The organism is Desulfosalsimonas sp., assembly GCF_046483245.1.
Lineage (GTDB): Bacteria > Desulfobacterota > Desulfobacteria > Desulfobacterales > Desulfosalsimonadaceae > Desulfosalsimonas.
Map to the genome: position 1 here is coordinate 1 of NZ_JAWODO010000062.1, position 47,702 is coordinate 47,702.

At 56.0% G+C, this 47,702-nt stretch carries 44 protein-coding genes and 1 tRNA gene; 24 read left to right on the forward strand and 21 right to left on the reverse strand.

Annotated elements, in window-relative coordinates:
• Positions 1-9 precede the first annotated feature (9 nt).
• Complete coding sequence (locus R6U41_RS06045; RefSeq protein ID WP_410268933.1) at positions 10-531, reverse strand: hypothetical protein; 522 nt, start codon at positions 529-531, stop codon at positions 10-12.
• A 221-nt stretch (positions 532-752) separates the two neighbouring features.
• Here R6U41_RS06045 and R6U41_RS06050 point away from each other — a divergent pair, with 221 nt between their 5' ends.
• Complete coding sequence (locus R6U41_RS06050) at positions 753-2,306, forward strand: MBL fold metallo-hydrolase RNA specificity domain-containing protein (RefSeq protein WP_410268934.1); 1,554 nt, start codon at positions 753-755, stop codon at positions 2,304-2,306.
• A gap of 153 nt (positions 2,307-2,459) precedes the next feature.
• On the opposite strand, the gene R6U41_RS06055 is transcribed toward R6U41_RS06050, so the two are convergent.
• Positions 2,460-3,851, reverse strand: a complete 1,392-nt coding sequence (locus R6U41_RS06055) for an NAD(P)/FAD-dependent oxidoreductase (protein ID WP_410268935.1) — start codon at positions 3,849-3,851, stop codon at positions 2,460-2,462.
• Between the two features lie 27 nt (positions 3,852-3,878).
• A complete protein-coding gene (locus R6U41_RS06060; protein ID WP_410268936.1) occupies positions 3,879-4,508 on the reverse strand; it encodes an AAA family ATPase in 630 nt (209 codons plus the stop codon).
• Positions 4,509-4,808: 300 nt separating this feature from the next.
• Between R6U41_RS06060 and mraZ the strand changes: the two genes are divergently transcribed.
• From mraZ to R6U41_RS06170, 22 genes are all read left to right on the forward strand, one after another.
• Positions 4,809-5,267 (forward strand): division/cell wall cluster transcriptional repressor MraZ, encoded by a 459-nt coding sequence (gene mraZ / locus R6U41_RS06065; protein ID WP_410268937.1) that lies wholly within the window; start codon positions 4,809-4,811, stop codon positions 5,265-5,267.
• A gap of 3 nt (positions 5,268-5,270) precedes the next feature.
• Positions 5,271-6,212, forward strand: coding sequence for a 16S rRNA (cytosine(1402)-N(4))-methyltransferase RsmH (gene rsmH / locus R6U41_RS06070; protein ID WP_410268938.1), 942 nt, complete (start codon positions 5,271-5,273; stop codon positions 6,210-6,212).
• Between the two features lie 34 nt (positions 6,213-6,246).
• Positions 6,247-6,549, forward strand: a complete 303-nt coding sequence (locus tag R6U41_RS06075; protein ID WP_410268939.1) for a hypothetical protein — start codon at positions 6,247-6,249, stop codon at positions 6,547-6,549.
• The gene (locus tag R6U41_RS06080; protein WP_410268940.1) at positions 6,546-8,300 is read left to right on the forward strand and encodes a peptidoglycan D,D-transpeptidase FtsI family protein; all 1,755 of its coding nucleotides are present in this window, start codon (positions 6,546-6,548) and stop codon (positions 8,298-8,300) included. Before R6U41_RS06075 ends, R6U41_RS06080 begins: the two co-directional genes overlap by 4 nt.
• Positions 8,297-9,838 (forward strand): UDP-N-acetylmuramoyl-L-alanyl-D-glutamate--2,6-diaminopimelate ligase, encoded by a 1,542-nt coding sequence (locus tag R6U41_RS06085; protein ID WP_410268941.1) that lies wholly within the window; start codon positions 8,297-8,299, stop codon positions 9,836-9,838. Before R6U41_RS06080 ends, R6U41_RS06085 begins: the two co-directional genes overlap by 4 nt.
• Complete coding sequence (gene murF, locus R6U41_RS06090; RefSeq protein WP_410268942.1) at positions 9,810-11,243, forward strand: UDP-N-acetylmuramoyl-tripeptide--D-alanyl-D-alanine ligase; 1,434 nt, start codon at positions 9,810-9,812, stop codon at positions 11,241-11,243. Before R6U41_RS06085 ends, murF begins: the two co-directional genes overlap by 29 nt.
• A 5-nt stretch (positions 11,244-11,248) precedes the next feature.
• Positions 11,249-12,328, forward strand: coding sequence for a phospho-N-acetylmuramoyl-pentapeptide-transferase (gene mraY / locus R6U41_RS06095; RefSeq protein ID WP_410268943.1), 1,080 nt, complete (start codon positions 11,249-11,251; stop codon positions 12,326-12,328).
• A gap of 21 nt (positions 12,329-12,349) precedes the next feature.
• On the forward strand, positions 12,350-13,735 hold the full coding sequence (murD, locus tag R6U41_RS06100; RefSeq protein ID WP_410268944.1) for a UDP-N-acetylmuramoyl-L-alanine--D-glutamate ligase: 1,386 nt from the start codon (positions 12,350-12,352) through the stop codon (positions 13,733-13,735).
• On the forward strand, positions 13,710-14,834 hold the full coding sequence (ftsW, locus tag R6U41_RS06105; RefSeq protein ID WP_410268945.1) for a putative lipid II flippase FtsW: 1,125 nt from the start codon (positions 13,710-13,712) through the stop codon (positions 14,832-14,834). The genes murD and ftsW overlap by 26 nt, the downstream gene beginning before the upstream one ends.
• Entirely contained in the window at positions 14,831-16,030 is a 1,200-nt protein-coding gene (gene murG / locus R6U41_RS06110) for an undecaprenyldiphospho-muramoylpentapeptide beta-N-acetylglucosaminyltransferase (RefSeq protein ID WP_410268946.1), read from the forward strand. The genes ftsW and murG overlap by 4 nt, the downstream gene beginning before the upstream one ends.
• Positions 16,030-17,418, forward strand: coding sequence for a UDP-N-acetylmuramate--L-alanine ligase (gene murC, locus R6U41_RS06115; protein ID WP_410268947.1), 1,389 nt, complete (start codon positions 16,030-16,032; stop codon positions 17,416-17,418). Before murG ends, murC begins: the two co-directional genes overlap by 1 nt.
• A gap of 9 nt (positions 17,419-17,427) precedes the next feature.
• Positions 17,428-18,375, forward strand: coding sequence for a UDP-N-acetylmuramate dehydrogenase (murB, locus tag R6U41_RS06120; protein ID WP_410268948.1), 948 nt, complete (start codon positions 17,428-17,430; stop codon positions 18,373-18,375).
• 6 nt (positions 18,376-18,381) lie between these two features.
• The gene (locus tag R6U41_RS06125; protein ID WP_410268949.1) at positions 18,382-19,257 is read left to right on the forward strand and encodes a cell division protein FtsQ/DivIB; all 876 of its coding nucleotides are present in this window, start codon (positions 18,382-18,384) and stop codon (positions 19,255-19,257) included.
• Position 19,258: 1 nt separating this feature from the next.
• On the forward strand, positions 19,259-20,485 hold the full coding sequence (gene ftsA / locus R6U41_RS06130) for a cell division protein FtsA (RefSeq protein ID WP_410268950.1): 1,227 nt from the start codon (positions 19,259-19,261) through the stop codon (positions 20,483-20,485).
• Positions 20,486-20,564: 79 nt separating this feature from the next.
• Complete coding sequence (gene ftsZ, locus R6U41_RS06135) at positions 20,565-21,791, forward strand: cell division protein FtsZ (protein WP_410268951.1); 1,227 nt, start codon at positions 20,565-20,567, stop codon at positions 21,789-21,791.
• A 204-nt stretch (positions 21,792-21,995) separates the two neighbouring features.
• Entirely contained in the window at positions 21,996-22,628 is a 633-nt protein-coding gene (locus tag R6U41_RS06140) for a cytochrome c3 family protein (protein ID WP_410268952.1), read from the forward strand.
• Between the two features lie 66 nt (positions 22,629-22,694).
• Positions 22,695-23,969, forward strand: a complete 1,275-nt coding sequence (locus R6U41_RS06145; RefSeq protein ID WP_410268953.1) for a 4Fe-4S dicluster domain-containing protein — start codon at positions 22,695-22,697, stop codon at positions 23,967-23,969.
• Positions 23,962-24,930, forward strand: coding sequence for an RnfABCDGE type electron transport complex subunit D (locus R6U41_RS06150; protein WP_410268954.1), 969 nt, complete (start codon positions 23,962-23,964; stop codon positions 24,928-24,930). The genes R6U41_RS06145 and R6U41_RS06150 overlap by 8 nt, the downstream gene beginning before the upstream one ends.
• On the forward strand, positions 24,923-25,516 hold the full coding sequence (gene rnfG / locus R6U41_RS06155; protein ID WP_410268955.1) for an RnfABCDGE type electron transport complex subunit G: 594 nt from the start codon (positions 24,923-24,925) through the stop codon (positions 25,514-25,516). Before R6U41_RS06150 ends, rnfG begins: the two co-directional genes overlap by 8 nt.
• A 13-nt stretch (positions 25,517-25,529) precedes the next feature.
• Positions 25,530-26,123 carry an electron transport complex subunit RsxE gene (rsxE, locus tag R6U41_RS06160; RefSeq protein ID WP_410268956.1) on the forward strand — a complete coding sequence of 198 codons (594 nt, stop codon included), beginning with the start codon at positions 25,530-25,532 and terminating at the stop codon, positions 26,121-26,123.
• 109 nt (positions 26,124-26,232) lie between these two features.
• On the forward strand, positions 26,233-26,808 hold the full coding sequence (gene rsxA / locus R6U41_RS06165) for an electron transport complex subunit RsxA (protein ID WP_410268957.1): 576 nt from the start codon (positions 26,233-26,235) through the stop codon (positions 26,806-26,808).
• Between the two features lie 61 nt (positions 26,809-26,869).
• Complete coding sequence (locus tag R6U41_RS06170) at positions 26,870-28,951, forward strand: FAD-dependent oxidoreductase (protein ID WP_410268958.1); 2,082 nt, start codon at positions 26,870-26,872, stop codon at positions 28,949-28,951.
• Positions 28,952-28,974: 23 nt separating this feature from the next.
• On the opposite strand, the gene R6U41_RS06175 is transcribed toward R6U41_RS06170, so the two are convergent.
• Positions 28,975-29,247, reverse strand: coding sequence for a hypothetical protein (locus R6U41_RS06175; protein WP_410268959.1), 273 nt, complete (start codon positions 29,245-29,247; stop codon positions 28,975-28,977).
• A 126-nt stretch (positions 29,248-29,373) separates the two neighbouring features.
• Here R6U41_RS06175 and R6U41_RS06180 point away from each other — a divergent pair, with 126 nt between their 5' ends.
• A complete protein-coding gene (locus R6U41_RS06180) occupies positions 29,374-29,973 on the forward strand; it encodes a hypothetical protein (RefSeq protein WP_410268960.1) in 600 nt (199 codons plus the stop codon).
• 15 nt (positions 29,974-29,988) lie between these two features.
• Here the strand turns inward: R6U41_RS06180 and R6U41_RS06185 are convergent, their stop codons facing one another.
• From R6U41_RS06185 to dapF, 17 genes are all read right to left on the reverse strand, one after another.
• Positions 29,989-30,996, reverse strand: a complete 1,008-nt coding sequence (locus R6U41_RS06185; protein WP_410268961.1) for an RluA family pseudouridine synthase — start codon at positions 30,994-30,996, stop codon at positions 29,989-29,991.
• Complete coding sequence (locus tag R6U41_RS06190; protein WP_410268962.1) at positions 30,993-31,544, reverse strand: CarD family transcriptional regulator; 552 nt, start codon at positions 31,542-31,544, stop codon at positions 30,993-30,995. The genes R6U41_RS06185 and R6U41_RS06190 overlap by 4 nt, the downstream gene beginning before the upstream one ends.
• 134 nt (positions 31,545-31,678) lie before the next feature.
• Positions 31,679-33,700 carry a sodium-translocating pyrophosphatase gene (locus R6U41_RS06195; protein ID WP_410268963.1) on the reverse strand — a complete coding sequence of 674 codons (2,022 nt, stop codon included), beginning with the start codon at positions 33,698-33,700 and terminating at the stop codon, positions 31,679-31,681.
• 40 nt (positions 33,701-33,740) lie between these two features.
• Positions 33,741-34,325 (reverse strand): aminoacyl-tRNA hydrolase, encoded by a 585-nt coding sequence (pth, locus tag R6U41_RS06200; RefSeq protein ID WP_410268964.1) that lies wholly within the window; start codon positions 34,323-34,325, stop codon positions 33,741-33,743.
• A 2-nt stretch (positions 34,326-34,327) separates the two neighbouring features.
• Positions 34,328-34,999: a 50S ribosomal protein L25/general stress protein Ctc gene (locus R6U41_RS06205; protein WP_410268965.1), complete on the reverse strand. Its 672-nt coding sequence runs from the start codon at positions 34,997-34,999 to the stop codon at positions 34,328-34,330.
• 40 nt (positions 35,000-35,039) lie between these two features.
• Entirely contained in the window at positions 35,040-35,984 is a 945-nt protein-coding gene (locus R6U41_RS06210) for a ribose-phosphate diphosphokinase (protein ID WP_410268966.1), read from the reverse strand.
• Positions 35,985-36,037: 53 nt separating this feature from the next.
• Positions 36,038-36,112, reverse strand: a tRNA-Gln gene (locus R6U41_RS06215).
• Positions 36,113-36,152: 40 nt separating this feature from the next.
• Positions 36,153-37,010, reverse strand: a complete 858-nt coding sequence (locus R6U41_RS06220) for a 4-(cytidine 5'-diphospho)-2-C-methyl-D-erythritol kinase (protein ID WP_410268967.1) — start codon at positions 37,008-37,010, stop codon at positions 36,153-36,155.
• A 9-nt stretch (positions 37,011-37,019) separates the two neighbouring features.
• The gene (locus tag R6U41_RS06225) at positions 37,020-38,489 is read right to left on the reverse strand and encodes a Do family serine endopeptidase (RefSeq protein ID WP_410268968.1); all 1,470 of its coding nucleotides are present in this window, start codon (positions 38,487-38,489) and stop codon (positions 37,020-37,022) included.
• Positions 38,490-38,546: 57 nt separating this feature from the next.
• On the reverse strand, positions 38,547-38,798 hold the full coding sequence (locus R6U41_RS06230) for a DUF1844 domain-containing protein (RefSeq protein ID WP_410268969.1): 252 nt from the start codon (positions 38,796-38,798) through the stop codon (positions 38,547-38,549).
• Positions 38,799-38,872: 74 nt separating this feature from the next.
• The gene (gene serA / locus R6U41_RS06235; protein ID WP_410268970.1) at positions 38,873-40,453 is read right to left on the reverse strand and encodes a phosphoglycerate dehydrogenase; all 1,581 of its coding nucleotides are present in this window, start codon (positions 40,451-40,453) and stop codon (positions 38,873-38,875) included.
• Positions 40,454-40,622: 169 nt separating this feature from the next.
• Complete coding sequence (locus R6U41_RS06240) at positions 40,623-41,981, reverse strand: phosphomannomutase/phosphoglucomutase (RefSeq protein WP_410268971.1); 1,359 nt, start codon at positions 41,979-41,981, stop codon at positions 40,623-40,625.
• 40 nt (positions 41,982-42,021) lie between these two features.
• Complete coding sequence (locus R6U41_RS06245; protein WP_410268972.1) at positions 42,022-43,455, reverse strand: RtcB family protein; 1,434 nt, start codon at positions 43,453-43,455, stop codon at positions 42,022-42,024.
• A gap of 12 nt (positions 43,456-43,467) precedes the next feature.
• A complete protein-coding gene (locus R6U41_RS06250) occupies positions 43,468-43,881 on the reverse strand; it encodes an archease (RefSeq protein ID WP_410268973.1) in 414 nt (137 codons plus the stop codon).
• A gap of 16 nt (positions 43,882-43,897) precedes the next feature.
• Positions 43,898-45,838 carry a molybdopterin biosynthesis protein gene (locus tag R6U41_RS06255; RefSeq protein ID WP_410268974.1) on the reverse strand — a complete coding sequence of 647 codons (1,941 nt, stop codon included), beginning with the start codon at positions 45,836-45,838 and terminating at the stop codon, positions 43,898-43,900.
• A 38-nt stretch (positions 45,839-45,876) separates the two neighbouring features.
• Positions 45,877-47,112: a gephyrin-like molybdotransferase Glp gene (gene glp, locus R6U41_RS06260; RefSeq protein ID WP_410268975.1), complete on the reverse strand. Its 1,236-nt coding sequence runs from the start codon at positions 47,110-47,112 to the stop codon at positions 45,877-45,879.
• 30 nt (positions 47,113-47,142) lie between these two features.
• On the reverse strand, positions 47,143-47,702 hold a 560-nt coding region (dapF, locus tag R6U41_RS06265; RefSeq protein ID WP_410268976.1), incomplete at its 5' end, for a diaminopimelate epimerase.

A 47,702-nucleotide genomic window follows, 5' to 3' on the forward strand; every position in this document is an offset into this window, starting at 1 on the left:
AACTGGTCTTTACCAAGAGGTTTTTTGAATTTGGATACCTAAAGAGATGATCAACTCAAAAGGGGCTTTCCAATGTGTTTTACGGAGTTGTCGAATTTGAGCATGGTCCCCAAGGAAGCCCGAAGGGCGGGGGCGGGTTTTTGAAGCGACATTGAGCGTTTTTGCGAAGAGATTCAGCCGATGCCGGAGCCGGAAAATTTCAAACTGTTTGAGGGCGCTTGCGCCTGAGTTTTTGAAATTTCGGCGAAGGCATCGGCTGAATCCGCAAAAACGATCCGGAGCGAAAAAACCCGGCCCCGGCCGCAGGGCTTCCTTCCTCCAGGCCAGCACCATTTTCAACCCGGAAGCAGTCACAACCGCAACATCGGCATAACCAGGGCGTAAGCAGCTTGTGCCGGTTTTCGCATGTGTCGGGTCGGGTGTGGTTTGTTTGTCTGCGGCGTGCTTTCGGCGATCGGACCGGGGCATTGGCTGGAATTTTAAAAACTCGGGCGCAAGCGCCCTCAGACAGTTTAAAATTCCGGGCGCCAAAGCCCCGATCCGATCTTATGCCGAAACCGCGCCAATGCAGCCAAACAACCACCCCCGCCCCGCCCCATGGCCAGGCCACTGGAAATATGTGCCAGCAACTGTTGTTTGCCGGAAGGTTCTTTGAAGTTCAATAGATGCAGGGCTTCCTTCCTGAATGTTGAATTTGTTCGGAGTTCCTGGTAGGGATCAAAGGTGACCTTTACCCAATGAAAGGAGATTTCATGCAGATTCGATTTTATGGTGCGGCGCGCGAGGTAACCGGTTCCATGCACATGCTGGAAACCGAAAAAGACCGGATTCTGCTCGACTGCGGCATGTTTCAGGGTAGGCGGGCTGAAGCCGATGAGAAAAACCGGGTGATGCCCTTTGATCCGGCCATTATTGCAAACGTGGTGCTGTCCCACGCCCATATCGATCATTCGGGCCGGATTCCGCTGCTGGTTAAAAAGGGGTTTGCCGGAAACGTGTTGACCACCCGCGCCACGGCGGACGCCTGCTATTACCTGCTGCCCGATAGTGCCCATATACAGGAATCCGATGCCGCCTATCTCAACTATAAGCGGGTGCGCGGGGCCCTGACAGACCTCACGGGCCGGGATCAGAATGAAGTCAAGAAAATGCTCAAGAAAAACGGCCGCACAGATGATGACGCAGTCTCCCGCTATATGGACCGCTACGGGCTGGCCCGGGTGGAGCCCCTTTATACCACGGCTGACGCCGAGCAGGCCCTGACTCATTTTGCCGGCCAGCCTTACAACCACCGGGTGACCGCGGCCCGGGATATGGAATGCGTGTTCTACGAGGCCGGTCATATCCTGGGCTCTGCCGTGACCATCATTCGGGCAAAGGAGCGCGGACGTTATTACAACATTTGCTATACCGGCGATATCGGGCGGTTTGACAAGCCGATCATTCGCGATCCCCAGCTGCAGTTTGCCGAACAGGACCGCGATATCGACCTGATGCTCATGGAAAGCACCTACGGTGACCGCAGCCATGAGCCGGTGGCGGACATGACCCCGCACTTAAAACAGATCATCACCGAAACCGTGGAGCGCGGGGGTACGCTTCTGATCCCGGCCTTTGCCTTTGGCCGGACCCAGGAGCTGCTCTATGCCATACATGAGCTGTATGACAACAACGAGGTGCCAAAGGTGCCCATTTACGTGGACTCTCCCCTGGCCACACGCATCACACGCGTCTACGGGGAGCACCCCGAGGTCTATGACAGGCAGACCCATTCGGATTTTTTAAGCGAAGGGAAAAACCCTTTCCTGTTTGATCACCTGCATTTTACCGAATCCGTGGAGGAATCCATGGCACTGATGCGCGAAGACAGGCCCCATATTGTCCTTTCAGCTTCGGGCATGTGTGAAGGCGGCCGGATTCTGCATCATTTGCGATACAAAATTCACAACGAGAAAAACACCATTTTGATCGTGGGCTACATGGCTGCCCACACCCTGGGCCGAAGGCTAAAGGAAAAGGGGCTGGAATACGAACAAAACGGCCGTAGGGGCGAGGCGCCCGTGATGCGTTTTATGAACAAGGAGTATCCGCTCAGGGCCCGGGTGGTGAGCCTGGACGGCTTTTCCGCCCACGGGGACAAAAATGAAATGCTGCGGTTTTTAAAAGAATCCAACCTGCGGGTCCGGCGCATTGCCCTGGTTCACGGCGAGCCCGAGCAGATGGACGGATTTGCCCAAACCCTGAAAAAAGAGGGGTACAAGGTGTTTTTGCCCCGGGCCGGCGAAGGCCTGCGCATAAGGCGGTAAGAGAAGGCACCGTAAAAAGCTCAATATCTGCGTTACGCGCGATTTCTCAGAATTTCACGTACGGAGCAGTACGCTGCATTCTTCGAAAATCGCGCAAGCCTTGATCTTGAGCTTTTTACGGTGCCTTCTGAAAATTTATTTTTTATGAAACCATCAAGATTTGAGAAAATTAAACGTCTGCCGCCGGACGATTTCTTTTGCCGGGATCAGGCCGGTGGCGGCCGCAGATACGATATTGCCGGCCACACCCGGGCCGTCTCCGGCCACAAACAGTCCCTCAATGGCGGTTTCCAGTACACTGCTGGTGGCCACCTGGGTGGCAAAGAACTTGATCTCCGGGGCGTAGAGCAGGGTTTCATCATTTGCCACGCCGGGCACCACGCTGTTTAGCTTTTCAAGCCCTTCCATGATATTGGCCAGGATTCGCTCGGGAAGGGCCATGGCAATGTCGCCGCAGACCACGTTTTTCAGGGTGGGCCTGATCCCGCTTTTTTCAATGCGGGCCCAGGTGCTGCGCCGGCCCCGCTTTAAGTCGCCCATCCGCTGCAGCAGCGGACGGCCTCCGCCGATCAGGGTGGCCAGCCGGCCGATGGATTCGCCGTAGGCTTGGTTGTCTGTGACCGGATCGGTCAGCACCACCTTGGAGAGAAACGCGAAATTGGTGTTTTCGGATTTGCGGTCCATGAAGGCATGACCGTTGACGCACACAAAATCCCTGTAGGTTTCCTGGGTGACAAATCCGCCGCTGTTGGTGCAAAAGGTCCGGGTCTCATCGTCGTATTTGGCGGTCTGGATAAAAAAGGTGGGGTCATAGATCACATCGCAAAGATCCGCCATGATCTCCCTGTGCACTTCCACGCGCACGCCCACCTCGATGCCCCGCTGATGCATGTGCAGGCCGAACTTGTCGGCCATCCCGGCCATCCAGTCCGCCCCGGCCCTTCCCGGCGCCAGGATCACAAACCGGGCCGTGTATGCGTTGTTTTCGGTGACCACGCGGATTCGGCCCGGTGCTTCGGGGATCACGTCCATGACGGTTTCACGGGTATGGATACGGATTTTTTGCTCCAGGTCTGCCTGGATCTGCCCGATATATCCGGGCAGCCGGTCGCTTCCCAAATGCTTTTGCCGGATGAGCAGAAGGTCAATGCCCTGTTTTAATGCGTGTTTGCGGATTTCTCGGGCGCGGCTGAGATCCGTGGGAAACACCGGTCCGGTCATTCCGTAAGCGTTGAAGATGGCCTCGGTTTCATCAATTAACGCCTGGGCCTGGTCAGGGGGCAGGAAGGTGGTCAGGTCGGTTTTGCCGAGTTTTGGAATAAAATTGAGTTTGCCGTCTGAAAACAAGCCGGCCCCGCCGATGCCGCACAACACATCACATGGCTGGCATTGGGCGCACTGCCGGGTGTCGGTTAAAGGGCATTTTCGGCTGTGCGGGGGCTTTCCCTTTTCTATGAGCAGCACGTTCAGATCGGTGTGGCCGGCCAGGTAATGGGCGGCAAACAGACCCGCAGGGCCCCCGCCAACGATGACCACATCATGCATGTTGTTATCCGTTGACATTCCGATCTGTTATTTCTGCCCCGGGGAGATCTGTCCTTCGGCTTTTTCTGCGATAAGGCCCACGGCTTGGTCGGCTGTGTAGTTCTCCATGTCGATGATCATGTTGTAAAGGGAGGGATCATGCCAGTCGGCCTGGAAGTATTTTTTGATATAGGCCTTTTTTTCTTCCTCGTCGTTTGAAATAAGCCTCTCTGCGTCCTTTCGGCTGCATTTTCGTTTTTCCATCACATCCTCGATTTTTTTCTCAGGATTTTTTTTGAGCAGCACGTGAAAGGTATCCGGCTTTTTCTGGAGGATGCACTGGGCACCCCAGCCCAGAATCACGGCGTTTTCATTCTTGTAGATGTTTTCCACCAGTTCCCGCGTCTTGTTATAATAGGTGGCATCGTCCAAACAGCCGTGCTCCCTGTCCACCACCTTCTGGACAATGGAGCAGGTGTATCGGTCCAGGTAGCGCAGAATCGAGGATCCGCCGGATTTGAGAAAGGTTTCGGCCTCGTGTTTGGACATGTTGAGTTCTTTGGCCACATCAGCCACCAGTTGATCGCCCACGAACTGGAAATCGAGTTTCTTTGCAAGGTCTGTGGCCACACGCTGCCCGCCTGCATTGTATTCGCTGGTAATGGTGATCACTGCCATTTTTGTCTCCTTGGGTTTTGGGTGGAGCTGTTAACAATACTGATTTTATATTAGGCGCCCTTGTTGGATTCGTCAAGCGTCGGAGCCCGCCCACAGAATTTTTTGCATTTTTTTCCCCGGATGTCCACGATAAAGCGGCAATAAAGATTTGTCCCACTTTACACCACATTAAATTTGTTTGCATTACTAGCTAAAATTACATATAAAATTTCAAGAGCTTTCTTGTTTTTTTCTTGACAAAGGCACAGTTTCATGTAGATTTTGAGTAAAAGTGGTGCAAAGTGGATTAAAGGGGGGTACATGTTCCGGGGAAGCTCATATCACACCATTGATGCCAAGGGCCGGGTCAATATTCCGGCGCGTTTCCGGGAACTGATCCGGAACAACGGCGGCAATGGATTGGTTTTATCCGGCCCCGGTCTCGACGAAAAGGGCCTGGTGGCCTACCCCTATCAAAACTGGGAAACAGTTGAGGAAAAAATTCTGCAGATGGCCGAAAAAAGCTCGGCTATGCGGCGTTTCAGGCGTATTTTCATCGGCGAATCGGCCGAATGCCCCATGGACCGGCAGGGCCGGATTCTGATTCCCCAGTCATTGCGTGATTATGCCAGTCTTGAAAAAGATATCGTGCTGGTCGGCGTTCTCGATCATTTTGAAATCTGGTCACTTGAAAACTGGAACGATGAGAAACGCAAACTTCACGAAGAGGATATGAAAGATGAGGAGGTCTCAAACGAAATTGCCAGACTAGGGCTTTAAACCATGGCCACTCGACATGTCTCTGTTATGCGCGATCAGGCGCTCGGGTATCTCAATTGTCAACCGGGCAAATGCGTTGTGGACTGCACTCTGGGCGGTGCCGGACATGCCATGGCCATTGTGGAAAGAATCCTTCCGGATGGTCTGCTCATCGGCATCGATCAGGATGCCGGTGCGGTTGACCGTGCAGAACAGATGCTGACTCCCTGGTCGGCAAATGTTCATCTGATTCATGACAATTTTGTCAACCTGCCTCATATCCTCTTTGAGCTTAAAATTGAAGCCGTGGATGCGATTCTTGTGGACCTGGGCCTGTCTTTTGATCAGATCGAGGCTCCGGGCAGGGGTTTTTCCTTTCGCAGGGACGAGCCCCTGGATATGCGGATGAATCCACAGACCGGACAAAGCGCGGCCCACATGGTCAATACCCTGGATTCCGGGGAGCTGGCCCGGATTTTTAAGGATCTGGGAGAAGAGAAATGGGCGGTTCGCATTGCGCACAGAATCGTTGAAAGCCGCAGAGGCAGGGAAATTGAAACCACCGGGCAGCTTGCCGATATCGTGCGCGGGGCGATTCCGCAAAAAGATGCCGCCCGCAGAAAAATTGATCCGGCCACCAAGGTGTTTATGGCCCTTCGCATTGCCGTTAACCGGGAGCTTGAAGTCCTTAATACGTTTCTTGACCATGTTGTGGAGTGCTTAAAACCCGGAGGGCGCATATGCGTGATCGCCTTTCATTCCCTGGAGGACCGGATGGTCAAGCAGCGGTTTGCAAAATATAGCCGGGGATGCACATGCCCGCGGGACTTTCCGGTTTGCGTATGCGGAGAAAAACCGGTTTTGCGGGTTTTGACAAGGAAAGTGGGAAAGCCCGGAGAAAGTGAAATGAAAGAAAACCCAATGGCGCGTTCCGCCCGGCTGCGGGCGGCGGAAAAGCTGCCATAACTTTGGGCAAAATTTTTAAGGCACGGGGCAGGCGATGTCCGGAAATCGAAAAGTCAAATCACCTCTGCTTACCGGCCGCACGCTTCTTGCCGGCATTTTGCTGATGCTGGTGCTGCTGGCCGAGGTGTTTTTCGATACCTGGTGCGCGGTTCAGTGCAGGCGCACCGGCTATGAGATCGTGGAGGCCCGCAACCGGCAGGAGGAATTGCTCGAGACCCGCAGGAAACTTCAAATCGAGCTGGTTCATTTGAAGTCCCCCCAGGTCCTTGGGGCCAGGGCAAGGACAGAGTTGGGAATGATCACCCCCAAACCGGAACAGATCGTCAAGGTGCCATGAAAAAAAGCCGCCAAAAAGAAAAAAAACCAAACCAGACGCCCGGCAGAAACCGCCGCATCATGATGGCGGGTCTGGTTCTTGCGGCTTGTTACCTGACCATTGCCGGCAAGGCGGTTTATCTGCAGGTAATTGAAGACAGCCGGTTAAAAAGCCGGGCTTCCGGGGAGTATAGCAGTTCTGCGGAGTTTCGGGAAAAGCGCGGCACCATTTATGACGTCAATCTGCGGGAACTGGCGGCCAGCACCCGCGTGGTATCCATCGGCGCACATCCGGCCAGGATCGAAAACCCGAAAAAAGCAGCCTTGGAAATTGCCCGGCACCTGGACATGGATGCCGCGAAAGTGGCCGGCCGGTTAAACACGGATCGGCCCTTTGTATGGATCCGGCGGGATGCGGCGCCCGAGCGGGCACGAGATCTCAAAAATCAGCTCGGCAGCAGCCTGGCCCTGTTTGACAATTATTCCCGTGTTTATCCCAACAAGACCCTGGGGGCGCAAATTCTCGGGTTTGCCGGTGTGGACGGCAACGGGCTCGAAGGCCTGGAATATTACTATGACCGGCAGCTGAGCGGTGCTGTGCGGGAGTCAACTTTTATCCGGGATGCACTGGGACGGATTTTCCAGCAATCCGAGGCCAAATCCGAGCAGGGGCCCGGCAACAACCTGGTGCTCACCATTGACCGCAATATCCAGTACATCGCAGAAGAGGCCCTGAAAAAAACCGTTCTCAAGTTCAACGGGGATTCCGGCATGGCCATGGTCATGGTTCCCCAGACAGGAGCGGTGCGTGCCATGGCCCATTACCCGGGTTTTAACCCCAACGCCTTTACCCGGTTTCCCAGGCAGACTTGGCGCAACCGCGCCATATCCGATTCCTTCGAGCCCGGCTCCACCCTGAAGGTCTTTCTGGCCGCAGCCGCCCTTGAATCCGGCCGGTGCTCCCCCGGGACCCGGGTGGATTGCGAGGACGGCAGTTATGCCGTAGGGGGGCATACCTTGCGGGATCTCCATCCCAACGAGGACCTGACCCTGGCGGAGGTGATCAAATATTCCAGCAATATCGGGGCGGTGAAAATCGCCGAGCGCATCGGACCGGAAAAACTTTATAACACGCTTTCCGATTTTGGATTTGGTGAAAAGACCGGCATTGACTGCCCCGGGGAGACAGAAGGCAGGCTCCGGCATTACCGGAACTGGCGTCCCGTCGATCATGCCACCATCGCATTTGGCCAAGGGCTTTCCGTGTCTGCCGTTCAGCTGCTTTCAGCCGTATCGGCCATTGCCAACCAAGGGGTGCTGATGAAACCCCGAATGGTCAAGGCCATCACCGATGCCAACGGCCAGATCGTGAAAAGTTTCGAGCCGGAGGTCAGGCGTAGAGTGGTCACGGAAACCACGGCCCGTGAGGTGAAAGATATGATGCAATCGGTCACTGAAACCGACGGCACCGGATCTCAGGCCTCTCCCCGGGGCTTTCGGGTATGCGGCAAGACCGGAACCGCCCAGATTTTAAATTCAGACGGCACGTATGAAGACAGCGATTACAACGCCCTTTTTGTGGGTTTCGCCCCGGCCGGGTCTCCGGAACTGGCTGTGCTGGTGATGGTCAAAGACCCCAAGGTGAATCATTACGGCGGTGTGGTGGCGGCCCCGGCGTTTGCCGAGATTGTCCGGGAATCGTTTAATTACATGAACATTGCCCCGGCCCGGGAATTATTGGATCATACCAGGGCTGAAAAGGAGGGGGCATGAAGCTTTCAACACTCATGGCTGCCGTCAATGCCGGGCAGGGCCCCAAAGACCGGCAGCAGGAAATTCAGGAAGTTGAAGTAACAGGCATTCAGTATCGTTCCGACCGTGTAAGCCCCGGTGATCTTTTTGTTGCCTTACCCGGACAAAGCCGTGACGGGCATGACTTTGCAGCGGATGCGGCAGCCAGGGGTGCGGCTGCCGTGGTGACCCGAAAATCCATGAATCTAAATATTCCCGTGCTTGTGGTCAAGGATGCCCGCAAAGCCCTGGCAAAGGCGGCGGCCCGGTTTTACGATCATCCGTCTGACAAGCTTACCCTTATCGGCATAACGGGGACCAACGGAAAAACCACCACTGCCATGCTCCTGGAGCATATGCTCAGGCAAAGCGGCTTGTCCACCGGCATGATCGGCACGATCAACTATCATTACGAAGGAAAGAGCTTTAAAAGCAGCCTGACCACGCCAGAGGCATCGGATCTGCAGCATATTCTGGCAAACATGGCCGCCGCCGGGGTTTCCCATGTGATCATGGAAGTCTCCTCCCACGGAGTGGCCCTTCAGCGGGTTGCCGGGTGCCGGTTTTCTCTGGGCATTTTCACCAACCTGTCCCAGGATCACCTGGATTTTCATGGAAATATGGAAGCGTACTGGGAAGCCAAGAAGGCATTTTTTACCCGTTATCTCCGGGAGCCGGGATCCGTGGCAGTGATTAACACGGATGACAAAAAGGGCCGGGAACTGGCCGATATCCTGGGCCAAAAGCGGTGCATCCGGACCGGGCTGGGAAACGGCAGCCGGGTTTACCCGTCCGGGCTGAGTTTCGATCAGCACGGCATTTACGGTCGCCTGCATCTGCAAAGCGCCTCGTTTCCCTTTCACTCACCCCTGGCCGGCCAATTCAACATGGAAAACATTCTCTGTGCAGCTGCGGCCGCAGAAGTCATGGGTATCGCGCCACGGGCCATCTGCGCGGCAATTGAGACATTTACCATGGTGCCCGGTCGTCTTGAACGGATCCCCAATACCCTGGACCGGTATGTGTTCGTGGATTTCTCCCACACCCCCGCAGCACTGAAAAATGTTTTGATGACGCTAAAGGAAATCATTCCGGGCCGGATTATCTGCGTTTTCGGATGCGGCGGAGACCGGGACCGAGGCAAACGCCCGCAAATGGGTGAAATTGCAGGCAGATACGCGGACCTGACGGTAGTGACATCCGACAATCCGCGCACAGAAGAGCCCGGCGACATTATCGCCGATATTGTAAAGGGCATTCATGACGCCAGGCAGTTGTCGCCCCTGCAGGTGGGACCGGAGTTTGACCGGGGCAGTTTTACAGTCGAGCCGGACCGGAAAAAAGCCATCCGGCTGGGGATTCGCGCCTCGCATTCCGGAGATGCGGTGTTGATAGCCGGCAAGGGACATGAAACCTATCAAATCATCGGGCACCAGACCGTGGCTTTTGATGATCGGCTGGAAGCCCAACAGGTGCTGGCATGGGAAATGGATGATGTCGCTGATACCCTGGACCATTGAAGATATAACGGCTGCCACTGCCGGAGACGTTGTGAGTACGGGCAATCGGACTGATTTTTCCGGCGTGGGCATTGATTCGCGTGATGTCGCCGGCAATGACATTTTTGCAGCCATTGTGGGGCCACGCCATGACGGCCATGATTTTTTCCAACAGGTTTTGGATGCCGGCGTATCCTGCATTGTCTGCTGCCGAGACCGGCTGGGGAGCCTGCCTGTGGAGGACTGGAAAAGGCAGGGGGTGGCCTGTATTGCCGTGGACGATACCATCCGGGCGCTCGGGGACATGGCCGCATACCAGCGACGACGGGCTCAGATATCCGTGGTTGCGGTTACCGGCTCCAACGGAAAGACTTCCACAAAGGAACTGATCGCCGCGGTGCTGGCAAGGAAATACAAAGTGCTTTCCACGGCCGGCAATCTCAACAATGAAATCGGCATGCCCCTGACCCTGCTCAGGCTCGAAACAGAGCATCAGGCGGCAGTGCTGGAGCTGGGCATGAATCATCCCGGAGAAATCGACCGGCTGGCTGCGATTTGCCGTCCGGACGTGGGGGTGATCACCAATATCGCACCGGCTCACCTGGAAGGGCTGGGAAGCGTGGAAGGGGTGGCCGCCGCCAAGGCGGAATTGCTTATTCATATCCGATCCGGGGGCACTGCCGTTCTAAACAGCGACGATGCCTATGGCGCATGGCTGGCGTCCCGGGCACAGAGCCGGGTGGTTTTTTTCGGCTGCACGGACTTTGCCGGGGTCAGGGCCGGACAGGTGGCGGTCTCCGATGATGCCGTGACTTTTGAGCTCATATTTCCGGAGCAACGGGCTTGGGTCAAGCTGCCGGTTCCCTGGCGGTTTATGGTGAAAAATGCCCTGGCCGCTGCTGCCGCAGGCTGGGTCCTGGGCATTGACGCCGAACAGATTGCAGCGGGCCTGGCCGAATTCAGGCCGGTTGCCGGAAGAATGGTCGTGCACCACACCCCGGCCGGAGCAAATATTATTGACGATACCTATAACGCCAATCCGGGTTCCATGGAAAACGCCATCCGGTCGCTTGCAGAGCTTGGCAGCGGCAAGCAGGGAATCCTGGTGGCCGGGGACATGCTGGAACTGGGTGATGACGCAGCCCGGCACCATGAAGAAATGGGCCGAATGGCTGCTGATGCCGGGATCAGCCGGCTTTATCTTTCAGGTGATTTTGCCGCCCGGGTGGCACACGGAGCCCGGCAGGGAGGGATGAAAGGCGGGGACATTTTCGTGGGCACCAAGCACGACATTGTCCGGGATCTGGCCCGGGATCTCAATGAAGGCGACTGGGTGCTGATCAAGGGCTCCAGGAGCACCGGCATGGATGAAATCGTCTGTGATCTTACACGGGAGCCGGCGCCCGGATCGGATTCAGGGGAGTAAAAGCAATGCTTTATCATTTGTTTTATGCGCTTCAGACCGAGGTTTCGGCGTTTAACGTGTTTCGCTACATCACGTTTCGAACCATTTACGCCGGTTTGACAGCGTTTTTAATCTGCTTTGTGTTCGGCCCCTGGATGATCCGGCTGCTGCAGGAAAAACAGATCGGCCAGTACATCCGCCGGCTCGGCCCGGCCTCTCACCAGGACAAGGCCGGTACCCCCACCATGGGCGGGGTGCTGGTGCTGCCGGCAGCATTGTTTTCAACCCTGTTATGGGTGGACTGGCGAAATGATTATATCTGGGTGGTGCTTTTGGTGACCACAGCCTATTTTCTAATCGGTTTTACGGACGATTATCTCAAGCAGATCCAGAAAAGAAACCGCGGGCTTCGCGGATGGCAGAAGTTTTCCTTTCAGATTGCCGTGGCCGCCGCTGCCGGCTGGCTGCTCTTTCGGCACCCGGGATTTTCCAGCCAGATCACTATTCCGTTTTTCAAGGGCGTATCCCCGGATCTGGGGCTGCTTTATATTTTGTTTGCTGTGTTTGTCATCGTCGGCACCTCCAATGCGGTCAACCTCACAGACGGCCTCGATGGCCTGGCCATCGGGCCGGTGATTATTGCAGCGGGCACTTACATGCTGTTTGCCTATGTTGCCGGCCACATTCGCATTGCCGAATACCTGCAGATCAATTACGTGGCCGGGTGCGGGGAAATTACCGTTTTTTGCGGGGCCCTGGCCGGGGCTGGCCTGGGTTTTTTGTGGTTCAACGCCTATCCGGCCCAGATTTTCATGGGCGATGTGGGTTCTCTGCCTTTGGGCGCGGCCCTGGGGACTGTGGCCATTATTACCAAGCAGGAGATTTTGATGATCATTGTGGGTGGGGTGTTTGTCATCGAGGCGGTGTCGGTGATCCTGCAGGTGGGGTTTTTCAAGCTCACCAGCGGAAAACGGATTTTTCGCATGGCGCCCTTGCACCATCATTTCGAGCTCAAGGGGTGGGCCGAGTCCAAGGTGATTGTGCGCTTCTGGATCCTGGCAATCATGCTGGCCCTGGTGGCCATTTCAACATTGAAACTGCGGTAACCCAAGGGTGGAAATCAGGCAGTGAAACCGATCAAAGACAAGCATATCACGGTCGTGGGCCTGGGAAAAACCGGCCAGGCCCTGGCCTGGTTTTTAAACGCCCGCGGGGCAAAGGTGACAGCCGTGGACCGCTCGCCGGAATCGGTCCTGGGCGATATTCCGGCCCGCCTGCGCAGGGCGGGGATGGATGTGGCCCTTGGCGAGCATGATGCGGACGCCTTTGAAAATTCGGATCTTATCGTGCTTAGCCCGGGTGTGCCCCATACTCTCGAACCCGTTGTGCGTGCGGAAAATGCCGGAGTGCCGGTTACCGGTGAAATCGAGCTGGCCTCCTGGTTTATCCACACGCCCGTTGTGGCCGTGACCGGGACTAACGGCAAAACCACGGTGACGCGCTTGATCGGGGAAATGCTCAAATTCTCGGGTTTGAATGCCTTTGTGGGCGGCAATCTCGGCACGCCGCTGATTTCCTATGCCCACGGGCCCATGGATGCGGATGTGGTGGTGGCGGAAATCAGCTCATTTCAGCTCGATACCGCGGATACGTTCCATCCCCGGGTGGGTGTTTTGCTAAACATTACCGCAGATCACCTGGACCGGTATCCAAGCCTGCGGGTCTACGGCCGATCCAAGGCAAGGCTGTTTGCCCGGCAGACCAGGGCAGACATTGCCGTGTTAAACCGTGCCGACCATTTGATCATGGAACTGACCCGGGACATCAGTGCCGGAAAATGCCTGTTTAATCAGGAGGAAGATGCTGCCTGCGGAGCCTGGATCGAAAATGCGAAAATGCGCGTCAAGACCCCGGAACACGGGGAAATGACCATATCGGCAACCGATGTGCCCCTTCCGGGCCGGCACAACCTGGAAAACGCGGCTGCTGCGGCCCTGGCCGCCCTGGCTGCGGGCGCAATCCGTGAAGGGGTCTTGCGCGGTCTGCGCGAATTTGTCCCGGATCCCCACAGGCTGCAGTATGTGGGGCGGTTTCATGGGGTGGATTATTACGATGATTCCAAGGCCACCAACGTGGACGCCGTGGTCCGCGCCGTGGCGGCGGTGTCCTCTCCGGTGGTTCTCATTCTTGGCGGACGGGACAAGGGCGGGGGATACAAAGGCCTGGCCCCGGCTGTAAAAGATCGGGTCAGGGCCCTTGTGCTGCTGGGCGAAGCATCCGCGGCCATAGACCGGGAACTCGGCGGGCTTGTGCAAACCGTCCGCACGGATTCCATGGACGCGGCCGTGGCTGCTGCCGCGGATCTGGCAGAGGCCGGGGATACGGTCCTGCTTTCGCCTGCGTGCGCCAGTTTTGACTTATATGACAATTATGCCCATAGGGGGCAAGATTTCCAGCGGGCCGTGAAACAGACAGGAAAAAGGGCAGATGGCAGCCAGGCCGACAACACATAAATCCGGACACAGCGCGCCCCCGGATCTGATGCTGATCTTTCCGGTGATCATGTTGGTGGGCATCGGCATTGCCATGGTCTACAGCGCCAGCAGTGAAATTGCCCTGCGCTATTACACGGGTGAATATTATTTTTTCACCCGGCAGCTGATCAACGCACTGCTTGGCCTTTCCGCCATGCTGGTCTGCATGGTGCTGCCGTATCGTGTTTTCAAGCCGTTGAGCTATGTGCTGCTGCTTGGGGCCACGATTCTGCTGGCAATTGTGCTGGTTACGGGCGCGGGGCATTCCGCGGGCGGGGCCACCAGATGGCTGCGGGTGATGGGGGTATCGTTTCAGCCCTCAGAACTGGCGCGGCTGGCATTGATCGTGTTTATGGCCTATTCCCTGACCAAAAAACAGGTAAAGGTGGCGGATCCGACCATCGGGTTTCTGCCGCATCTGCTGGTGCTGGGGATTTTTTCGCTGTTGATTTTAATGCAGCCGGATTTCGGGACCATCGCCATTTTCTGGGTGCTGTCCTGGATGATCATGTTTGCCGGCCGGGTTCCGCTCCGGCACCTGGCATCGGCCATGCTCCTGGTGATGCCTGCGGCTGCCTGGCTGCTGATTTCGTCGGAGTACCGGCTCAAGCGGTACATGACCTTTCTGGATCCGTGGAAATATCCCCTGGACGAGGGCTACCAGATCATTCATTCCCTGATGGCCTTCGGCTCCGGCGGTATTTTTGGAAAAGGATTCGGGGAGGGCTATCAGAAGCTGTTTTATCTGCCTGCGCCGCATACGGATTTCATTTTTTCGGTGATCGGCGAGGAAGGCGGATTGGTCTGGGTTTTGTTTGTGGTGGCATTGTACATGCTGATTCTCTGGAGGGGTTTGAGGATTGCCTCCCATGCGCGGGATTGTTTCGGGTCCCTGCTGGCCTTCGGCATTACCGCCTCGCTTAGCCTGCAGGCCATCGTTAACATGGGTGTCAACCTGAGCCTGTTGCCGACCAAAGGGCTGAGCCTGCCTCTGATGAGCTACGGCGGCTCGTCCATGGTGTTTCAGCTGGCTTGCGTGGGCATTTTGTTAAACATCGGAATGTCGGAAAAAATATGAATCAGGACGCACACAGCCAATCCGGACTTTCCGGCGAGCAAAGCCCCCCGGCCTGGCCCCGGCCCCTGCGGCTGATGATCGCCGGTGCGGGAACAGGCGGGCACCTTTTTCCGGCAATTGCCGTGGCCGAAGAGATCATGCGCATGTTTCCGGGCTCGCGGGTGATGTTTGTGACAACCGGAAGGCCCATTGAACAGACCGTGCTGGCCGGCCGCTCTTTTGAGATCGCGCAGATTTCCGCAGGCGGGCTTAAGGGCATGGGCCTGCTGCAAAAAGGCCGGTCCCTGATGCTGCTGCCCCGGGGCTTCTGGAAATCTCTGGGCCTGATCCGCAGCTTTGCCCCGGACGCGGTGCTGGGAATGGGCGGGTATTCGGCCGCCCCCGTAATCCTGGCGGCATTCTTGCGGCGGGTTCCCAGGCTGATCCATGAGCAGAACCGCATTGCCGGCATGACCAATCAATGGCTGAGCCGGCTGGCCCGCCGCGTGCTGGTCTCATTTGAAGATACCCGGATTTCATGCCGGTCCGGTAAAATCCGTTTCACCGGCCACCCCGTGCGGCGGCAGATCCGGGAGGTTGCTGAAAATCGCGGCATGGCCGTCCATGAAGGCCGGAAAAAGCTTTTTACCGTGGCCGTGCTCGGTGGCAGTCAGGGCGCCCGGCGTATCAATACGGCCGTGGTTGAAGCGTTTTCGCAGATAAAGGAACCCGGACGATTTTTCGTGATTCACCAGACCGGGCCCCATGACGAGGAGTCCGTGCGCCGGGCCTATGTGCGCATGGGCGTGGACTCGGCTGTTTCCGCCTTTTTCCGGGATATGGCGTCAGTTTATGAGCAGGCCGATCTTGCGGTGTGCCGGGCCGGGGCGGCCACCCTGGCGGAAATCGCCGCGGTGGGTCTGCCGGCCCTGCTGGTTCCCTATCCGTATGCAGCCGACAATCACCAGGTGCATAACGCGGAAGTCCTGGTCAAGGCCGGGGCCGCGGAAATGATTTCTGAAAAAGACTTATCCCCGCCCTGGCTGGCCGAATACCTCCAGGCTTGCGCGGATAATGCCGGCGGCCGGTTTGAAAAGGCCTGTCTATCCGCCCGAAGTCTGGGCCGCCCCCGGGCGGCTGCGGCCGTGATCAATGAGATCCTGGAAGCCGCGGGGCGAAAACGCTTTTTGGATTCATCCAACACACAGGAATACTGATGTATCGGAAAAAATACCATATCCATTTTGTGGGCATCGGCGGCATCGGCATGAGTGGTATTGCCGAACTGCTGCTGAACCTTGGCTATCGCGTATCCGGATCAGATATTGTCGAATCCGACACAACCCGCCGCCTCCAGGGTCTGGGGGGAAAGGTGCAAGTGGGTCATGGCCCGGAAAATATTGCGGAAGCCGATGTGGTGGTGACTTCTTCTGCCATCCGGACGGACAATCCCGAGGTGCAGGCGGCCATGGCCGCATCCGTGCCCGTGATTCCGCGGGCAGAGATGCTTGCCGAACTCATGCGCCTGAAATACAGCGTGGCGGTTGCCGGGGCCCACGGCAAGACGTCCACCACCTCCATGCTGGCCGCGGTCCTGGATGCTGGCGGCCTGGATCCTACGGTGGTCATCGGCGGAAAGCTCAAAAGCATCGGCAGCAACGCCGTGCTGGGAGCGGGTGATTTTATTGTGGCCGAGGCGGATGAAAGCGACGGATCGTTTCTCAAGTTTTCACCGGCCATTTCGGTTGTAACCAATATTGATTTAGAACATCTTGATTTTTATAAAGATCTGGATCAAATTAAGCAGGTGTTTCTCCAGTTCATCGACCGGATTCCATTTTACGGGCTGGCCGTGCTTTGTCTGGACAATGAGCATGTTCAGGACCTGATGCCGCAGATCAAGAAGCGCTGTATCACCTACGGGCTTTCGGCCCAGGCGGATTTCCAGGCGGCAAACATCGTTTTTGAGGGGGCCAAAACCCGTTTTTCAGTATTTCACGAAAGCCGTCACCTGGGCGACATGGCCCTGAACCTGCCCGGCCGGCACAATATTGCCAACGCCCTGGCCGCCGTTACCGTGGGCCGGGAACTTGAAATACCATTTGAGACCATCCGCTCGGCCCTGGAAAATCTGGAAGGGGTGCAGCGGCGCATGGAGATCAAGGCCGATGCCGGCGGCATCAAGATCATCGACGATTACGGCCACCATCCCACGGAAATTAAAACCACGCTGGATGCGGTGCGCACCAGCTGGCCTGAGCGCCGCCTGGTGGTGGTGTTCCAACCTCATCGATACACCCGGACCCGGGCATTGTTTGACGCGTTTGCCAGGTCTTTTTACCAGTCAGACGTGCTGCTGGTGATGCCTGTGTATGCCGCAGGAGAGGCGCCCATCGAGGGGGTGGATCACAATTTGCTCTGCGAGGCCATCAGCGCTCACGGGCATAAACGGGCCAGGGCATCGACGGGCCTGGAAGAAGCCGTGGAAATGCTGGAAAAAATGCTTGAACCCGGCGATATCGTTTTGACCCTGGGAGCCGGAAATGTCTGGCAGGCGGGCGAAGCCCTGGCCGCCCGGCTGCAGGCCGGCAAAGAGAAAGCCTAGGAAGATTTTATGAACCTTATGACCCCGGATCTGAAAAAAAAGCTCACCGACAGGTTCGGATCAAGGGTGCAATTTGACGCACCCATGGACCGGCATACCTCGTTTCGTGTGGGAGGACCGGCCGATGCCCTGGTGACCCCGAAGGATCGGGCGGAGCTTATGGATCTGCTGGCCGTTGTCCGGGCGGCCGGGGTCCCGTGGATGGTGCTGGGCGGCGGCACCAACCTGCTGGTCAAAGACCGCGGAATCCGGGGAGTGGTGATCTGTCCGGGCAGGGGGTTTGATCAAATTCAAATACTGTACAAAGGCCCGGAAAAGACCGTGGTGGAAGCCGGTGCCGCAGTCCGTTTAAGTGCTCTTTGCCGGTATGCAATTGATAACAACTATACGGGGCTGCATTTTGCCGCCGGCATTCCGGGCAGCGTGGGCGGCGCCATTTTAATGAATGCCGGGACCCGTCAGGGGGCTGTGGAGTCTGTGTTGGAGGGCATTGATGTCCTTGAACCGCCCGACCGCGTGCACACTCTGGACAGGGATCAGTTGATTTTCAAATACCGGCGCCTGTCATGGCAGCCGGCCGGGGACGGCGGTGATCAGCTATTCATTGTGCTTTCCGGGCGTTTTGTACTGGCCCCGGCAGATGAAACCGATCCGGCGGCTGAATTTGAAACAATGCTCAGCCGCCGCTGGGAAACCCAGCCAAAAGGGTTTTCGGCCGGATGCGTGTTTAAAAACCCGTCCGCGGACATGGCCGCCGGCCGGCTCATTGACCAGGCCGGGCTCAGGGGGATGGCCGTTGGCGGCGCCCGGATATCAGCGGTGCACGCCAATTTCATCATAAATGAGAAAAATGCCTCTGCGGCAGATATTCTGGAACTCATCCGGCTGGTTCAAAAAGGTGTTGCGGATCGGTTCCGGGTTTGCCTGGAGCCGGAAATTCGGATTGTGGGGGAATAAAAGATCATGGCCGGCAAAAAGACCGTTCAGCCCAACATCCGGGAAAACCGATACAAAAAAGTCCGGGCGCGTTCAGCACCCAAGGGGAGCAACTGGCTTTGGACCCTGTTTCGGGTTTTGGCCGGGGCGGTTGCCATTATTGTCATGAGCCTGGTTTTTGTCTTTGGTTATGACTGGGCCACCCAGAGCGATTATTTTCGTGCCGAAACCGTCGAGGTGCACGGCATCCGGCGCCTTTCTGAGCAACGGGTAAAGCAGGCCGCCGGAATTGAAAACGGGGTTAATATTTTTTCCGTGAACCTGAGCACCGCGCGCCGCAGGCTCATGGCCCTGGACTGGGTTATCGGGGCCGAGGTCAGAAGGCAGGTTCCGGAATCCATCATCATCCGGATTCGGGAGCACGAGCCGGTGGCGCGCATTGACCTGGGCAAGACATTTATGATCAACCCAAAAGGCGAAATTTTCAGGGAGGCCGCCAAAGGGGCATTTTCGGATCTCCCGATAATAAAGGGTCTTAATTACGCGGATTGGCAGCGCCTTGAGGTTGGCCGGGCGCCGGTTGTGTCCTCGGTAATGGCCGTATTGGGGCTGGACAGGAAAGGCCACAGTGTTTTTAACACCCGAAGCATTGAGCAAATCCAGGTGGACCGGGATCTGGGTCTGGTGCTGCAGATCCGGGATCTGCCAGTAAAGCAGGTCCGGCTGGGTTACGGCAATTACGGACAAAAGCTCAGACGGCTGGAAAAGGTGCTTGTTTACCTGGAAAACAAGGAGCCGTCTGTTGAATTTGAAAAAATGGACCTGCGCAACCCGGACCGGATTGTGGCCAGGCCCGCTGCGGACAAACAAAGCCAAACCATAGGCCAGAAGGAGGAGGCATAAATTGAAGGAACAAGAAGAGCTCGTCGTGGGGCTGGACATCGGCACGACCAAGATTTGTGCAGTGGTGGCCGAGGTTTCCGGCGGCAAGGTCAACATTATCGGTATCGGCACCCATCCGTCCATCGGCCTGCGCAAAGGCGTGGTTGTCAATATCGATTCCACGGTGGACTCGATTAAAAAGGCGGTCCAGGATGCCGAACTCATGGCGGGCTGCGAGATTTCATCGGTTTATGCCGGCATTGCCGGCGGTCATATCACGGGCTTTAACAGCCACGGGGTCATTGCCATCAAGGGCAACGAGATCACCCAGGCCGATGTCAACAGGGTGATCGAGGCGGCCCGTGCCGTGGCCATTCCCATGGACCGGGAGGTCATTCACGTGCTTCCCCAGGAGTTTATCATCGACGGCGAAGCCGGAATCCAGAACCCCGTGGGCATGGCCGGTGTGCGCCTGGAGGCCCGGATCCACATTGTCACCGGCGCGGTGACCTCGGCCCAGAACATTGTCAAATGCGCAAATCAGGCGGGTCTGGACGTTTGTGACATCATTCTCGAACCCATTGCCTCGTGTGAATCCGTCCTCAACCCCGAGGAACGGGAGGTTGGGACCGGATTAATCGATTTGGGTGGCGGCACAACGGATTTGGCCGTTTTTTCCGGAAACACCATCCGGCATACTTTTGTCCTGTCCCTTGGCGGAAACAACATGACCAATGATATTTCCGTGGGGCTTCGGGTGCCCATGGCCGAAGCCGAGCGCGTTAAAAAGGAACATGGCACCTGTGTGGCCGACAAGATTAAAAGCGACGAAACCATTGATCTGCCCAATGTCGGTGGCCGGCAGGGACGGAAACTGCCCCGGCAGATCCTGGCCGAGATTCTAGAGCCCCGGGTGGAGGAAATTTTTGCCCTGATTCGCAGGGAAATCCACCGGGCGAACATGAAGGAGGAAATCGCCTCGGGTATCGTGCTCACCGGAGGCGCATCGCTTCTTGACGGCATTGGCGAAATTGCCGAGTCGGTTTTTGAAGTCCCGGTGCGCCTGGGTGCCCCTCATGGCATCAGCGGGCTTGTGGATGTGGTCAACAATCCCATGTATGCCACGGGTGTGGGGCTGGTGCTTTACGGGGCCAAGGACGAGGAACGAAAAAAATTCCGCATCCGGGATACCAATATTTTCCACCGGATCATGAACCGGATGAAGCGGTGGTTTAAAGAGGTGCTGTAGAAAATCCGGAATTGCCGGGATTTGAAATCAATAAATAAACAACAGACGATCAACAGACGACGAATACAGGAGGTCGACAATGGATTTTACCTATCTCGACAATGAAAATTCCGCAAAAATCAAGGTCATCGGCGTTGGCGGCGCCGGGGGCAACGCTGTCAACAACATGATCGACTCCCAGCTAAACGGGGTCAAATTCATCGTGGCCAACACCGATGCCCAGGCGCTGGCCCATGCCAAGGCCAACACCAAGATTCAGCTCGGCGAGGCGCTCACCGAGGGACTCGGCGCCGGGGCCGATCCGTCGGTGGGCCGCAATGCTGCACTGGAGTCTGCAGATCTGCTGCGTGAGGCCTTAAGCGACAGCCACATGGTTTTTATTGCCGCCGGTCTTGGCGGGGGAACCGGAACGGGAGCGGCTCCGGTGATCGCAGAGATCTGCAAGGAACTCGGGGCTCTGACCGTGGCGGTGGTCACCAAGCCGTTTAAGTTCGAGGCCAGAAAGCGCAGCAAGCAGGCAGAAGAGGGAATTGCCCAGCTAAAGGAGGTGGCCGACACTGTTATCACCATTCCCAACGACCGGCTGCGGGGCCTGGCCAAGAAAAACGCCACCCTCATTGACATGTTCCGGATGGCCGATGAAATTCTGCACCATTCGGTTAAGGGCATCACGGATCTGATCATGCATCCCGGCCTGATCAACCTCGATTTTGCCGATGTCAAGACCATCATGTCCAAGTCCGGCATGGCCATCATGGGCATCGGGATTTCCACAGGCGATAACAGGGCCATTGAAGCTGCGGAAAAGGCCATTTCCCATCCGCTTCTGGAGGACAATTCCATTTCCGGGGCCAAGGGTGTGCTCATGAACATCACCTGCAACTCTGAGCTGACCATGGAAGAGGCCATCGAGGCCTCGGAGCGGATTTACAATGAAATCGGCGATGATGACGTGGAAATCATCTGGGGTACGGCCATGGACGACAGTCTGGAAGATGAGATGCGCATTACCGTTATTGCCACGGGAATCGGAAGCATGGATGATTCGGAGATACATCTGCCCAAAAAGTCCGTGCGCCAGCTAAAAGACGTCAAGAGAGGCGTGGTCCGCGATTATACCTCCGAAGACCGGGAATACGAAAAAAATCTGAACCAGCCCACCTTCTGGCGGGTCAAGCAGCAGAAGGCCGAAGAAAAGCAGGCAGGCCGGGACAACCAGAAAAAAAAGGCGGTTAACAGCATGGATGACTATTTTGACATGGACATGCTTGACGTACCCACGTTTCTGAGGCGCAAGGCCGATTAACCACAACAGGCTGTGCGCAGCGCTTTCCGGCTGTCCGGAATTTAAAATTCTTGACAAATGGATCGTCACGTAATAGAGGCAATAATTTGAAAACCTGGAATTTATTCGGCGATCCATAAGGCAAGGCAGAACCTATTTCATCAGGTGACTGGATGTGCCGGGTTTGACTTGTAAAGCATGCTCCGTGAAAGGAAACAGCAGGTTATGTTTGAGAATAATGAACGCAAAATTGCCTATGTCATTGCGCTGGTCTGCCTTGTTGTCGGCATTGTCGTCTATGCCGCACTGCCGTCGAAATCCTCGGAGGAACCCGTGCGTGTGATGTATGAATGTACGGGTGAAAACGTTTTGTTTTCGCATATGGAGCACACTGAAGACTACGGGCAGGATTGTTTTGACTGCCACCACGAGATTTCCCATGACGGGGAAAACGGCTATGATACCTGCGGCTCCTGTCATGAGGAGGAAAGCGAGCAGGTTCCGGCTTTCGGGCAGGACGGCCTGTTTGACCACGAGGCCCACAGCGAGTATTACGGCCTGTCGTGCACGGACTGCCATCACATGTATGATCCGGACAGCGGGTCTGAGCCTCAGAACTGCGATGCCTGCCACATGGAAACCGGTGATGAGTACATGCCGAGCCTGAGCGATTCCTACCATCAGCAGTGCATTGGATGCCATCAGGATTTCGGTGCGGGACCCACAACGGAAAACTGCAATGATTGTCACGGAGCCCGCAAACGCGCAGATGCTTATCACGACCAGTGCACCGGCTGCCATGAAGACGCCGGGCAGGGGCCGCTCAGAGACGACTGTACGGGCTGTCATGCCTACTAGGACAAAGCGGGCACGGCAAAAACGATCGGCTCATTACAATAAGTCCAACCAAGCAAAGGTAGATCCATGATCAAGCGCTCATTTATCGGAATTTCAGCACCCCGGCTGACCTACGAGGTTATCGAAGAGGCGCCTGCCGAGCCCATGACTGTCAGGCCTGCAAAACGGATCACCCTTTTGATGGATGCGCCCATGGAAAAAACCAGCGGCGTTTTGCTCAAATCCGGTGACGCCGTACAGCAGGGTCAGCGGCTGCAATTGTTTGAAAACAATCCCGTACCCTGCGCCATTAGTCCCGTAGCCGGCAAAATCGAATCCGTGGAGCCGTTTTTGGGGATTATGGAAAGACAGATGACCGCAGTGGTCATTGCCTTGGAGGGATCGGGGGATTATGGCCGGGATACCGGGTTCAAAGAGGTTTCCAAATCCGCAGGCCTTTCCGAGGCAAACCGGTTTCTCAGGGATATTCCCGGCAGGCCGGACTTCGCCGTTTTCAACCAGTCTGACAGACCGGTTAAAACCATTGCGGTTATGGGTACAGAGCAGGACCTGACGGCAGTTACCCAGCAATATGTGATCGGAACCAACATTGCCGGGGTTAAAAGCGGAATTGATGCATTGAGAAAGCTTACCGGCATCCAGAATATCCAGCTTGTGGTCTACCCGCACATGGTGCAGGTGGCCGGTTCCTCCGGCGCCGGAATCAAAACAGTGGATTTGCAGTACCCGGCCGGCAGCACGGACATGATCCGTATGGCCCTGGAAGCAAAGCAGGAAAGGAACACCGAGGTGGCCTTTTTTACGGCAGAGGCTGCGGTTGCGGTGGGTGCGGCCCTTCAGACCGGGGAATTGCCGGTGGACAAACTGCTTACCGTTATAAGAAAGGACGGTTCACGACAGTTGATCAAGGCTCCGGTCGGGACCCATGTTTCCGACATTCTTGAGGCCGTCCGCCAGAGCGTGGAGGCCGGGGACCGGGTGGTTCTCGGCGGTCCCATGACCGGTCATGCGGTTTTTTCCCTGGAGCAGCCGATCACGCCGGACACTGACATCCTTATGATTCAGGATCATTCCGAGGTTCCGGAATTTTCCGATATTCCCTGCACCAACTGCGGCAGCTGCGTCAGGGTATGTCCGGTCAATATTCCGGTCAACGAACTGGTCCGGTATCTGGATGCCGGTGAATATGAGCAGGCCGCGGAAAACGCCAGCCTGTTTGCCTGTATAGAATGCGGTTTATGCGCTTATGTGTGCGAATCCCAGATACCCATACTACAGTTTATTGCACTGGCCAAACATGCGGTGCAACGCCTGAAAGCAGCGGAGGAAGAGAATGCCTGATCCAAAGAAGCTGACTGTTTCCTATGCCCCGTTCTGGCATGACGGCAGCAGAATAAGCACCAAGCAGTATCATATCATGGCCGCAACCCTGTTGGCCGTGATCGCCGGTTTGCTTCGTTACGGGATGCCCGCCCTAGGGGTTTTGACCTTGTCGGTGGGTTCGGCCATGGCCTGGGAATACCTCATGAACCGGGTCACGCGCAGGCCGGTTTCCATCGGGGACGGAAACGCAGCCCTGATCGGCCTTCTTTTCGGGATGCTGTTGCCGGCCGTGATTCCATGGTGGGTTGTGATTACCGGTACCTTTGTGGGCGTGGTGATCGGCAAACAGATCTATGGGGGCCTTGGTGGCAATCCCTTTAATCCTGTGGTCGTGGCTTATGCCATCCTGATGATTTCCTGGCCTATTTATTTAGATTTCAATGCCGCCCTGGTGGATTATTCCTTTGACTTTCCCGCTGCCTATCCCCTTGTGCTCATGAAAGCCTATGGTCCCGCCGGGGTTGAGGCCTTTTCTCTGACCGACCTGCTTCTCGGGCGGCAAACCGGGGGAATTGGTGCTACTTTCGGTCTCGGTCTTCTTATTGGCGGAATCTATCTGATGATCCGGGGCTTTATCCGCTGGGAGATAGCGGTTTCTTTTCTTGCGGGTGTTTTGGTTTCAGCGCTTTGCTTTAATCTTTACAACCCGGAGGTTTATGCCGGACCCGGGGTCCACCTGCTCACCGGTTTTACCTTGATGGGCGCATTTTTTCTGGCCACAGAGGATTCCTCCTCACCGGTTCATTTTATCCCCATGCTGATTTATGGGGGCCTTGGCGGTGTGCTCACCGTGCTGATCCGAAATGAGGGGGCCCATGTTGACGGGGTCATATACGCAATTTTGATCATCAATCTGGTTCATCCGCTTATTGATAAAATCAGACCCAAAGCCACGGGAAGGGTTATGCATCATGCGTGAAATGGTTAAAATGGTGGTTGTGCTGGTCGTGTTAAGCAGCATTTCGGGCGGACTGCTCGGGGCCTTGAAAACGACGACCGAGGAGCGCATCGACAATCAGGTTTTGAAATTTGTTCAAGGTCCGGCCATTGAAGATATCCTCAAGGACGCCGGCAATGATCCGGTGTCGGACCGTTTTTCACTGACCGTGGGCGACGAGGAAAAAAATTTCTTTGTGGGCATTTATGACGGCAATCCCAGGGCCGTGGCATTTGAGACTTCAGCCGGCGGGTATGGCGGGGATATGGGGGTGATGGTTGCTGTTGACGTGGAAACCGATGAAATTATGGGTATCAGCGTGACAACGCACAATGAAACCCCCGGCATCGGGGCGACCATCGAGACAAACGAGGACTTCAAGAAGGAATTCAGCGGCAAGCCCATCATCGGGGATCACAAGGTCAAAGATGACGGGGGCGAGATTACGGCCATGTCCGGTGCAACGGTTACCTCTCGGGCGGCTTGCAAGGCGGTGACCAGGGCCGGTGACATATACGAGCAGGTCAAATCCCAAATCAGAGACCAGGTGAAAAACTTTACCGGCTAGGAGCGAATAGATCATGGCGAAAACCATCGGGCAGGAATTTGTAAAGGGTTTGTGGGAGGAAATCCCGCCGTTTCGGCTGGTGCTCGGTCTGTGTCCCACACTGGCGGTGACCAAATCAGTTGAAAACGGTATCGGTATGGGAGTGGCAACCACGTTCGTGCTGGTGTGCGCCAACATGCTGGTCTCCATTTTAAGCGGCGTGATTCCCTCAAAGATTCGGATTGCCTGTTTTATCATTATCATTGCCACGTTTGTGACAGTGGTGGAATTGATGATGCAGGCCTATGCGTATCAGCTGTTTCTAAACCTCGGGATTTTTATCCCCCTCATTGTGGTCAACTGTATCGTTCTGGGGCGGTCCGAGGCGTTTGCCTCCAAAAACGGACTTGTTCCTTCTCTTGCAGACGGTCTTGGCATCGGGCTTGGATTTACCCTTTCTTTGACCGTGATCAGTGCTGTCCGGGAAGGCCTTGGCACAGGCGAATTGATGGGCACCCAGGTGTTTCCGTCATCCTTTGAGCCCTTTGCCTTTATGGTGGAGGCGCCGGGCGCATTTATTTGCCTGGGCTTGTTGTTGTGCATTATGAATATCATAGGCAAGAAATAAAGGTTCGTCCGGGTCCATCCGGAAGGGGCTTATTGGGAAGATCGATTGAACACAGCTATGCCGGCCGGGATTCAAAATCCGGGCGGCAGCCGGGCACGGGAGAAGCATTATGGGCGATTATACAGTCCTGATTATCAGCAGCATCCTTATCAACAACATCGTTTTGGCGCAATATCTGGGGATCTGCCCTTTTATCGGCACTTCCAAGAAAATGGAAACCGCCACAGGCATGGCCGGCGCAGTGGTTTTTGTTATGACCCTGGCCGCCATTATTACCTGGACCATTGATACGTATTTCCTCAAAACCCTGGAAATTGAATTTCTGCGCACCATTGCCTTTATCCTGGTGATCGCGTCCCTGGTCCAGTTTGTGGAGATGTTTCTCAAAAAAAGCATTCCCGCCCTGTATGCCGGCCTGGGGATCTTTCTGCCGCTGATCACTACCAATTGCGCGGTAATGGGTGTTTGTCTGATCAATATCAAGGAAGAGTACAACTTTCTCCAGGCACTGACCTCGTCAATTTCCTATGCAATTGGTTTTGGCCTTGCGCTTGTTCTGTTTGCCGGTGTACGTGAGCGGGTGATTCTCGGCCGGGTACCCAGGGCCCTGCAGGATACCTCCATCGGGCTTGTGACCGCGGGGATGCTGGCGCTGGCCTTTATCGGGTTCCGGGGGCTGGTATAGGAAAAACGCGGCTGCCTGTATTGATCAATCAAATTCCGGAAACGAATCAAAGGGGATTGCAGTGATAGAAGCAATACTTTTTACATTGGGCCTTGGCGGCGTCTGTGGGGTGGCCCTTAGTGTGGCCTCCAAGGTGTTTTATGTGTATGAAGATCCGCGGATCGCCAAGGTAGAGGGCCTTCTTGCCGGCGCCAACTGCGGCGGATGCGGGTATGCGGGATGTTCGTCTGCAGCCGTGGCGGTGGTCAACGGAGAAGCCCCGCCAAACGTCTGTATTCTCGTCGGGCCGGAAAATGTTTCCGCCATTGCCGCCATTATGGGATCAGAAGCGGGCACGGCCGAACCCTTGAAATCCTATAACAACTGCCAGGGTGGACACCGGGCCACGGATCGTTTTGTTTACCAGGGGCTGAACCAATGCAGTGCGGTCAGTGCCCTTTACGGGGGCAAGAGAGACTGCCAGATCGGATGCCTGGGCTTTGGTGATTGCGTCAATGCCTGCAAATTTGACGCGCTCTGCATCGGTCCCAATGGTTATCCCATCGTGGATAAGGACAAATGCGTGGGATGCGGGGCCTGTGAACGGGTCTGCCCAAAGTCCATTATTGAAGTGCGGACCATGTCCCAGCGACTGCTTCATCTCAACACCGAGGATGACGCGCTGGCTCCCTGCCAGCAGACCTGCCCGGCAGAAATTGACATTCCCAGATATGTCACGCATATTCGGGAAGGCGAATATGACTCTGCGGTGGATACCATCCGGGAGCGCAATCCTCTGCTGCTGGCCTGCGGCCGGGTTTGCCCGCATCCCTGTGAGGAATACTGCAGACGTTCCATCGAAGACGAAGAATCCGTGTCCATCAACCAACTCAAGCGCTTTGCCGCGGACATGGAAATGAATTCCGGCAAACGTCTTCCCATATCCAAGGCTCCGGATACGGGCAAGCGGGTGGCTGTTGTGGGCGGGGGGCCGGCGGGTTTGAGCTGTGCCTATTTTCTCCGCCGGGTGGGTCACAGCGTGACCATATTCGAAGCCATGCCCAAACTCGGCGGTATGCTTCGCTATGGCATCCCGGAATACCGCCTGCCCAAGGCGGTCCTGGACTGGGAGATCGAGGGGATTTTAAATCTTGGCATTGACCATCATACAAACGTGAAAATGGGCCTGGATTTTGACCTGGGTTCCCTTGTTGGCGGCGGTTTTGACGCCATTTTCATGGGTGTGGGCGCATGGAAGGACTACAAGCTTAAAATACCCGGAGAAAATTTAACGGGTTGTTTCACGGGCATTAACTTTTTGTCCAGCATCGGCAACCAGGAAAAGGTGGATATCGGAAAACGGGCCGCAGTCATTGGCGGCGGCAATACGGCCATTGACTGCGTGCGGACCCTGATCCGCATGGGCGTTGAAAAAGTCTATCTGGTCTACCGCCGAACCCGGAAGGAAATGCCGGCCAATGACGTTGAAATTGTGGCCGCGGAACACGAGGGAGTGGAATTTGTTTTTCTTGCCGCACCCAATAAGGTGATCGAGGATGAAAACGGCAGTGTTGCAGGCCTGGAATACCTTCAGATGGAACTTGGCGAACCGGATGCAAGCGGCCGCAGACGCCCGGTGCCGGTTGAAGGCTCTGAGACCGTGCTTGATGTGGATACCATTATCACCGCCATCGGCCAGTCTCCGGATACGGCATTCCGAACGCCCGGCACTCGCATGGAGGAGCTCAACCTCACCCGGTGGGATACCATTGATGTGAATCCCGATACCTGCCAGTCCAATGTGCCTTATATTTTTGCCGCAGGCGACGGGGCCACGGGCCCGGCGCTCGTGGTGGACGCCATTGGCGGGGGCCGAAGGGCGGCCAGAGGCATTGATCTGTTTTTAAAGGGAAAGCCGGTAACCGCCCAGGATCGCGCCCTTCTGTCCCAGCGGCACATTCCGGAATCAATCTTTACATCCGTGCCAGGGGTGGGCAAAACCAAGAGAAAACCAATGCCGGAGCTGCCGGTCCAGGAACGCATTCACAGCTTTATTGAGGCAGATCTTGTCCTGGCAGAACCGGATGCCCTGGAAGAAGCCGGTCGGTGTTTAAACTGTTGCCGTTTGTGTTATGACCCTGATAACTCAATCAATGCGGCATGATCTGACTGCTTTTCAATTTTATCTTAAACAAAAGCCGTTGGCTGGATGATTGTTTCCGCAACGGCTTTTTTGCGTTCTCCGGGCGCTGTCTGATCCGGTTTACAAAATCCTGAAACCTTGTTAATGAAATAATACAGCCTTATCCGATGAGGGGGCTGAATAGCTAGTGCCTGAACGAAAACCAGGTTTTCGTTCAGGAAAACCGAAATCCGAAGCTCGAAATCCGAAACAATGACCAAAAGCCTAAATGCATCAATGACAGAAACATCCTGTTTTAAGCTGTTGGTTTTTATCATTTGAACATTCGATATTCGTATTTGTTTCGGATTTCGGATTTCGATATTCGGGTTTAGCTGAACAGGGTTTTCGTTCAGCCACTAGCTACGCATACTTTGTCACGGGCATTGAGAAAAGGAGGAGATATGGCAGTCGATGTTGCCCAGCAAAGAAGGGACATGGAAGCCCGGCTGCGTGCCCTTGTCCGCGAAGCCGAGGAAATGGATGCCAAAATTCGGGCCTATCTTGCTGACCGGGACAACAAGCCGCATCCCCGCCATCAGGAATTCATTGAAAGAATACAAAATATGCGCATTGATCCGGAAATTTCCAATCGGTATCTGGAAACCCTCCTGGATAATCTGCAATGGAAAGTGTACCATTTAAGCCGTGCCTGGGGGCAATTATGGGATAATGCCGAGGCCGCGCGCAAGCGCCAGTCCGGGCATTTTCGGCCGACAGAGGGCAAAGGATCTGAAAACAACCGTCAGGACAGGACCGCGAATGACAAAAGACGTATCTATTCTGTGGACCGGCTCTGGGAGATTCAGCAGGAAAAGCTTGAAAGTTTGGGAGAAAATCCGGATTCGGAAAATCGTGAAGCCTTTGGGCAGCGCATCAAGCAGCGCTATGGGCAATTGGCTTCGGAGAAGAAACCCGATGAAGAGATCGTGATGACGTTTGACAAGCAAAGCCGGCGCTGTACCCTGGCTGTTAAAAAGTATTCAAAGGCACCCGATGGATAAGGTCATTTGCCGCTGTCAGCCACTGATGTCTTTTTCCATGGCTTTTTGCAGCCGGAGCATATCATCGGGTAGGGGAGCGGTCATGCGCAAAATCCGGCCGCTTTGAGGGTGGTTCAAAACAATGTGTCTGGCATGAAGCATCTGGCGAAAGCTTTGATGGTAGATTCTTTTCAGGTCCGGGAAACTGCGGCAAGCCTTTCCGGCGCGGCGGCAGCCGTATACGGCATCGCCAATTACCGGATGGCCGATTGCTGCAAGGTGCACACGGATTTGGTGGGTGCGGCCGGTCCGGATTTGGCATTCAAGTCTGGACGCTCCTGCAAATCGCTGCACAACAAGCCAGCGGGTTTCCGCATGCCTGGAGGGCAGGTCCGGGTTTTGGGCCGCAGCCATTTTTTTTCGGTCCCCGGGGTGCCGGAAAACGGGCAGAGTGATCCGCCCGCAGTCCTTTTCAGGGTTTCCGAGCACAAACGCATTATAGGTTTTTTCTACAGTCCGTTGTTGAAACTGGCGGGTCAATGACGTCCATGCCGCCTGGGTGCGAGCAGCCACCAGGATACCCGAAGTGTCTTTGTCCAGCCTGTGGACAATGCCGGGCCGGGAAGGTTCGGAGCCGATGTTTTGGATTTCCGGGAAATGAAATGCCAGCCCGTGGGCAATGGTGCCGGTGAGGTTGCCGGCAGCCGGGTGCACGACCATGCCGGGTGGTTTATTGATCACAACGATATGAGTATCAACATAGAGCAGATCCAGGGCAAGGGGTTCGGGGGTGATGGGCCGGCCGGCAATGGCGGAAATCGATTCAGGTACCCGGGGCGGCACGGAAACAATATCCCCGGCATTTACCCGGTATCCCGGTTTTTTGACGGCGCCACCGACAAGGACCTGCTGCTTTTTGATCCAGTTTGCCGCAGTGTTTCTGGAGCATCCGGGAACCATGGATGTCACGAACTGGTCCAGGCGCAATCCGGCCTGATCAGCGCCGGCAACAAGGGTGACGTGTGGCCCATCAGAACGGGTCATTCAGCCGGTTTGCTGCCGTTTCCGTTATTGTCAAAAAGCGATTCGATCTCAGTCCAGACCTGGCTTTCCTCCTGATTTTTGGCGGTGCAGATTTCCCGCATCAGAAGGGTTCTGGCCGTATCCAGCAGTTTGCGCTCCCCGAATGATAAATCCTTGGAAAGTTTGAGCATGTAAAGGTCCCGGAACACGGCGGCCACATCAAAAGGCGAGCCGGTTTTCAGCTTATCCATGTATTCCTTGTACCGGCGGTTCCATGTCTGGTTGTCCTGCAAATCGTCTTTTTTCTCCGTAAGCACGGCGTAAATATCCGGGATTTGATTTTTGTCCATAACTGTTCGCAGGCCCACCGAATCCACGTTGCTGGTGGGAATCATGATCACCATTCCGTTGTCAATGATTTTCATGATATAGAAATCATGGGTGTCGCCGTTGATAACCCGGCTTTCAATGGATTCAATGCGCCCGACGCCGTGGGCCGGATAGACGGCCAGGTCACCGACTTCAAATTGCTTGCTCAGGTCTTTTTGGGATTGTGCTTTTTCAGCCATAGTTTTCACCAAGGGTTATGCAAAGTTTATTCCTAAAGAATCACATGTATCATTTTTTGGGGGGTGAATCAACAAAAAAAGGCCGGTGAATTTCACCGGCCCTTTTTGGCTTTGTTATGTAACAGATGCGGTGCTTACAGCAGGAACGGCACCATGAGCAGGGCAACCACGTTGAGAATCTTGATCATCGGGTTGACCGCAGGGCCGGCTGTATCCTTGTACGGGTCGCCGACGGTGTCGCCGGTAACCGCGGCTTTGTGGGCATCGCTGCCCTTGCCGCCAAAGTAACCGTCCTCAATGTATTTTTTGGCATTGTCCCAGGCCGCACCACCGGTGGTCATGGAGATAGCCACAAACAGACCGGTGACGATGCTGCCGATCAGCAGTCCGCCAAGGGCGATTTTGCCGAGAAACAGGCCGACCAGCAAAGGAGCGACCACAGGCAGCAGGGCGGGAAGCAGCATTTCCTTGAGCGCAAACTTGGTGACAATATCCACGCATGCACCATAGTCAGGTTTAGAGGTTCCTTCCATGATGCCCGGAATTTCCCGGAATTGCCGGCGGACTTCATCCACAACTGCACTGCCTGCCCGGCCAACCGCGTTCATGGCAATGGAGGCAAACAGGAAGGGCAGCAGACCGCCGATAAACAGACCGATAATCACGTTAACGTCGCTGAGGCCGAAATTCAGGGCTGCAGCGGCTTCCTCGGTTCCGGCTTGGAGAACGAATTCCTGGGTATAGCAGGAAAACAGCACCAGTGCGGCCAGACCGGCGGAACCAATGGCATAGCCCTTGGTCACGGCTTTTGTGGTGTTGCCAACCGCATCCAGGGGATCGGTGACGGCGCGGACACTGTCATCAAGGTCCGCCATTTCGGCGATGCCGCCGGCATTGTCCGTAATGGGGCCGTAAGCGTCAATGGCAATGACCATACCGGTCATCGACAGCATGGCAACGGCGGCAATGGCGATACCATAAAGATCAGCAAAGCTGTAAGCAACGCCGATGCCCACGCAGATGGCCAGCACGGGAGCGGCAGTGGCCTGCATGCTGATGGCCAGGCCGGCAATGATGTTGGTGGCATGGCCGGTGGTGGAGGCTTCGGCAATGGCTTTGACCGGGCCGTAAATGCCGGTATAATACTCGGTGATAATAACGATGACAACTGTGAGCACAAGACCCACCAGGGATGCGTAAAACAGGTTGATCCCCGGAATGCCGCCGATTGTGTCAACCATGTTGACGGTAAAAATGTAAAATGCGATGGCGGCCAGGATGGCTGCGCCAAACATTCCCTTGTACAGGGCGCCCATGATGTATTCATTTTTGCCCAGGCGCACAAAAAGGGTGGCAATAATGGAGGCGACAATGGAGATGGCGCCGAGAATCATGGGGTAATGAACAGCCATTGGCTCTTCGGGGAAAAACAGGTGGCCCAGCAGCATGGCTGCCACAACAGTGACCGCATAGGTTTCAAAAAGGTCAGCGGCCATGCCGGCGCAGTCGCCGACATTGTCGCCCACATTATCGGCGATGGTTGCCGGGTTTCTCGGGTCGTCTTCGGGAATGCCGGCTTCGACCTTGCCCACCAGGTCCGCACCCACGTCAGCACCCTTGGTAAAGATGCCGCCGCCGAGACGGGCAAAGATGGAAATCAGACTGCCGCCAAAACCCAGTGCCACCAGGGGCACCACGTCTTCGACAATTGTGTAAAAGCCGGCGATGGCGGTCAGGGCAAGACCGGCAACCAGCATACCTGTCACGGAACCGCCGCGAAAGGCCATTTTCAGGCCAGCAGAAAGACCGCTCTTGGCGGCTTCAGCCGTGCGGATATTGGCCAGAACCGATACCCGCATGCCGATGTAACCGGCCAGGTAAGAGGCCACGGCGCCCACGGCAAAACCCACCGCAGTGGTGGTGCCAAGACTGAAAAAGATAATGATAAAAATCGCGATGCCCACGATCACAATGGTCTTGAGCTGACGGTTCAGGTAGGCGATTGCGCCTTCCTGAATGGCATTGGCGATTTCCACCATTTTTTCCGTCCCGGTGGGAGCGGTTTTGATCATGCCGGCCACAACCAGGGAATAAATGATTCCGAGTGCACCAATGAGTGTACAAGTTAGCGGAATGTTTTCCATAATAACTTCCATGCCTACCTCCCTAAAATTTTAGGTTAAAAAAATTAGACACCTAGAGAACCTGCTTTTGATTGAAACGATTCATTGCAACCGGCAATCCCTCATCGATCATTGTTAGCACGGCAAGGCCTGCGCTTTCAATCACAGGGCCGAAAAAACGTTGTTCTTCGGCAGTGAATTTGCCCAGCACCCAGCCCGTGACATCCATCGGCGCAGCAGGTCGTCCGATGCCGATTCGAAGCCTTGGAAAACCTCCTGACGAAAAGGCTTCCATGATCGATTTAATGCCGTTGTGCCCTCCGTGACCTCCTTTCTCTTTGAATTTTATTTGTCCTTTTTCTATATCCAGATCATCATGTATGACCAGCATCTGCCCGGTCTTTATGCCGAAATAATCTGCAAGCCGGCGAAGCGGCGGTCCGCTTCGGTTCATGTAATCCAGGGGCTGGGCGAAAATGACTTTCCGGCTGCCGCAAAGGCCGCGGCCAAAGCGGGCCCTGAATCTTGTCTGATCCATGGCCACGCCGCATTTTTCGGATGCATTTTCAACGGCCCGGAAACCAATGTTATGCCGGGTACGGGCATAGAGGCGACCCGGGTTGCCCAGACCGGCAATCAGCCAGGGTTCGGCCTGCACAGTTATTCTTCGGCCTCGTCCCCGGATTCGGTTTCTTCTCCTTCATCCGCTGCGCCCTCTGCGCCTTCTTCCAGGCCTTCTTCTTCCAGGACCTCTTCTTCGGGTTCCTCCATCTTCGGGCTGACTACGGTCAGGATCGTGAAATCGACTTCATAGGGAATTTCCACGTTTTCCGGCAGCGGTACCTCGCTGACATGAACCGAGTCTCCCATTTCAAGCGGGGTAATATCGATTTCAATCTGTTCCGGAATATTGGCCGGCAGGCAGTAGACTTCCAACTCCCGGCGGATGATCTGCAGAATGCCGCCTTCCTCCACGCCGTTGGACGTGCCCGTGGTGGTCACCGGCACCATCACAGAAATTTTCTGGTCCATCTTGATTTCATAAAAATCAATGTGCAGGTAATGATCCTTGACCGGGTCGCGCTGGAATTCCTTGATCATGACAGTTTGACGACGGTTTCCGCTGTTTTCAACAGCCAGGTTGATCAGGCCCCGGGTGAACTGGGGGTTGTTAAACATCCGTTCCAGTTCCTGGATGCTGACCGACAGGGGCCGGCTTTCAATGTCGGCCCCGTAGAGCACCGCCGGGATGCGACCGGCGCGCCGCAGACTCCGGGCTGCGCCCTTGCCTGTTTCCTGACGGGGTTGAGCGTTTAGCTTGATGATATCCAAAATGTATCCTCCAAATAAATGTCTTATGCAGCATATTTGATCAGACGAACAAAGATGTCACGGAATCGCCGGTGTGGCTGCGGTAAATGGCCTCGCCAAACAATTCGGCAATACTGAGCACGGTGATCTTGTCGCATGTTTTGGGTTTTCCCGACAGCGGGATTGTGTCTGTGATCACCATGGATTTTAAACTTGAGGCATTGATCCGGTCGATCGCCGGCCCGGAGAGCACTGCATGCGTGCAGCAGGCATGAACTTCTTTGGCGCCGTTGGCCGAAATTGCGTTGGCCGCCTCGGTCAGGGTGCCGGCAGTATCGGCCATGTCGTCGAGAATTAGGGCCTTTTTGCCTTCCACGTTTCCGATGACCGCCATGGCCTTGGCCTGGTTGGGGGCGGAACGTCGCTTATCAATGATGGCAAGGCCCGCGTTTAATCGCTTGGCAAATGCCCTTGCCCGTTCCACGCCGCCGGCATCCGGTGAGACGATCACCAGGTCTTCGGAAAATCGCCTGCGCATGTGGTTGATCAGCACAGGGGCGGCAAACAAATTGTCCACGGGAATGTCAAAAAAGCCCTGGATCTGGCCGGCATGCAGATCCATGGTGATCACCCGGTTGGCTCCGGCCCGGGTCAGCAGGTCCGCCACCAGTTTGGCGCTGATGGGCACCCTGGGGGCCACTTTTTTATCCTGGCGGGCATAGCCGAAATAAGGGATCACCGCTGTGATCCGCCTGGCAGAGGAGCGCTTGAACGCGTCGATCATCAGCAAAAGTTCCACCAAATGATCATTGACCGGGCAACAGGTGGACTGCATGACAAACACGTCCTTTGCCCGGACATTGTCATCGATTTCGATCTGCACTTCACCGTCGCTGAAGCGCTTTACCTTGGCATTGCCCAGGGGCTGGTTCAAATAACTGCAGACAGATTCTGCCAGCTGCGGATTGGATAAGCCGGAAAAAATGATATATCCGTTGTTCTCCACGTTGCCTTCCCCTTTCCCGGGGTTGAAAATTCCTCGTGAAACTGTTTTTGAAATGGCTGGGGCGGGAGGATTCGAACCTCCGAATGCAGGAACCAAAATCCTGTGTCTTACCGCTTGACTACGCCCCAGCAACCGGTGGTTTGCTTTTTTCGCCCCGCAGGATCAATGTCAGCGCAGCAGGCTGGTTTCAAACACCTGCCATGTGCCCTGCCGGGCGGATAACCGATCAAAAGCCTGCCGGGCCTTTTCGGCATCTGAAAAAAGGCCGAAAACCGAAGATCCGCTGCCGCTCATCAACGCCTTTAACGCCCCGCAATCCATCAGGGCCTGTTTGGCATGGCGTATTTCCGGGCAGAGTTGCATGGCCGGCGGTTCAAGCGCATTGTAAAGCCGCCTTGCGAAATCGGCTTCCGAGCCTGATTTGAAAGTAAATTTTGTATGTATTTTTTTGTTTTTTGTCAATGCCAAATTCAACTTTTTATAGACTTCGGTAGTGGATACGGGGCATCCGGGATAGATCAGCACCAGGTTGAATCGGGGCAGGCCGGAAAGGGGGGAAAGTTTTTCGCCAATGCCGGCGGCAATGGCCGGTTGGCCGTATATGAAAAAGGGTACATCCGCGCCAAGTCTGAGCCCAAGCATCATGAGCCTGTCGGCGGGGAGGGGATTTTCAAACAAGCGGTTCAGCCCGGTCAGAACGGCTGCCGCATCGCTGCTGCCACCGCCCAGGCCGGCACCCACTGGGATGTGTTTGTCAATGGAAACCACCGTTTTGGCAGCAAAGCCGGTTTCTGCAAAAAAGGAGGCGGCCGCTGCCCAGGCCAGGTTGGCCCGGCCCAAAGGCACAAGCGGATGGGGGCATGTAACCGTGATGTCTCCGGAAGTGGCTGCGGGATCACATGACAAACGGACGGTATCATGAATCCCGATGGGGCACATCAGGGATTGGAGTTCATGATAGCCGTCCGTTCGTTTGCCAAGGACATCCAGGAACAAATTGATTTTTGCCGGAGCCTGGATTTCCACGGGACAAAATTATTTGGTCAGCTTGATAACGGTAATGCCCTGCCTGGGCCGCAGCACGTAAAAAGACAGGGTTTGCCCGGATTCCACATCCTGAATCATTTTTTTAAAGTCAGTCACTGAACCGATTTTTTCATGATTGATTTCACGGATGATATCGCCTTTTTGAAATCCGGCTTCGGCCGCCTTGCTGTCCCGGGCCACCTGGGTAACGATAACACCCCGGACTTCTTCAAGGTTTAATTGCCGGGCCATTTCCTGGTTCAAATCCGTGACATCAAGGCCCAGTTCCGCTTCCTGCGTGCTTCCGGGAGCTTGGCCCCGGCCGCGGTCAGCGAGTTTTTCTTCTTCCCGCTTGGCGATTTCAACGTCAATTGTCCGGGTTTTGCCTTCCCGGATGAGCTTGATTTTTGCCTTTTGTCCGGGTTTGATCGCGGCAATGCGCCGGGAAAGTTCCCTGGGCGAGTCTACGGGCTTGCCGTTGACTTCAGTGATGATATCATTTGGTTTGATACCGGCCTTGTCCGCCGGATCGCCATCAAATACCTGGCTGATCATCACGCCCTGGCTGACATCATAATATTGCTTCAATTCGTCATTGAGCTCCTGGATGGCCACGCCAAGCCATCCCCGGGTCACTTCACCGCTTTCTTTGAGCTCGGTGATGATATCTTTGGCAAGGCCTGAGGGAATGGCAAAACCGATTCCCTTGCCCCCGGCCACAATGGCGGTGTTAATGCCGATGACCTCGCCGTTCATGTTCAGTAGCGGCCCGCCGCTGTTGCCCGGGTTAATGGATGCGTCTGTCTGGATGAAATCGTCATAAGGGCCGGCCCCGATGACCCTTCCCTTGGCGCTGACAATACCGGCTGTCACCGTGTGCTCCAGGCCGAAGGGATTGCCGATGGCCACCACCCACTGGCCGATTTTCATGTCCCTGGAATCGCCCAGCTCCAGGGCGGGCAGTTTTTCATCCGCCTCGATTTTGATCAGGGCGAGATCCGTGTTGGGGTCAGTGCCGATGATCTCAGCGTCATACTCGTTTCCGTTTTTGAGCTTTACCTGGATCTGGTCGGCGTTTTCGATCACGTGATTGTTGGTGACAATGTGACCCTCCCTGTCCAGGACAAAACCGGAACCCAAGCTTCTTTGCTTGAATTCCCGCGGGTCCTGCTGGTCGAAGAAACGATCGAAAAATTCATCAAACGGACCGCCCTGTGGGGGCCCTTGGGGCCCGAAGAAATGCTTGAACACCTGGCCGCCGTTATCAACGGTTTTCACGGTACGGATGTTGACCACCGACGGGCCCGCCTCTTCTGCCAGCTGGGTGAAACTGGCAGGCACCATGGTTTGCTGTTCCTGCTGGGAGCCGGCAGCAGAGGTGGCGTGAGGCCGGGGCATCAGAAAAAACCCGGCAGCCGTCAAAGCGGTCACGGTTATGATTACAGTCAGCCATCCGGTCGGTTTCAGTTGCAGTCCCATACTCGCCTTGCCTCCTTGTTAACGTGCTTGCGGGTTGTCGGTATTTCCGGCAACCAGCTATTCACCCCCGGTTTCTTTTACATATAATAAACGTAATTCATACAAGACGTTTGTCAATAACCGCTTTTCCTCGTCTGTGAGGTTGCCCCGGGTTTTTTCCTCCAGCATGGCAATCACGTCAATGGTCTGCTTGGCCACGGGCAGGTTTTTGGCCGTGGCCCCGCTGGTGGGATCCGGGTGCTGACCCAGATGAACCAGGGCCGAGGAATTTAACGACAAAAGAAAGGTAATGAAGTTGATCTCCGGCATGACGGATCCGGAATGCAAATTTGGATCGTTTCCCTTGTCTTGTTGTACCATCTCCGGTTTTCTCCCTTTTGAATTTATAGTTCCATTGTTCTGACCGATATGACTTTGGGCAGGGCCATGAGCGCGTCAACCACGTTTTGCGAAATGGGCGTGTCGGTTCTGAGCAGAATAATATTGTGTTCGCCGCCTTCTTCCAGCCCCACCTGCATCCTGGAGATATTGATCCCGTGATCGCCCAGGGTGGTTCCTATACTGCCGATGGCCCCGGGTTCGTCCAGATTGTGGATCAGGGCGAGGTGTCCTTTGGGGATGATTTCAATGCGGAAATCATCAATGCGGACAATGCGGGGGTCGCTTTTGCCGAAAACCGTTCCGGCCACAGTCAGGGTTTTTTCCGGCCCTGTGATTTTGGTGGTGACCATGTGCAGAAAATCGGTGGTTTCCGGGGAACTGGATTCGGTGATTTTAATGCCGCGCTCCTTGGCAATGTAGTGGGCATTGACAGCATTGACCTCGGCACCCAGCCGGTAGCTCAGCAGCCCCTGGATAAAGGCGGAGGTCACCGGCATCAGGTCATATCCGAAAAAATCGCCGTTGTAGAGGATGTTGATTTCCTTTAACTGTTCGGTCATGAACTGGGCATGGAGCATGCCCATTTTTTCTGCCAGGCGGATAAAGGGTCCGAGCTGCTCCAGGGCCTGGCCGGAAATGGAGGGCACATTGACCGCATTGACCACGTTGTTGTGCTTTAAATATTCCACGATCTGGTTGGCCACGGCCACGGCCACATTGGTCTGGGCTTCAAATGTGGACGCGCCCAGGTGCGGCGTCAGGATCACTTTTTCGGACTGCAGCAGCCGCAGGTCTGCCGGCGGGGGTTCCTGGGCAAACACGTCCAGGGCCGCGCCGGCCACCTTGCCGGATTCAAGCGCTTCATACAGGGCTTCTTCATCCACAATTCCGCCGCGGGCGCAGTTAATGACCATGACCCCGTCCTTCATTTTTGCCAGGGCCTCTGCATTGATCATGTTGGCCGTTTCCTTGTTTTTGGGCACATGAATGGTGATGTAATCGGCCCGGGCGTAAAGCTCATCCAGGCGGACGGATTCAAATCCCTGTTTTTCTATTGTCTCGTCCTGGACCACCGGATCATAGACCAAAACTTTCATTTTCAGACCCCGGGCCCGGTCTGCGACCACGGAACCGATCTTGCCAAATCCGATTACCCCAAGGGTCTTGTTGTAGATTTCCCGGCCCATGAGTTTTTTCTTGTCCCACCGGCCGGTTTTTAGCGAGGCGGTTCCCTGGGCGATATTGCGGCTCAGGGCAAGCATCATGGAAATGGCGTGCTCGGCTGTTGTCACCACGTTGCCGCCCGGGGTGTTCATGACCACCACACCCCTGCGGGTGGCCGCCGGAATGTCCACGTTATCCAGGCCGATGCCGGCCCGGCCCACCACTTTAAGGTTTTCCGCAGCTTCCAGCAAATCATCGGTCACCCGGGTGGCACTTCGGATCACCAGGGCATGATAGGGCTCGATTTCGGCCTTGAGTTCTTCGGGCGAGAGCCCGGTTTTCACATCCACATCCAGCCCGGCTGCCTTCAATATTTCAATTCCGGCTTCACCCAGATTGTCGCTGACAAGTACTTTCATTCACAAACCTCCACAGTCTCCCGTTATGTTTCCATTCAGTTGTCGATTCAATGCAATTTTTTTCTCTGGTTATCTGAAAATGCAGCGGAAATCCAGCGCATTTCCTGATATCCAAAGAACTTTTGACCTAAACCGGGTTAAGCCTTTCCATGCCGGGCCACAGCTGCGGTTATGCCCGGATTTCATTCTGTACCCGGGAAATGGTGCTTTCCACGGTGTTTCGGATTGCATCCAGGCGGTTTTGCGACAGGGCCTCAAAGCGCATGACCAGGGCCGGCTGGGTATTGGATGCGCGCACGAGCCCCCATCCGTCGTCAAATACAATTCTCACCCCGTCAATGTCAATGACCTGATACTGTTCCGCCAAAAGCTGCCGGGCTCGCTCCACCACGTCAAATTTCACCTCATCGCCGCATTCCACACGGATTTCCGGGGTGCTTACGGTTTCCGGGACATCGTTTAACAGATCGTCAATGGTGGCGCCGGTTTCCGAAAGAATCTCGATTAACCGGCATGAGGCATAAACCGCGTCATCAAAACCGAAATATCGGTCGGCAAAAAACATGTGGCCGCTCATTTCCCCGGCCAGCTCAGCTTTTTCCGCCTTCATCTTTTCCTTGATCAGGGAATGGCCGGTTTTCCACATCACGGCCCGGCCCCCGTGGCGTTCAATATCGTCATACATGGTCTTGGAGCACTTGACCTCGGATATGAACGCAGCCCCGGGCTTTCGGGACAAAATCTCCCTGGCAAAAATGATCATGAGCTGATCTCCGTAAATCACCCGGCCGTTTTGGTCCACCACGCCGATGCGGTCGCCGTCTCCGTCATAGCCGATGCCCAGATCCAGGCTTTTGGCCCGCACCAGGGCGATGAGATCGGTCAGATTTTCCATTACAGTGGGATCGGCCTCGTGATTTGGAAACCGGCCGTCCATGTCGCAATAAAGATCATAAACCTTGCATCCCAGGGACTTGAGCAGGGGCACGGCAACAACCCCGGCAGTGCCGTTGCCTGCGTCAATGCCCACCCGCAGCTGTCTTTTGATGCTGACATTGTCCCGGATGTAGTCCTGGTAAGGAGTGATGGCGTCGGCTTCGGTCACATGTCCCTGTCCGGTCTGAAATTCGCCTTTTTCCGCGATTTGCCCGATTTTGCCGATCTCTTTTCCATGCACCGAGTCCGTACCCTTGCAGATCTTAAACCCGTTGTATTCCGGCGGGTTGTGGCTGGCTGTCACCATGATCCCGCCCTGGGTCTGCAGGTGCCAGATGGAAAAATAAAGCACCGGCGTCGGGCAGACCCCGATGTCGATGACATCGCAGCCCGATTCTGTCAGGCCCCGGATCAGGTGGCCGGCCCAGCGCTCCGAGGTCAGCCGGCAGTCCCGGCCCACGCTCAATGTGGTGCATCCGTGGCCGGCCATGTAAGTGCCCATGGCCCGACCCAGCAGGTAAACCTCATGGTCGTTTATATCCTTGTCCGCGATCGCCCGGATGTCGTATTCTCTGAAAATAGCCGGATTCACAGCAGTTTTTCCTCCTGTTTTTTGTGATTTTTGGTGTTGTCTATCCCTTGATTACGGCAATGGGTCGGAGTTTGGCCACTTTTTTGGATATCCCGGAACCGTGCACCACGTTGACCACCTCGGTGACGTCCTTGTAGGCTTCGGGCATTTCCTCTGCCATGGTGCCCCGGCCCGCGGCCCGGACGAAAACGCCCTTTTTCTCCATTTCCTGCTGCAGGGACCGGCCCTTTGCCGCCTTTTTGGCAGCCTTTCGGCTCATGACCCGGCCTGCGCCGTGGCAGGTGGAGCCAAATGTTTCTTCCATTGCCTTTTGGGTGCCAGCCAGCACATAAGAAGCCGTGCCCATGTCCCCGGGGATCAAAATGGGCTGGCCCGTGTCCCGAAAAGCCGGGTCCAGACCGGCATTGCCCGGGCCAAAAGCCCGGGTGGCGCCTTTGCGGTGAACGCAGACTTTTCGTTTTTCCTTGTCAATGACATGGGTTTCAATTTTGGCGATATTGTGGCACACGTCATAGACCATCCGCATTCTCAGATCCCGGGGGCTGATGCCCAGGGTGTGCATCAACACCGTTTCGGCCATGTGCAGCAGGACCTGGCGGTTGGCCCAGGCAAAGTTGGCCGCGCACGCCATTGCCCGGTAATAGGCCTGTCCTTCCGCAGATTGCACCGGCATACAGGCCAGCTGCCGGTCAGGCAGGGCAATGCCGGATTTGTGCACTTTTTTGGTCATCAGCGCAAGAAAGTCGTCGCAGATCTGATGGCCCAGGCCCCGGGAGCCCGTGTGGATCAGCAGGGTCACCTGATTTTCGGCCAGGCCGAATACCCGGGCGGCTGCCGGGTCATAAATGGTGTCCACCACCCCGATTTCCATGAAATGGTTGCCCGAACCCAGGGTGCCAAGCTGGTTTTTGCCCCGGTCCATGGCCCGATCGCTGACATCTCCGGGATCGGCATTTTCCATGCAGCCGCCTTCCTCGGTACGCCCGGTGTCCGTGTCCCGGCCATAGCCTTGGGAGAGGGCCCACGGACTGCCTTTTTTCATGACTTTTTTCAGATCTGCCAAAGACAGCTTCACAGCGCCGGTGGAGCCAACCCCGGAGGGGATGTGTTTTTGCAGGGCAACAACGAGGTCTTCTATGTGCGGCCGGATTTCCTTTTCCTCAAGGCCCAGGGCGGCAAGCCGCACCCCGCAGTTGATGTCATAGCCCACCCCGCCCGGGGAAATTACCCCGAAGTCCATGTCAAAGGCCGCCACCCCGCCGATGGGAAACCCGTATCCCCAGTGGATGTCGGGCATGGCCATGGCCCGGCTCACAATGCCCGGAAGACTGGCCACGTTGACGAGCTGCTTGAAGGTTTCTTCCTTTTTGACCGTTTCCATGATCGCAGCACTGGCATAGATCCGGGCGGGCACGTTCATGCCCCCGGTTCTGGGAATCTCCCATGTGTAGGCGTCTGTTTGTATCAGTTCCATGGCCCTGTTTTCCTATACATCAAAAATCACTTCACCCTGCCAGCCGTTGGATGTCGGCGACAGGTTTGCGTTGTGATAGGTCACTGCCTTGATGTCTGCAAATACCGGGTGCTTTTGCGGATCAAAGGCCCGGACAAAAACGCGGGCCTCCAGCCATGTATCCCGGATTTCGATAATCTTTGCGGACCGGATCAGGCGCTGGCTTGCGGTCCATTCCAGCAGGCAGCCCCGGAGCCAGTTGATGAGCAGGTCGGTCCGGTCAATGCCGTCAACGCAAATGGTTTGCGCATGCGTTTCAGTTATCTGGTTTAAGTCTGTGATCTGTTCAAACAGGGCCCGGCATGCCTCGGCAAACAGATCCGCCAAAGTCGGGGCCCATACCCGGATGCCGGTATCCGCCGTATGATCGATGACCTCGTAGGGCATAAGCGGCCTGCAATCGCTATTGGTGACTTTTCCACACCACAAGGCCGGTGTTTTGCGTATGATAGCCGCCCATGGCATGGAGGCGTTCAATAAACTGAGCCGAGCCGATCATTTCCGTAAGCAGCCGGATTCTTCCGGATTCGGCAAAGGCTTCCGGGATCACCAGTTCATAGGATTCCGTGGCAACCGGAATAAAATCCAGGTCCAGAGCCCGGGCTGCGGCGCGAATGCCCAGACCCGCATCCGCAGCCCGGCCGAGCACGGCCACGGCCACGGCCATGTGGGTGAATTCCTCGTTTTCATATCCGGTGATGGCGGCCGAATCAACGCCTGCACCCCTGAGATGAAAATCGAGCAGCACCCTGGTGCCGGAGCCGGACTGGCGGTTGATAAACACCACATCATTTCTTGCCAGATCGGTGATTGCCGACAGTTTTTTGGGATTGCCGGGTGCCACGATCAGACCCTGCTCCCGTTCTGCAAGGCGCACCAGGCGTACGGGCACATCCGGCAGAAACTTTTTAACATAGGAAATATTGTAGGAGCCGTCATGGGTGTCGAGCAGGTGGGTGCCGGCTAAATGGCACAGCCCCTTTTTCACAGCCATGAGCCCGCCCATGGAGCCCACATGGCTCGATGACAGGCTGTAGCGGCTGCTTTCGGCCCGCAGCAGATCGGCCAGCACGTCTATGGCATTGTCATGGCTGCCCACAGCCACGATGTTGTCCTCAATGGATCTGCGGTCCTTTAAAAGCCTGGCGGAAACGGTATCATTTTCCCGGATACCCTCCTTGTCCGCGTCAATCCGGATGATGCCGTGGGCTTCGGTGATGCTGGTGATGGTGCCAGCGCCCCGGGGCAGGGGAGTGGCCACGATGCTGGCACCCACTTTTCCCAGCTTGACCCGCACAAATTGTTCCATGCCGAGCTTGCCGGCAATTTTGCGGGTGGGCCGCACATGGATGGTTTCGGGCTCGGGTTCGGCCCGGCCCAGCATGGCGCAGATCAGGGGGGCGACAAACTGTTCAAAGGCCATGATGGCAGACACCGGATATCCGGGAATGCCAAAGGCGGGCTTGTGGTTGATCTCCCCGATCACAACGGGTTTTCCGGGCATCATGGCCACTCCGTGGACATGGACCGCTCCCAGCGATTCAATCACCTGCCGGGCAAAATCCTCGCTGCCCGAAGAAGAACCGCCCATGATCAGGATCATGTCCATATTCGGGTCTTGGGCCGCCTCAGAAACCGTTTGGGAGATCTGTCTGAAATTGTCGGCCACGATGTCGTGGCGGATGTATTGCGCCCCCAGTTCTTTTGCCATCTGACCCAGCACATGGGAGTTGGATTCAATGACCCGGCCCGGGGAAAGTTCTTCGGGCATCTGCCGGTGATCCACCAGTTCCGGGCCCGTGGGCAGCAGAAACAGGAACGGTTTGGCCAGAACCGAAACCTCCGTGATCCCGCCGGCCAGCAGGGCGCCGATGCAATAGGAGGTGATGTGGTGGTGGCGGGCAAACAAAAGCTCTGTGGCCACGATGTCTTCTCCCATGCGGCGCACGTGCTGCCAGGGAAAGGCCGGGGCCTCGATTTGAATGCGGTTTTCGTCAATGACCTGGATGTCTTCGATCATGATCACAGCATTGGTGTCTGCGGGCATGATGTGCCCGGTGTTGACAAACACGGCCCGGGTGCCGGTCTCAAGGATTTTGGGATTGGCTTCTGTGGCCCCGAAGGTGGCCTCTGCCTTTACTGCCACGCCGTCCATGGCCGCTGCATGAAAACCCGGAGACGATAGCCGGGCGTAGACCGGTTGGGCAAGGATCCGGCCCGAAGCTTCTGTGACGGCCACGGACTCGCCCTGGTTGCGGGGCCGGAGATCAAAGCGGTCAGACAGCAGATCCCGGGCTTCCCGTAGGGTTTTCATTTTCAGGTAGATATTGCGGGTGCTGCTCATTTTCCCTCTTTTGGATGCCGGCGCAAAAAACAGCGGATTTACCGGAGAAGGGTCACAAAAACGGTTTCGCCTTTTTCCAGCCCCTCGGTGTTCATATCGATTTCAATGAGCCCGTCTGCCTCCACCAGGGTGCGGATCAGGCCTGAAGGTCCAAGAATGGGTTCGGCGTAAAACCGGCCCTGGTCTTCCACGATCCGGGTCCTTACGTAATCGGTGCGGCCCTGCACGGATGACAGGTTGCGCGTGAGCTCGGCCGTGATCCGGTCGTGCTGTCGATAAGATAATGCATTGCCGCTGATGTGTCCAACAAACCGGGCCACGATCCGGTCAAAGACCACCATGGCCGAAGCAATCTGTCCGGGCAGCCCCCAAAGGGCCTTTTGGCCGATTTTTGCCAGGATTGTGGGTTTTCCCGGACGGATGGGAATGCCATGGAACAGGATTTGGGAATCAGGAAGCGATTCAATCACCTCCAGGGTCAGGTCCCGGGTTCCCACGGAACTGCCCCCGGATATCAGGATCATATCGGTTTCCTCAAGGGCCCGGGTGCAGGTGTTGCGCAGGGCATCAAACCGGTCTGCAACAATGCCGTATGTCCGGGCAACACCCCCGGCCTGGGCCACGCATCCGGCAAGGGAGTAGGTGTTGACATCCCGGATTTGCCCGGGTTCCGGGGTTTGGTTGATTTCCGCGAGTTCGTCGCCCGTGGAGATAATGCCGATCACGGGTTTTTTGAAAACCCGGATGGTTTCCATTCCAAGGGCGGCCATCAGGCCCATTTCCTGGGGCCGGATGCGGCTGCCGGGGGCAAGCATTTTCTGCCCGGCGGCCACGTCCTCGTCTGCGGCCACCACATTGGCGCCCGGGGCCACGCTTTTATAGATTTCCAGGGCGGTTTCATCGAGTTTGGCCGTGTGTTCGAGCATGACCACGGCATCTGCGCCTTCGGGCAGCATGCCGCCTGTGGCAATGCCCGCGGCCTGGCCGTGGCCCACGGGGGTTTGCGCGGCCAGGCCCATGTGGACGTTGTCGATGATCTCCAGGTATGCCGGGCTGGATTCAGACGCGCCAAAGGTGGCTGCGGCCCGAACGGCATAGCCGTCCATTGTGGCCCTGGCAAAGCCGGGCAGATGGGTTTGGGCAACAACTTCCTGGGCCAGGATCCGGCCGCAGGTCTCGGCTATGGGCAGTTTTTCCGTGCCCACGGGGACGAATTCAAAAATGCGGTCAAAAACCTGTTTAACCGGCGTAGCGGTAAAAAATTCCTTGGTCATGGCATTGGGTCCGGCAAAGGTGACAAATGATTAAAAAAGATCGGCAATGGCCGGCTGGTCCAGGACTTCCCGGTGGATCTGTCCCCGTGCGACCCGGACCACAGGACCGCTCATATGGATATGATAATGATCGTCCATGCGGATCTGCAATTGTCCGCCGGGCATGTGAACCGTGATCTCGGCATCACACAATCCCAGCCGGCGGGCCACGGCCGCGGCCGCCGAAGCGCTGGAGCCCGAGGCCAGGGTGTAGCCCGCGCCCCGCTCCCAGATTTCAATGGCCAGGCTGGCGCGGTTCAGGATTTTTGCAAACTGGACATTTGTGCGGTTGGGAAACATCTCGTGGTTTTCGATCACCGGTCCCAGCCGGCGGGTTTGTTCCATGGAGATTTCGTCGCTGACAATCACGCAGTGGGGGTTTCCAATGGTGGCGGCGCAAAATCTGAGGCTCTGGCCGCAGATGATCATGGATTCATTGATGACTTCCCGCGGAGCGCCGGTCACCGGAATCTGGGTGCTGGTAAAGCTTACCTGTCCCATTTCCACTGAAATCATGTGTCCGGCGTCACTGACCTGTGCTGTGACCGGCC

Excerpts from the sequence above, each read along its gene's own strand:
- rsxA (WP_410268957.1), top strand. The coding sequence starts at position 26,233 with ATGGGCGATTATACAGTCCTGATTATCAGCAGCATCCTTATCAACAAC.
- murB (WP_410268948.1), top strand. The coding sequence starts at position 17,428 with ATGAACCTTATGACCCCGGATCTGAAAAAAAAGCTCACCGACAGGTTC.
- R6U41_RS06245 (WP_410268972.1), bottom strand. The coding sequence starts at position 43,455 with ATGGAACTGATACAAACAGACGCCTACACATGGGAGATTCCCAGAACC.
- serA (WP_410268970.1), bottom strand. The coding sequence starts at position 40,453 with ATGAAAGTACTTGTCAGCGACAATCTGGGTGAAGCCGGAATTGAAATA.
- R6U41_RS06185 (WP_410268961.1), bottom strand. The coding sequence starts at position 30,996 with ATGACCCGTTCTGATGGGCCACACGTCACCCTTGTTGCCGGCGCTGAT.
- murF (WP_410268942.1), top strand. The coding sequence starts at position 9,810 with ATGATGTCGCTGATACCCTGGACCATTGAAGATATAACGGCTGCCACT.
- R6U41_RS06230 (WP_410268969.1), bottom strand. The coding sequence starts at position 38,798 with ATGCCGGAGATCAACTTCATTACCTTTCTTTTGTCGTTAAATTCCTCG.
- R6U41_RS06125 (WP_410268949.1), top strand. The coding sequence starts at position 18,382 with ATGGCCGGCAAAAAGACCGTTCAGCCCAACATCCGGGAAAACCGATAC.
- R6U41_RS06055 (WP_410268935.1), bottom strand. The coding sequence starts at position 3,851 with ATGCATGATGTGGTCATCGTTGGCGGGGGCCCTGCGGGTCTGTTTGCC.
- murG (WP_410268946.1), top strand. The coding sequence starts at position 14,831 with ATGAATCAGGACGCACACAGCCAATCCGGACTTTCCGGCGAGCAAAGC.
- R6U41_RS06175 (WP_410268959.1), bottom strand. The coding sequence starts at position 29,247 with ATGATAAAAACCAACAGCTTAAAACAGGATGTTTCTGTCATTGATGCA.
- R6U41_RS06050 (WP_410268934.1), top strand. The coding sequence starts at position 753 with ATGCAGATTCGATTTTATGGTGCGGCGCGCGAGGTAACCGGTTCCATG.
- R6U41_RS06225 (WP_410268968.1), bottom strand. The coding sequence starts at position 38,489 with ATGGGACTGCAACTGAAACCGACCGGATGGCTGACTGTAATCATAACC.
- R6U41_RS06060 (WP_410268936.1), bottom strand. The coding sequence starts at position 4,508 with ATGGCAGTGATCACCATTACCAGCGAATACAATGCAGGCGGGCAGCGT.
- mraY (WP_410268943.1), top strand. The coding sequence starts at position 11,249 with ATGCTTTATCATTTGTTTTATGCGCTTCAGACCGAGGTTTCGGCGTTT.
- R6U41_RS06080 (WP_410268940.1), top strand. The coding sequence starts at position 6,546 with ATGAAAAAAAGCCGCCAAAAAGAAAAAAAACCAAACCAGACGCCCGGC.
- R6U41_RS06190 (WP_410268962.1), bottom strand. The coding sequence starts at position 31,544 with ATGGCTGAAAAAGCACAATCCCAAAAAGACCTGAGCAAGCAATTTGAA.
- murC (WP_410268947.1), top strand. The coding sequence starts at position 16,030 with ATGTATCGGAAAAAATACCATATCCATTTTGTGGGCATCGGCGGCATC.
- mraZ (WP_410268937.1), top strand. The coding sequence starts at position 4,809 with ATGTTCCGGGGAAGCTCATATCACACCATTGATGCCAAGGGCCGGGTC.
- R6U41_RS06150 (WP_410268954.1), top strand. The coding sequence starts at position 23,962 with ATGCCTGATCCAAAGAAGCTGACTGTTTCCTATGCCCCGTTCTGGCAT.
- R6U41_RS06195 (WP_410268963.1), bottom strand. The coding sequence starts at position 33,700 with ATGGAAGTTATTATGGAAAACATTCCGCTAACTTGTACACTCATTGGT.
- rnfG (WP_410268955.1), top strand. The coding sequence starts at position 24,923 with ATGCGTGAAATGGTTAAAATGGTGGTTGTGCTGGTCGTGTTAAGCAGC.
- rsmH (WP_410268938.1), top strand. The coding sequence starts at position 5,271 with ATGGCCACTCGACATGTCTCTGTTATGCGCGATCAGGCGCTCGGGTAT.
- R6U41_RS06255 (WP_410268974.1), bottom strand. The coding sequence starts at position 45,838 with ATGAGCAGCACCCGCAATATCTACCTGAAAATGAAAACCCTACGGGAA.
- ftsZ (WP_410268951.1), top strand. The coding sequence starts at position 20,565 with ATGGATTTTACCTATCTCGACAATGAAAATTCCGCAAAAATCAAGGTC.
- rsxE (WP_410268956.1), top strand. The coding sequence starts at position 25,530 with ATGGCGAAAACCATCGGGCAGGAATTTGTAAAGGGTTTGTGGGAGGAA.
- ftsW (WP_410268945.1), top strand. The coding sequence starts at position 13,710 with ATGGCAGCCAGGCCGACAACACATAAATCCGGACACAGCGCGCCCCCG.
- glp (WP_410268975.1), bottom strand. The coding sequence starts at position 47,112 with ATGACCAAGGAATTTTTTACCGCTACGCCGGTTAAACAGGTTTTTGAC.
- R6U41_RS06075 (WP_410268939.1), top strand. The coding sequence starts at position 6,247 with ATGTCCGGAAATCGAAAAGTCAAATCACCTCTGCTTACCGGCCGCACG.
- R6U41_RS06145 (WP_410268953.1), top strand. The coding sequence starts at position 22,695 with ATGATCAAGCGCTCATTTATCGGAATTTCAGCACCCCGGCTGACCTAC.
- R6U41_RS06250 (WP_410268973.1), bottom strand. The coding sequence starts at position 43,881 with ATGCCCTACGAGGTCATCGATCATACGGCGGATACCGGCATCCGGGTA.
- R6U41_RS06140 (WP_410268952.1), top strand. The coding sequence starts at position 21,996 with ATGTTTGAGAATAATGAACGCAAAATTGCCTATGTCATTGCGCTGGTC.
- R6U41_RS06085 (WP_410268941.1), top strand. The coding sequence starts at position 8,297 with ATGAAGCTTTCAACACTCATGGCTGCCGTCAATGCCGGGCAGGGCCCC.
- R6U41_RS06180 (WP_410268960.1), top strand. The coding sequence starts at position 29,374 with ATGGCAGTCGATGTTGCCCAGCAAAGAAGGGACATGGAAGCCCGGCTG.